Raw genomic sequence first — 56,752 nt, 5'->3', positions numbered from 1 at the left:
CCATGGACACGTTCAAGCTGGAGCCTACTCCACGAAAATTGCCGTTACAAGTCCGCCCTTTGACTTGCTTGGCTCCTCTAGGGCGGCCTCATGGAGCAAGCACAACACGTGATCTGAATTAGGCGATCTCTTTGTCCATCACTTCGGCGGGTGCTTTCCAGCCCAGCGTACGACGCGGGCGCGGTCATGAGCATCGCAACGCGGTTGAGATATCCTTGTCTCGCGCTCGACAGATCAACGCCCTTGGGCTGAAACTGTCGGAGCAGTCCGTTGATGTTCTCGTTGCTGCCACGCTGCCACGGTGCGTGCAGATCGGAAAATCGCACCCCGATATCCAAGCGGTCCACCGGCTCTGATGAGTACATCAGCTCCGTGCCTCGGTCGTAGTCAAACTGGTGCGCGTGGATTCGGGTAGCTTTCTTCAATTGGCGACTCTACCTCTCCAGTGCCGCTTCAACTGCGCAGACGTCTACCTTGCAGAGGATCACAAGGCGCGACGTTCAACCGCTCCAGCGTCCCTACGACAGGAGCGCTTGAAAGCAGCCCTGATTGAATCGCCCGCGGTGGGCCGGGACCAGTCGCTGCTGCACTTTTCCGGGATGGGCGATACGCAACTGCTCAGGAATCCATGCCCGCTTGACTACCGTTCGTGCGGCGTAGACCTCGCTTCGGCTCGCTCTGCCGAAGCGATTCCGCTAACTTTTTCTTCAATTCTCAGCGCGGGTGTGCATAGATGCTGGCGTTGTTGCCGGCCTCGGTGGCGCTGTGCGCTCCAGCACCTTGTCGGGCCACGTCGTGGCTCCGCGTCGAAGGGCTGCGCCCCAAGCGCCTGACGATGGATCGCATGCTCTTGAGGCCCCGAGACTCGGTCTGGGCAAGGGCGCATTCTTCCGTGCCTTAATGGTTGTAATGCTTGGACTTGCTGGCGCCCTAGTGGTTAGGGGATGCCCTGGGCAATCGTCGCTGAGTACTGAAATTCCAGGTCCGGCCCGACCAACGACCGACGGGCGTGCCAGATCTGCGGATTTTCGCCGTTCTGATGGTACCGGCAGGCACCAGCGGACGGATTGAACCTTATACCGGCAGCAACCATCGTGGCCCATCCACAGATTGGACGGCGCAAACAGTGTCAGCACCTGGACGAAGTTTTTGGCCAGACCGCAGTAACGCACCTTGGTGTATCCAAATTGCCTCTTGATCACCAGGAAAGGGGACTCGAGCTTGGCAGGGTGGGCTTGAAGCTCTCCCAGCGCTCAATTTGCCTGCGTTCGCGCATGTTACCGATTGCTTGAAGTTCTCAATGAAATCGAGCAGCGATCCGTCTCTCGCTGTGTTCAGGCGGCGAGGGTCCTTGCCCTTCTTCCAGCGCGACTCCTTGTACTTCGGCATCCGGTCGGGCAGATCCCGATAGACAGCGCCTGGACGATAGTAGGATGTGACCCTATCTATCCTCGGATGCAACAGCTTAGGGGCAGAATCCGTGATCATCAGACCGAGTCGGACTGGAGATCGGTTAGGAGGCCGAATGCGTCTTCCTTAGAGATTTCGAGCACCCGGCATAGCTGAACAAATTCAATGATGTCGAGGCGGCGCGCTCCTGCTTCTACCGCCGACAGGGCCTGCTGGGACCAGCCCAGTGCCTTCGCGACCTCCGTCTGGCTTCTTGCAAGTGCCTCACGTCGTCGACGCAGGGCTTCGATCAGGCTTCTGTACTCGGCCTGGTAGATCGTTTTTCGGGCCATCGAACCATCGCCAAGCTTGGGCGATGGGTACGGTATGACTCACCTACCGATTACAAGAAAATCATGTAGTATCGGCCCGGCTGGTCGGCCTAACCGCTTACGCCTGGCCGGCTTTGCGCTGGGGTATTGGGCGCATCCCGCCGGATGAGGAGACAAGATGATCGAAGTGATCTTGAGTTGGTCCGTTCGTGAGGTCCGGGATGGAGTATTTGGTCCGGAGGTTCAGGCTGTGACCGACTTCCGACTGGGCGTGACGGAGCGCGACTCAGGCGCTGAGGCATTCAAGGATAGCCTGCTCCAACAGTTGTCGGTCTATCTGGCCGAAACCGTGTTCTTGGATGTTGTCCGGGTTGCAGAGCTCAACCAGGATCTTCTCGCCGGCGAAGGTGCCCTATGAATGAGATCTTCGCTCCATATCACCGAATACGGAGGCATCGTCCGTTGACATGCCCCTGTAGCTCAATAGGTAGAGCAGCGGTTTTATAACCCGTCAGCGCCAGATAAGCGGCTTGTGTCGGTTCGAGCCCGACCGGGGGCACCATCCATCGCACGGCCTTGTTGTCTCAACAACCTGTGCCAATCCCCTTGAGCGCCCGTCACTCAGCCGGAGTAGCCTTTATGCGACGCATTGGTAGGCCGATCCCACTGGAACATCTCGCAATCGCGCGGCGCATGGCCCTCGCCACCCAATGGCCGACCGCAACCCAGGTCGAGCAAGCTCTTAGCAACGAGCGAGGCCGCCAAGCACCGTCCGCTATGCGGTGGTTTCGTGAAGGAAGACTTCTGGCAGCCTATCTACCTGACTCGGGCGGCAGCTGGCACTTTCCACCTTGGCAGTTCGGTTGCGATGGCAAGCCGGTCCAATACCTCGCAGAGATCCTTGGATCGATTCGGCGCACCGGCCTGTTTCTTGACGCCAAGGGACGAACCACTGGTTGGTCAGAGATTGAATGGTTTATCTCTGGCCATGCCCTTCTGGATGGGCGATCACCTGCAGAGCTGCTCGCAACAATGCCCCACCAAGTTTTGAGGGCTGCGCTTACTGAATTCCAGTCAGAGAACTGACCAGGCATCGGCACAAAGGTCCTCAGAATCTGGCTACAGGCTTGCCGAGCCTCATCCTCGCCCCTTCTTCATTCGGAGTCGTTCAACCGTTGACTGCGCAAAGGCCAGCTCCTCACGGGCATCATGCAGGGCCGCTGCCAGCTCACCACACAACGTGGTAAGAATCCCGACCTTCTCAACTTCGCGCCTGAGCCGCTCTCGAAGAAGATCGATCTTCAAGGCCACGTCCCTTTCGCGCTTCTGCGGGTCTGAGAGCTCAGCAATCTTTGCAACCACGCATTGATGGGACCGATAGACGGTCTGTCTCGAGATCCCACAGCCTTCTGCGACCGATCTAACTGATGGCTTTCTGCCACCGGCCCTCCAAGCCGCCAGCTGCAGCTCGAACTCGGTCAAAAGACACTCACGGTTCATCACTTCCCCCAATAGCAGAGAGAATCTTCACTGCCTGTGCCAATCTCTCAGCGGCGATCCTCTTGGACTGCGCCGGAGTTCCTCGAAACCTGGCGAACTCTTCCAAGTCAGCAACGCGCCGCCTCCACCACTCGGCATGCCGAGGCGTCGCTGCGAAATTCAAGCAACTCGCACAGGTAGTTGGAACTCTATTCGCCTTGTTCGGTCCGTCTTCATTCCCCTCGCACTTCGATCGCCCTTGCCGGTAGAAGCAGTACCCCCAATCGCAAGGACCCAGAACGACCCCGGCGCCCAGCATTCGAAACACCTCCTTCTGGGTACTCGCGCGCGACAGTACGGCTTCGATCTTCTGTCTAGTCGCTTCCATCACTTCAGCAGGAATATTCGTATGTACGGAATCAGAGCGTGCAAGATCCTCCATGGCCCTGATCACTTCTAAGCTGGATTCTTCGTTGAGTAGCCTGGTCAGCTCTGGGTCGCTGCCGACGTAGTACGTATCAGTGATCTGCGCATCCAAGTGGCCGTACTGAAATGCGAGGGCGCCGAGACTGGAACGATCTCGCCTTGCAACGAATCGGGCTAAGAACCTCCGGGTTTTCCGAAAAGTCAGGCGCTCCAGCGCCGCTCCTCCCTCAGGGCACGACAGCAGGGCGAACTCTCTCACCCTGCATAGCAACATCGAAGCCCATGCAACCTTAGATGGTGCGCGCGTCCGGCCACTTAGATACGGCCTTCTGCTCACCACTCGCGCCGCCAAGAGCGCCTTAGTGCCGCTATTAGCTCGTACTTCTGCCCCCAATAGTTCAATTGCCTCCACAGCAGCTTTGACCTCTGGGACGACTATCCAAGTGTGGGGTCGCCCACTTTTGGCGAGAACTCCTTTGATGACCCAACTGCCGAACTCATCGTCACCCTCTTTCTCAACACACCCGACACATAGTCGCTGTAACTCAGACGTTCGCATAACCGAAAGAAGCGCGATCACCGCGATGGCGGCTCCGATCACCGTCCCAATCATCCGCTCTTCGCTCAAACACGTGCGTTCTCCAAGCCTCTTCATGGCCTCAGAGCTAAAGTTCGGCCGATCCCCTACCCACTCTGAGTGCCAATGACGACGTCCACGTCTGGCATTCCTTGTGGCCCTGGGTCCGGCGAACTTGCTGACGAGCTTAAGTACCTCCGGTGCGTCCTCCTGTACCACCACCAGTGCGTCCCTCAGCACCCTTAAAATCAGATCCTCGCCTAGAGCGTCTGTTCCGGCCTCATTCCCAGCCATCCTAATTCTCTTGCGCGACCGCTGCGCGACCGCAGAACAGGCCGCCCGTACCTCGACAGAACAACCAGTATGTCCTCTCAGAAAATCCTCCACGTTCGTAGACCGACAGCCCTCCGCACGCGGCGTGATCCGCCTACCCTTCTGAAATCCGACAACCTCGCGGCCCCAATACTCAATCAGCTCAGAATCAATTTCTTTGGGCGATGCAGCGCCGTGCTCTTTGCACCAGACAGCGAAAGACTTGATGGCGTAGAACCGCTCTCTCAACGTCAATGGGATAGTCGACGCTCGCGGAATCAACCCTAGAAGAGTTTTGGCAAAGTAGTCTTTCGCGGAGGACCTCCAAGCGGGGGGAAACTTATGGAAGTCTAAACAGACCCTATGATAGGAATCGCCAACGACGTATTGCCGGAGCTCCCAGCAGCCATCTTCATACCGGACACCAAATTCTGCGAGATCGAAATCGACCTTCCCTGACGCAGATCGGACCCTCTTCATAGATCACTCCATACTCAGATGCGGGATCTTCAGGGCGAGCGGCCTCGCCACTTCAAGCACTTTTTTGGGAACCCTTTCCAGCAATGCCAGCAGGACCTGGTGCGTTGCTTCAAAAGCCGCCAGATAGCGTGCTCGGACATCGACTGATTTAGTGGCCTCCTTCTTCATTCGCTCTAGCGAACTCAGTGCCGCGAGCATCCTGGACACATGCTTCGCGCTGTCAATCACCACAATGCTATTGGGGCATGTCGCGCACTGCAGGTACTGGAGACACTCCTCCCCAACAATTGACTGCGGCGCGACCCCCGAAGACGGATCAGAGCACTGCAATCCCGTCACAGTTTCGTAGCGACGCACAGTTGGACGCCTGGCCTCTTCCAGAACCTTGCCAATGAACGTCGCAACTCTTCTTCGAGCTTGTGACGAGGGAGCATGCTGACTCAGGTACCGCTGCGTTGTCCTAGGATGGCTGTGCTGCATCTTCCTCTGTATGGACTCAATTCCAACGCCGGATGTACTCAGAGCTTCTGCGCCAGACGCGCGAATGTCGACGAAGTTGAAGTCCGGAAGATCATGCTCCTTGATGAATTCGGCCAGCGCGTTGTGCCAACCTTGGACATTAGGAGTCCTCGCCCCCGCCCCGAAAGGACTGATGAACAAGCGCGCTGAAAAATCACCAGCAATCGGGCGTAAGACGCGAGTTTTTTGAGTGATATCGTCTACCAAAGCAGGAACTGAGTAACGGCCATCTGCACTTACGTCTAGCACCTGCTGCCGCCCGGCCCTGTACTTGTCCCATATGACGCGTCTTTTCAACGGGTCAACCGGATGCGCTTCAACACAGTCCACAGAGATCTCCATTGCCGACTGAGGATTAGCGAGTGTCTGGCACATCAGACAAATGAGATATGGGATTAGATCACGTGCGTCCAGGACGACGTAGCGACGAACCTCCCTGTACCGGCAGCTGTGCTGAATCAAGCCACTCCTTGTCAGCTGGTGCTTTGCTAGCACTCCTCGCTGCAACCCCTTCTGGATGCCAATCAATGTGGCGACGTCACGGCCGGAGAGCTCCTCACATTCACCAGTTCTGATCGCGGTCTCGCCAACCTCTAATCGTCGACGCACACCATCAATGCCTTTCTTACTTGCTGACAAAATCATAGATAGGTCGCTGACAGACAATCTGATACTGCGCACAGACTTCGCCTCTCGCGTCAATCCGCAAGGACCAGAATCAACATTCATCCACAAAATTGTGTTCGCTGCGTCGTTCAGCGACAGCCATCTGTAGATCGCTGCAATGAAGTTGTAGTGAGAGATCGCAGTTGACTGCCGAACATTCCTATCCATAGAACAGAGGAAGTCCTTAATGACTGATTGGCGCTTCATTGCCGCATCAGGATCATGCTGAGTTGCCAAGTATCTGCAGTACTTTCTTACCGAGGCCCAAGCTTGCCTTCTGCTTACGGATCTGTAGGTCGCCGTCAATGCTTGGAATGACCTTGCTAGGTGCGAGGCGACGGCAGGACTGAGACCCAACAAACGAAAATCGTATGAATCCACGTCCCGTCCCGGAATGTCGCTCACAAACCTGATCACTAGGCTCTCATTCTTCATTCAAGACTCTCCTGCACTTCGATCAGCGCTCGCAGCACTCCGAGGTCCATCGCTCTAACGGTATCCAGGTACAGCTCTGTTGTCGCAGGACTGGAATGACCAAGAATGTGCTGCAGAACTTTGGTCGGGTTTATCCCGACACCACTAGCTGCACAACGCTCGAGGGCAGCGTTCATGTGAGCGGCGAAGGTATGACGTGTACAGTGAGGTGACGCGCGTATTCCCGCCAGCGTTGCGGCACGTCGAAATGCGCTGTAGTACGAGCTGGAAGTAGCAGGCATTCCCTTTTCATTGATGAAGATGTGATCGGTTTCTATGCGCGTCCTCGACAGAAGCCTCGACCTAACCGTTTCAATGTAGTCCCAAGTCACACTCATTAGAGCTCTTGTAACAGGAACATCTAGCGGCTTACCTCCCTTTACCGTCAGCCTGACATAGGCAATTTCGTCGACTTCTTCGGGGAGTTGCGCGATAGTTAAATTTGCAACGTTGGTCCGCCTAAGACCCGTGGCTACGCACCACTTGAACATCAGCGAGTAGGGAAGCTTCAGTCCAGCAGAGATGCTCTGAGCATCTTGCGCAGAGAGCGCCTTCGGAACTTTTTTGTAGGCTTTGGCGGCTGCCACTTTCGATGCCGCATGCAGAAACCTATCAATCGGATATCGGTCCATCTCTTCCGAAGGATGATGGAGGCGCCATCTGGTCCAATCGACCAGGAAGGCATAGAAGTCCCTGACAATTGCAGTTCTTAGATTGACTGTAGAGTTTGAGGCAGGATGCCCTCGCTCGATACCCTGCGCCATGGACCTCCTGAAATCACTCAGCGCCACTGGAGGTGGCCTGGTCCAGTCCATACCCCGAGTGTCAAGGTGCTGTAACCAGTCCTTCAATCCTTCGGCATAGGTCTGGAGCGTTCTCCGACGATCCCGAGCACTATCTATCCGGTACTTCTCCAAGAGATAGCAAAAGCAGGCCCAATTTAGCTTCCCCTCACCATCGATGAGCAATGGAAAGCCTTCAGGAAGCCTGCTTGCTATGTTGGCCCCCAGTTGGGTATCCGCAGGAAGATACTGACTGAACAGGCTGGGATCACGCACCTTCACTATCAGCAGAAGCATAGGATGATCTCCCGAGTGGAGTCCCTCGGATACAGTGTAGCCGCGTGACATGACACAGGATGACCTAATTCCAGAGTGGAACCGCAGCGCGCTGGAAACCCTGCGCGAGCCACTGGAGTCCGGCCACATCCGCATCGCCCGCGCGGCGCGCAGCGTGCAGTACCCCGCGCGGTTCCAACTGGTGGCTGCGATGAATCCCTGCCCGTGCGGCTGGGCCGGTGACCGCAGCAACCGTTGCCTGTGCAGCGACGAGCGGATCAACCGCTACCGTGCGCGGGTGTCCGGTCCGTTGCTGGACCGCATCGATCTGCATATCGGCGTAACGCGAATGGACGCGGTGGAGCTGCGGGAGAGCACGCCACTGGGTGAACCCAGTGCTGCGGTACGTGCACGGGTGGAAGCCGCCCATGCCCGGCAGCAGGCACGTGGCGGGCTCAATGCACATCTGCCGCCGGCGGCGCTGCGGGCGTGCACGAAGCTGAGCGAGGCCGATCAGGATCTGTTGGAGCAGGCCATCGAGCGCCTGCAGCTTTCCGCACGGGCGATGCACCGGATTCTGCGGGTGGCGCGCACGATTGCGGATCTGGCGGGTTGCGAGGGTATCCAGACCGCGCATCTGGCTGAGGCGATTGGCTATCGGCAGTTGGATCGGGGAAATGCATGAGCCTGATTGCCGGGAGCCCTCGTCCGCACGGGAGCAGCAACAATCAAAAAAATACCCCGGCCGCGTGCCCAGAAGGACAGAGACGGTACCGGGGTGTACCTGACCACCGTACCCCACACGGCGGCACACTGCAATCGGCATCAGTGGAGGCGTCCAGGCAGCGATGAGCCATGACAGATTCGAAGAAGCCCTTTCCCTGGAGCGCTTTGGCCGCTACCTGGATTGGGCGGGGGGCGACCGTAGCCGAGCCATCGCCCTGTATGGATGCAATACCCACTTGTCTGAAAGCCTCTACGCACCACTGCAGACGTTGGAAGTGGCACTGCGAAACCGCATCCACACCGTTCTGACCCAGGCCAAGGGCGAGGCGTGGTACGGCCGAGGCGCTGGCGCCCTGAAGGTTGCTCATCAACTCGAGCAGGTCGCCAAAGCCGTCAACGAATTGGTCAGAGCGGGAAAGACGGTAACAGCAGGCGGTGTGGTCGCCAGTCTCACCTTCAGTTTCTGGACAACAATGTTCAACAAGGACTACGAGGCCCTTTGGCAGCAGATCCTTCACCGGATTGCGGACCCCAGTGCGCCCAGGGGACTGAAGAGGAGGAGCTTTTCGGGACCGCTGACTCGCATACGCGTGCTACGCAACCGCATCGCCCATCACGAACCGATCCTCGGCTGGAACCTGCGCGGGCACCACGATGAGATTCTGACGCTGATCGAATGGCTATCGCCGCCCGCCGCGACATGGTGTCGTGAGAACAACCGCTTTCCTCAGGCATACCCGGAAGACGGAATCACCTTGGTATGTTCGCCCGAGTCGAATAGACGCTGACTGCGCGTGTCCTCCTGCGGCCGGGTGCGAAGAGCGGTCGACTAACAGTCGACCCCACCAAGGGCAGGCATCAGGCTGCCGAATGCAACCGTCCCCGCTTCGCCAGCGACGCCACCCGACGGCTGACCAGCGCGTGCAGCTCCGCCAGTTCCGACGCGCGGTCAGCCGTCATGTTCCCGCCAAACAGCACCCGTGACAACGCCGCCTCGTCGCTGTCGTCCGGGTGCTGCCACCGGTCCCGGTACACCTTCTGGCACACCAGCCAGGCCTGCCGCAGCCCCCCACCGGGCAACGGACGGACCACGCGCTCGTAGACGTGCCAGAACTGGTACTCGGCCTGCAGGTCGATCACAGGCGTCACGGACGGCGCCTGCCGGGGCCGTCCCGGGCTTTGGATGTCGAACAACGGTGATCGCGGGTTGTACTGAGCCATGCCGACAGGATGACCCAGCAACATTGTGGGAACCTTGCGTCGCCGCCAGAAAATCCCTGTTGATTGCGCAAGGCGTGCCTCTGGCAGGGGTCAGCTATCCACGCATGTCGTGGATCTACTCAGAAGGTCATCGAAGTACTCAACATCAGCTGCCGTGGCGCGCTGCGCTGCAGGGTCTGGTAATCCCCAGAGAACGACGAGCCGGCAATGGTGGCGGTGCCGATGTTGTGGCGGTTGAACAGGTTGCTCACGTCCAGCCGCAGTTCCAGCCCTGGCACTACGCTGTCCGCACCAAACCGATACGCGGCATAGGTGTTGACCTGCCAGAAGGTCGGCACGCGGATGTCATTCTCGTAGGTGAAGGGCTGGCGCAGGTAGGAGGTGCTGGTGGCACCAAAGCGCCAATCACCGAAGCGCGCCGAAAGATCGCTCACCAGCGAAATCTGCGGGTAGCCCGGCTGGGCATTGCCCTTGATCGGGTACACGGTGTCGCCCACGACGAAATCACTGTCGTAGTACGAACGGGCCACGGCCACGCCCTGGTAGAACTGCAGGTGGTCGGTCAGGTCGGCGGTGATGCCAAGGTCTGCGCCGATCACATGCATCTTCGGCATCAGCCGAACCGTGTTGATCTGCGCGAACTGGGTACCGATGGCTGCTGATAGCAGGCGGTTGCGGATGTCGTTGTAGAACACGTCGCCGGTGATCGTCAGCCGGTCGAAGCGGTGTGATGCGCCCACGGTGAGGTTCCAGTTCTTCTCCGGGCGCAGCGTGCCGGCCACGCGGTCGAACTCTTCCTGGTCGGTGATGGTCCATGCCGAGGCGGTGTAGCCGATGTTGCCGCGCTGGGCCACACGGTAGCCGTTCATGGTGTTGGCCAGGTCAATGAAGGCATCGGTGGATTCGGTCGGGCTCCAGAACAGCGAGACGTGCGGCAGGAAGTTGCTCTTCGCGCGCAGCGTGCCGTTCACCGGCCGGTCCTTGGCATCACCCAGGCCACCACCGCGGGTGCGGAAGTCCACGGCCTTGAAGCCGACACCCAGCTTCAGCGTGTCGTTCAGCACGATGTCGTCCTGCAGGTAGAACTGGCGCGAGCGGGTCACCCAGCTCGATGCGTTGTCGGTCTTGAACGCGGGGCCGTACACGTCGAACGGGCCGGTGGCCTTCAGCGGCGGGCCCTCGCCCAGCAGTGGCTGCTGGTACCACTCGGTCTTGGCCGCGGCCTTGCTCTTCTCCTGCCAGAAACCGGCAGTGAAGGTGTGCGCGCCGGTCTCGAACTGCAGGTTGACCATGCCGCCCAGGCGGTTGAGGCGCGGCGTCTGTACCTGTTCGGAGAACGGTGCGCCGTTGGGCGACGGTACGGTCGGGTCGGTCAGCGTGGCCTGGGTGTGGCTGTTGGCGTTGTACAGCTGCACGTTGCCACTCAGCGCCGGGGTGATCTGGAAGCGATGGTTGATCGATGACACGCGGTCGCGGGTGGTCTGGCCGGTGTCGTACGGAATCAGTTCGGACAGCTCACCGCAGGTGTAGGCGCCGCAGGATTTGTCCGCGTTTTCCGGCGAGGCCACGTACCACGCCCACGCATAATCGGGATAGAAGATGTCGGCCTTCCAGCCCAGCTTGCGGATCATGTCGAAGGAGATGTTGTTGTAGCCCCAGACCTTGGCCTTGCTGTCGGACAGGAACACGGTGACATCGCCCCAGGCGACGTCCTGCTGCAGCTTCAGGTCGCCGCGCAGGAAGTTCTGCGTGCCCTCGCCCTGGTACTTGTCGGCGGACACGCGCTGCAGGTCGACCAGCACTTTCGGGCCATGCTCACCGAGCTGGCCGCTCTGCCCGGACACGGTGGTGACCAGCGTGTTGTTGCTGCCCACGCCCTGCTTCACGCGCAGGCTGGGCGTGTCCTGCAGGTCGCGCAGGCGGTATTCCAGGCTGCCGCCGTTGACGCTGCCGGAGAACACGCTGACCGGCGCACCACCGGGGCTGACTGTGATCGCGCCGATGCCATCGGGCACGCCCACGTTCACCACGCTGGTGCCGGTAAGCGAGAGGAAGCCGTTGTCGTTCAGCGGCACGCCTTCGAAGGTGATGCCCATTTCGTTCATGCGGAAGCCGCGCACGAACAGGCTGGTGGCGGAGATATCCAGGCCCAGCCCGTCGGTGGCGGTGTAGCTGGCGCCCGGTACCTGCTTCAGCATGGCCAGGCCGTTGTTGCCGGTGACCATCGCGTCGAGGTCTTCGGCCTTGATGATGTAGCGGTTGGGGCCGATCACCTGGGTCGGTGCCACGGCCGCACCGCGCGGTGTGGCGATGACCTGCAGGGCGTTGAGCGTAGTGGGCGTGTCGTGCGCGGCATCGTGCGTTTCTGCGGCGTACGCAGGTGCGGTGATGGCCGCGATGATGGCCAGGGCGAGGCGTGTCGTGGGTGGGGTGTTCATGGGCAGATCCAGGATGCAGGGAGAGAGCGGCGCAGGCGCACGCCCAGCGCGTTGCAGCACCGGTGTCGGCGCCCTGGCTGGCGATGCGATTGCGTTGGGGGTGACGGCGCAGTGCGCGCCGGTCAGTGGCAGAGGAGGACGATCCTCTGCCTCAGAATTCGATGGCGTGATTTCGACGTGCGAAATTCTTGCATCGCGCTGCCGCATCCGCCATTGCGCGGTGGTACAGCGCGAATGGCGATAGGGATGGGTGGGTTATACGTGGGTATAGCCCCGGCGTGGTCGGGGCCGACCTTGGTCGGCGCTTGCCGTCTGCGTGTGCCAACCAAGGTTGGCACCTACCGGGGCGGATGAGGTTGGCAGCTACCTGGACAGCTGACCGCGCGGTTACTGCAGGACGAAGCGCTCGATCGCCCGCGCCACACCTTCATCGGCGTTGCTGGTGGTTTCAAACCGCGCCACCGCCTTCACAGCATCAATGGCATTGCCCATCGCCACGCTGGTACCGGCGTACTGCAGCATGGTCAGGTCGTTTTCCTGGTCACCGATGGCCATCACGTTGGCGCGATCGATGCCCAGGTGCTCGGCCAGCTTCTGCAGGCTCGGGCCCTTGCCGGCGCGGCGGTCGAACACTTCCAGGAAGAACGGCGCGCTCTTCAGCACCGCGAAGCGCTCGGTCAGTTCGCTGGGCAGGCGCGCGATGGCGGCATCCAGCACGTCGGGCGCGTCGATCATCATCAGCTTGATGAAGGACATCGACGGGTCCATGTCTTCCACGCGGCGGTAGGACAGCGGCATCCGCGAAAGATGCGAGTCGGCCACGGTGTAATAGCTGATGTCCTGGTTGGGCGTGTACATGCGCTGGCTGTCCAGCGCCTGGAAGTGCACGCCCACTTCGCGGGCCACCTGCTCGCAGAACAGGAAGTCGTCGAAGCTGAGCGGATACTCGACCACGGTTTCGCGCGTGCCGATGCGTTGCACCAGGCCGCCATTGCAGGCGATGCAGTAGTCGTCGTCGCCGGTGATGCCCAGCTCGTGCAGGAACGGTGCCAGGCCGGGAACCGGGCGGCCACTGGTCAGCACGATGTGCACCCCCAGCGCGCGCGCCTGCGCGATGGCCTGCTTGGCCCGGGCGGTGAGCGTGTGGCTGGGGTCCAGCAGGGTGCCATCCATGTCGATGGCGACCAGTTCGATGGTCGATTGCCTGCGGCCCATGTCCATTGCGTTCAACTCGTGCGGGGCACGCCAGTTTACCCCCTCATGCCCGGTTCACCTCTTTGCCCACGTTGGCCGGGATACTGCGGGAGCCTGTGCGTCCCCCACCGCAGGACGGCCCGCTGACCGCCCTTCCCTGGAGAACCTTGCGACGCATGACCTACCGTGCCCCCGAAACCAACGACAGTGCGCCTCTGGCCCAGCAGATCGAGCAGATGATCGACGAGCTGCCCGGCGAGCAGGTCAGCGTCGGCACCCTGCTCAGTGCGCTGGGCGATGAAGGCCTGCTGCTGATCGTGATCCTGCTCTCGGCCATCTTCATCATTCCGGTGTCGATTCCGGGGCTGAGCACCGTGTTCGGCGCCTCGATCCTGCTGATCGGCCTGAGCCGGGTGCGCAACCGCCCGCTGTGGGTGCCGCAGAAGCTGGCGCGCCGCGAGATCGCCACCGACAAGCTGAAGGCCAACCTGGGCCGTGCGCTGAAGTGGGTGCACCGCATGGAGCGGCTGTCGCGGCCGATGCGGCTGGCGGTGATGGTGCGCTCGAAGAAGATGATGCGCCTGAACAACCTGATGCTGGTGTTCGCGACCCTGCTGCTGATGGCGCCCGCCGGACCGATTCCTTTCAGCAACACGCTGCCGGCGCTGGCGCTGATGGCCTTTGCAATCGGCTTCATCCAGCGCGATGGCGCGGCGGTGGCGGCCGGTTACGGCTTCGTGGTGGCCACGGTGGTGTATTTCGGCGTGCTGCTGGGCGGCGTCGGGTTTGCTGCCGAGTCGGTGTTCAGCGGGTTCCGCAGCAGTACTGCGGAACTGTAGAGCCGAGCCCATGCTCGGCTTACGCGCGCACCGCGCGGGTTTCCGTGCACCGAACGAAGAGCAGCCGAGCATAGGCTCGGCTCTACAGAACTACTTGGCCGACACCCGCCACACCACGTCGCCCACGTCGTCGGCGACCAGCAGCGCGCCCTCTGCATCCATGGCCATCCCCACCGGCGCACCCATCAGCGTCTTCTCGTCCTTCGAGGCGAAGCCGCTGACCACGGTCTGTGGCCGCCCGGTCGGCTTGCCGTCCTTGAACGGTACGTAGACCACTTCGTAGCCACTTAGTGGCGAACGGTCCCAGCTGCCGTGTTCGCCGATGAAGGCACCGCCGTGGTACTGCGCCGGCAGTGCCTGGCCGGTGTAGAACAGCAGGCCCAGCGGCGCCACGTGCGAGCCGATGGCGTAGTCCGGCACGATCGCCTTGGCCACCAGGTCCGGCCGCTGCGGCTGCACGCGCTCGTCCACGTGCTGGCCGTAGTAACTGTAGGGCCAACCGTAGAAACCATCTTCTTTCACCGAGGTCAGGTAATCCGGCACCAGGTCGGCACCGATCTCATCGCGTTCGTTCGCAACAGCCCACAACTTTCCGGTGCTCGGCTCCCAATCCAGGCCGGTCGGGTTGCGGATGCCCGAGGCGAAGATGCGGCTGCCACGGGTGGCCACGTCCACTTCCAGCACCACCGCGCGGCGGTATTCGACGGCCAGGCCATTCTCGGTGATGTTGCTGTTGGAACCCACGCCCACGTACAGCTTGCGGCCATCGCGGCTGGCCAGCAGTTCCTTGGTCCAGTGGTGGTTGATGGTGCTGGGCAGGTCGGTGAACTCGCGGCCCTTGTCGGACATGCGGGTTTCGCCGGGCACGTAGTGGTACTGCATGATGTTGCCGGTGTTGGCCACGTACAGCGTGTCACCGATCAACTGGATGCCGAACGGCGAGTGCAGGCCCTCAATGTAGACGTGCTGGGTCCAGGTGTTCGTTCCCGGCGTGCGGCGCAGCAGGGTAACCCGGTTGCCGCCCTTGCCGGCCTTGCCCGAGCGCGCCTTCACCTTGCCGGCAATCCACTGCTTGGGCGTGGTGACCGGTTCTTCGCCGGGGCCGTTGCCTTCCACCACCAGCACATCGCCGTTGGGCAGGGTCAACAGCCGCCGCGGATGCAGCAGGTTGGCGGCGATGCGCTCGATCTTCAGGCCCTCTGCCACCGTGGGTGACTGGCCGTCGGCCCAGCCGACGCCCTTGGGCACCTGCATCGGCGGCATCAGGAAGTTCTTCGGTGCCGGCAACGGCGGCTGTGCGCCGGACTGGTCAGCGGGGTGGTATTCGGCCTTGCCCGCGCACGCCGACAGGGTGACGGCCAGTGCCAGCGCGGCCACGGTGGGCAGGATGTGCTTAACCATGACGACCTCCCTGCAGCACCGGCGGCTGCAGTGACAGCAGGATCAGGCCCAGTGCGATCAGGGCCACGGTCAGCGCCGACAGGATCGTGCCTGGCACCGCAACGGCATAGGCGTCGCGGCTGTGCACGAAGGCGTTCCAGATGGCCAGCACCACTGCGACCAGGTTGAGGAAGAAGTCGATGCGGTCGATGCGGGTGGCGGTACCGCTGCGGCGCCAGACCGCGAACAGGTTGATCAGGCGCGGAATGATGGCGATCAGCAGGCCGAAGGTGATCAGCCAGGCAGCGGCCTTGCCCCACATCACCTCGGCGCTGTTGAGATAGATCGCGTCGAAGATCAATGCACCGACGAAGAAGCCGAAGGGTATCGGGTTCAACAGGCTGAACAGCGTGGTGCCGAGGCCGCGGTGGGCTTGGGCGAGCGGATTGACCATCATCGTGCTCCGACGCGGAAGGGTGCACGGGCTGTAGTAGCACAGCCGCGTGTGAAGCCACGCGATGACACCTGGTAGATCCACGCCCTGCGTGGATACAGGTGCCAATCAGGATTGGCGTCCGCCAGATGCGGGGCACGGCAGTCGTCATTACCCCGCGGCATAAGCGTTTGTGACGCAATCGGCACATCTGCAGATTGGGTGTGTGAAGAGGTAGGGGGTTGTTCGTTGTGTCGCGTTTGGCTCGTTGCGATGGGGCAGATCCGCCCCGCCGTCCTGCCATGCCGATTCACAACAGAAGGATTCGTGTATGAAGCGACACACGCAACGCTCCGCGCCACCGTGCTCCGCGCGCCTGGCCCTTGCCACTGCCCTGGTGCTGGGCAGCCTGGCCGTCACCGCCCAGGCCCAGCAGGCCGATCCGCTGGCCGGGCGTCAGTGGCATCTGCTCAACACCGGGCAGGCTGTACTGGGCGATACCCTGCCGGTGGCCGGCAACGATCTCAACGTGGATGGCCTGTTCCGCAATGGCATCCGTGGCCAGGGCGTCACCATCGCCATCGTCGATGACGGCCTGCAGATCGCCCACCCGGACCTGGCTGCCAACGTCGCGGCGGTCGCGGGCAAGAATTTCGCCAACCAGAGCAACAACCCTTCACCGTCCAATCCTGACCGCGACAATCACGGCACCATGGTCGGCGGCATCGCCGGTGCGGTGGGCTCCAACAACCTGGGCGTGCGCGGCGTGGCCTCGGCGGCCACACTCAAGGGCTTCAATTTCCTGGCATCCAATGCCCAGGGCAATTCGAATTCCAACATCGAGTACTCGTGGTGGGATGGCGCCGAAGTGGCCGACGTGGGGGTCTTCAACAACAGCTGGGGCTCCAGCCCGGGCAACCCCAACCTGCCGTTGGCCTACAGCCAGAACGACATCACCGCCTATGAGCAGGCCATGTCCGGCACCCGTGGCGGGCGCGGTGGCATCTACGTGAAAGCCGCCGGCAACAACCACAACAACGGCGCACGCTCGGATGGCACCGACATCTGCTCGGCAGACACCAAGAACCGCAACACGGGCTGCATTCCGGCCGGCCGCGATCCGCGCAACAACCTGTTCAACGTGATCACTGTTGCCGCCGTGCGCGCCGATGGCGTGCGCTCCTCGTACTCGTCCACCGGCTCGGCGCTGTGGGTGTCCGGCTTCGGTGGCGAGAACGGCTGGCAGCGGCAGGTCGTGCCGGGGCAGCTGGCGATCCGCTACGATCCGGCCATCCTCACCACCGACGTCACCGGCTGCGCGCAGGGCAGCAACAAGAATACGAGCCTGCGCAACACATTGGACGGCGACCAGTCCGCCATCGACAGCACCTGCAACTACACCGGCAAGATGAACGGTACCTCGGCGGCCACGCCGATGGTGTCGGGCGTGGCGGCACTGCTGCTGGAAACCAATCCAAACCTGTCCTACCGCGATGTGAAGTACATCCTGGCCACCACCGCCACCCGCAATGACCCGAACCGGGCGGCGGTCACGCACTCCGATGGCCGCGTGCTGGTGCCGGGTTGGACGGTGAATGCCGCCGGCCGCGCCTACAGCAACTGGTACGGCTTCGGCGTGGTCAACGCCGCCCGTGCAGTAGAGGTCGCCGAGAACTTCCAGTCGCTGGGTGCATTGGTGGACAGCGGCTGGCGCAACACGACGCGCACCGTAGCCATCGGCAATACCTCGGCCGCTGCTGCTCGCCTGACCTTCCAGCTGGCCAATGGCGCGCGCAACATCGAAAGCGTGCAGCTCGGCTTCCGGGTCAATCACAGCAACACCCGCCAGCTGCAGTTCGTGCTGGTCTCGCCCAGTGGCACGCGCAGCGTGGTGCAGCCGGCATTCACCGCGATCGGCTCTGGCCTCAATGGTGTCCAGCGCAACTTCACCAACTGGGACCTGCTGTCCAGCAATGCCTTCCTGGATGAGAACGCCACGGGCACCTGGACGCTGGAAGTCACCGACCTGGGGCAGGCCGCGAACGCTGCATCGCGTGGCAACCTCGAATTCTTCAAGATCCGCGTTCTGGGGCACTGATGATGAAGACGACCATTCTGTTGAGCACCCTCGCCCTCGCGGCGATGACCACCACCGCCTGGGCACAGAGTTCGGGCCAGACACCTCCGGCGAAGACCTTGTCGACCGTAGACACGCAGCAGTTGAAGGCGGAGGCCACCGGCCGTTCGTTCAATGTGGGCGGCGCGCGCTTCCAGCTGGCGCCGTCGGCAACCGTGCAGCCGGCCAGCGGCGGCCAGTTCCGGATCACGACCGGGGCTGATGCCAGCGCGGCGGCCGTCGGTACCCGCAGCAAGCGGTCCACCGATGCGTCTACCGGTGTGGTCGCACGTGCGGATGCCGGCGCCAGCAAGTTTGCGGCCGCTGTCTCCAACGATGGCGCGCCGGTAGTGGCGACCTCGCGGGTCAAGGTGTTCTTCACCGATGCGGCCTCGGCCCAGCGTGCGGCCACCGCCACCGGCGGCACCGTGGTGAAGGTATCCAAGGCCTCGGGCCGCGCGATTGTGGAGTACCCGTCGGTGAACGCGGCGCTGGATGCGACCACCAAGCTGCTGTCGACCGCCGGCATCAAGGCGGCCGAGCCGGACGTGGTGCAGTGGGAAGAAACCAAGTAAGGCGTTGAGTGGTGCCCCCGGCCGGTTGGCTCTCCTGGCCGGCCGGGGGATGGGTGTGGGGGGATGTGCCGACCAACGGTCGGCACCCACCAACAGCAGATCCAGACGTGCCAACCAAGGTTGGCACCCACCAGCGTCAGCGGGCGGCGAGTGTGTCGCTGTGTTTGCGGCTGCAGCTGGCCAGTGCGTCGTTGCCGGCGGCTGGATGAGCGGGCTCCAGCAGCAGGCGCTGCACGTCGGAGAACAGCTTGTCCACCGGCATGCCATAGGGCGCGAACAGGCGCAGGCGGCCCTGGCGGTCGAACACGTAGCCGCCCGCGATGTGGCTCATGGTGTAGGTCTCCGGCACCTGGCCGGGTTCCTTCTCGTAGAACGCCTTGAAGTCGCTGGCCATCGCGGCCAACTGCGCTTCGTTGCCAACCAGTGCGATCGCCTTGGGGTCGAAGGCTTCCACATAGGTGCGCGCCACCTCCGGCGTATCACGCGCCGGGTCGACGCTGACGAACACCACCTGCAGCTGGTCGGCATCCTTGCCCATCAGGTGCTTGACCTGGCTCAGCTCGACCATGGTGGTTGGGCACACATCCGGGCAGCTGGTGAAACCGAAGAACAGATAGGTCACCTGCCCCTGCAGGTCCTTCGGGCCACGCACGGTTCCGTGGCTGTCGGGCATCGACCACTGCTGGCCAAGTTCTTCGCAGGCGATGTCCTTGGAGTAGAAGTCCATGCGCGACTGCGCACTGCAGCCAGCCAGCAGGCCGATGGCCAGGCCTGCCAGCAGCGGCAGGCGGAAACGGGGAGAGAACAACGAACGGACAACAGCAGCAGGACGCTTCACGGGTACCACCAACGCAGATGCGGGCGGGGTCTCGGTCAGGCCTGCCCTTGGGGGAAAAGAGGGCTGAGGTGCCGGGGTGATCGCGCGATCCGTGCCGATCACCCCGGCCACGGTCAGTTGATCATCATGTGGTAGTGCATGCTCCAGATGATCCATACCGACAGCGCGACGATGATGAACAGGATCACCAGGGTGAACACGAAGCTGGCCAGGTTCCAGCCACCTTCGGACTTGCGGTCCATGTGCAGGAAATAGACCAGCTGCACCAGGATCTGCGCCACCGCGAAGCCGACCAGCAGGAACAGCGTGAGCGGACGCGACAGCACCGGGTTCATCACCAGCGCGAACGGCACCACGGTCAGCAGCGCGCACAGCACGAAGCCGATCAGGTAGGACTTGGTGGAGCCGAGCGCATTGCCGGCGCGCGAGGTTTCGACGTGGGCCATGTCAGAAGGCTCCGATCAGGTAGACGAAGGTGAAGACGCAGATCCACACCAGGTCCAGGAAGTGCCAGAACAGGCTCAGGCACGACACGCGGGTGATGTTGGTCGGGGTCAGGCCACGGCGGTAGACCTGGTGCATGACCACCGCCATCCAGATCAGGCCGCTGGCCACGTGCAGGCCGTGGGTGGCGACCAGCGCGAAGAACGCCGACAGGTAGGCACTGGTGCTGGGGCCTGCGCCTTCGTGGATCAGGTGCGAGAACTCATAGATCTCCATGCCGATGAACGAGGCACCGAGCACGAAGGTCACGCCCAGCCAGCGCAGCACCGCCGAGGTGTCGTGGCGGTGCATCGCCAGTACGGCCTGGCCGTAGGTGATGCTGGAGACCAGCAGCAGGAAGGTCTCGGCCATCACGAACGGCAGCGAGAACAGCTCCTTGCCGGTGGGGCCGCCGGCGTAGGCGGTGCTGAGCACCGCGTACGAGGCGAACAGCGAACCGAACAGCACCAGGTCGGACATGAGGTAGACCCACATGCCGAACACCTTCATGCCGCCCTGTTCGTGGCCGTGGTCGTGTTCGTGGTGGTCCTCGTGCGCCTGCGTGTCGCTGGCCAGCTCCGGGCGGGTCAACAGGTTCATGCGCGTACCTCCTTCAGCTTGGCAAGGTTGGCCGCTTCAGTGCGCGCCACCTCTTCGGAACTGACGTAGTAGTCCACGTCCTCGTCGTAGGACCGCACGATCAGGGTGACGATCATCGCGATGAAGCTGGCCGCGGCCATCCACCAGATGTGCCAGACCAGGGCGAAGCACAGCACCAGGATCCAGATGTTGAGGATCAGCGGCACGCCGGTGTTCTTCGGCATGTGGATCGGTGCGTACTTCTTCGGCGGCGGCGGCAGGCCGCGCTTCTTCGCTTCGTGGAAGGCGTCCAGCTCATCGGCCTTGGGCACCACCGCGAAGTTGTAGAACGGTGGCGGCGACGGCGTGGCCCATTCCAGCGTGCGCGCATTCCACGGGTCGCCGGTCAGGTCCAGGTTGCGCTTGCGGTCGCGAACGCTCACGTAGATCTGCACCAGCATCAGGATGATGCCCGCGAACACGAACAGCGCGCCGATGAAGGCGGCGATCAGGTACGGCGTCCACGCCGGGTTGTCGTACTGGTTCATGCGACGGGTCATGCCCATGAAGCCCAGCATGTACAGCGGCATGAAGGCCAGGTAGAAGCCGATCACCCAGCAGGCGAACGACCACTTGCCCAGGCGCTCGTTGAGGGTGAAGCCGAACACCTTCGGGAACCAGTAGGCGAAGCCGGCCAGGTAGCCGAACAGCGCGCCGCCGATGATGGTGTTGTGGAAGTGCGCGACCAGGAACAGGCTGTTGTGCAGCAGGAAGTCCGCGCCCGGGATAGCCAGCAGCACGCCGGTCATGCCACCGATGGTGAAGGTGACCAGGAAGGCGATGGTCCACAGCATCGGCACGCTGAACTCGACGCGGCCGCCATACATGGTGAACAGCCAGGTGAAGATCTTCACGCCGGTGGGAATGGCGATGATCATCGTCATGATGCCGAAGAAGGCATTGACGCTGGCACCGGAACCCATGGTGAAGAAGTGGTGCAGCCAGACGATGAACGACAGGATGCCGATCGCCAGCGTGGCGCCGACCATCGACTTGTAGCCGAACAGCTTCTTGCGCGCGAACGTGGCCGTAACTTCGGAGAAGATGCCGAACGCCGGCAGCACCAGGATGTACACCTCCGGATGGCCCCAGGCCCACACCAGGTTCACGTACATCATCGGGTTGCCACCCAACGTGTTGGTGTAGAAGTTGAAGTCCAGGTAGCGGTCCAGGGTGAGCGCGCCCAGCGCCACGGTCAGGATCGGGAAGGCGGCGATGATGATCACGCTGGTGACCAGCACGGTCCAGGTGAACACCGGCATCTTCATCAACGTCATGCCCGGCGCACGCATGCGCAGGATGGTGATGAACAGGTTGACGCCGGTCAGCAACGTACCGATGCCGGACGCCTGCAAGGCCCAGATGTAGTAGTCGACACCCACGCCTGGACTGAACTCGATGCCCGACAGCGGCGGATAGGCGACCCAGCCGGTCATGGCGAATTCGCCGACGCCCAGCGAGATCATCATCAGCGCTGCGCCGACCACGAAGATCCAGAAGCTGAAGGCGTTGAGGAACGGGAACGCCATGTCGCGCGCGCCGATCTGCAGCGGCACGATGATGTTCATCAGGCCGACCACGAACGGGGTGGCCACGAAGAAGATCATGATCACGCCGTGTGCGGTGAAGATCTGGTCGTAGTGCTCGGGCGGCAGGAAACCATCACTGCCTGGTCCGGCCGCGGCCAGCTGCGCGCGCATCATCAGCGCATCGGCGAAGCCGCGCACCAGCATGACCAGCGCCACCACCACGTACATGATGCCGATCTTCTTGTGGTCCACGGTGGTGAACCAGTCACGCCACAGCGGGCCCCACAGCTTGAAGTACGTCACCGCGCCGAGCAGCGCGAGGCCACCCAGCACCATGGCCGCCAATGTGACCACGACGATCGGCTCGTGCAGCGGCACGGCCTCCCACGTCAATTTACCCAACATGTTCGTTACTCCTGGGAAACCTGGGCACCGCCGGCAGCGCCCGCCGGGGTAGCAGCTGCGGTGTTCTCACCGACGCCGATGAACTGATCGATGACCTTCTTGAACAGCAGCGGTTCAACACTGGAGAAGTGCTGCACCGGTGCGTTCTTCGACGGCGCGGCCAGCGCCTTGAACTGCGTGAAGCTGAGCGCGTCGGGCGCGCTGCGCACTTCGGCCACCCAGCGCTCGAAGTCTTCGTTGCTGCTGGCAGTGGCGATGAACTTCATGTTCGAGAAGCCATGCCCGCTGTAGTTGCCGGACATGCCACGGAACTGGCCGGGCTCGTTGGCGATCAGGTGCAGCTGCGTGCGCATGCCGGCCATCGCGTAGATCTGCCCACCCAGCTGCGGGATGAAGAAGGTATTCATCGTCGAGTTGGAGGTGATGTTGAATGCCAGCGGGCGGTTGGCCGGGAAGTTGAGCTGGTTGACCGTGGCGATGCCCAGGTCCGGGTAGACGAACACCCATTTCCAGTCGGTGGCGATCACGTCCACGTGCAGCGGCTCACCGGCCACGTCAAGCGGCTTGTAGGGGTCCAGCTCGTGGGTCGACTTCCACACGATCACCGCCAGCACCGCGATGATGATCAGCGGCACGCCCCAGACCACGATCTCCACCTTGGTGGAGTGCGACCAGTCAGGCATGTATTTCGCTTTGGTGTTGCCGGCGCGGTAGCGCCACGCGAACACGAAGGTCAGCACGATGGCCGGTATCACCACGATCAGCATCAGGCCGATGCAGATCAGGATCAGGTCGCGCTGGGCGAGCCCGACCATGCCCTTCGAATCCAGCAGCACCCAGTCACAGCCCGACAGGCCGACGCAGGCCAGGGCGACCAGCGCCAGGCGGATGCGGTTCCAGCAGATATTCATTGGAGGTCAACCCTGTTGAAGAAGCGCGCTTGACCGGCTCGCCTGCGCGCAGCGCCCGGGCGTGGAGCGGCTACACTGTGGGTACGAGGTCGCCTACAAGCAGGCGAACCACTCCAATCAAGCCCATACAAGATACAGCATTGTATGGACTTGTGCATCTGCACGTATGGAAAAATCTGACCGATGACGCCACCTGCCGCCGGCCGCCGCCTGAAACACCCCAATCGCACCTGGGTCCGCCCCTTCCGCGAGGGCGCCGGCCCGCTGTACCTGCAGATTGCCCAGCAGGTGCGCGAGGCAGTGGATGACGGCGTGCTGCGCCCGGGCGACCGCCTGCCGCCGCAGCGCGACCTGGCCCAGCAGGTGGGCGTGGACCTGACCACGGTCACCCGCGCCTTTGCCGAGCTGCGCCAGGCCGGCCTGCTCGACGCCCAGGGCGCCGGCGGCACCTTCATCGCACTGTCGGCCGGCAACCGCAGCACCTCGGTCGACCTGAGCATGAACATCCCGCCGCTGCTGGGCAGCGCGCCCTTTGCACAGGGCATGGAGGCCGGTTTCCAGCACGTGGGCCAGCAGCTGGGCCAGGGCGAACTGATGAGCTACCACGTTGGCGCCGGCACCCGCGAGGACCGCGCCGCCGCCGTACAGTGGCTGGCACCGATGCTGGGGACGGTCGGCGCCGACCAGGTAGTGATCTGCCCCGGTGCGCAGACCGCGCTGTGCGCATTGATCCTGGCCCGCACCCAGCCGGGCGAGCTGATCGCCGCCGAACAGCTGACCTACCCGGGCCTGCTGGCCGCCGCGCGCGTGCTGCAGCGGGGCGTAGTGCCGGTGGCGATGGACGCCGAGGGCATGCTGCCCGATGCGCTGGAAGAAGCCTGCCAGCTGCGCCGCCCGCGCCTGCTGTATCTGGTGCCGACCATCCAGAACCCGACCACGGCGACGATGTCGGCGCAGCGCCGGCAGGCCCTGCTGGCGGTTGCCAAGCGCCACGATCTGACCGTGATCGAGGACGATCCCTACTGGTTGCTGGCTGGTGACGCCGCGCCGCCGTTGGCCGCCCATCGCGACGCCGGCTGCCCGGTCTACTACATCTCCACCCTGTCCAAGTGCCTGGCCCCGGGCCTGCGCACCGCTTACCTGGTGGTGCCGGCCGGCGAGCCGATGGAGCCAGTGCTGGACGCCCTGCGCGCCATCGCACTGATGCCGACCCAGTCGATGGTGGCGGTGGCCTCGCAGTGGATCCGCAGTGGCCAGGCCCAGGACATGGTGCAGCGCTTCCAGCAGGAACTGCGCGAGCGCCAGGCCATTGCCGCGCAGTACCTGCCGTCCCGTGCCCAGGCGCATCCGGCCGGCCTGCATGTGTGGCTGCCGCTGCCGCCACGGCTTGACCAGTACCGGCTGATCCAGGCCGCGCAGGAACAAGGCCTGGGCATCGCCAGTTCCGACGCCTTCAGCGTGGAAGAACCGCCGCCGGGCAACGCCATCCGACTGTCGCTGGGCGGCGCGGTCGACCAGGGCGCGCTGGCCGGGGCGCTGGCCAAGCTGAACGAGATCCTGTCTGAAGCCCCCGAGGCCCGGCACAGCGCCATCGTCTGAGTCGTCCACGTGGCACGACATCCATACAAGATGATATTTTGTATGCAATGTATGGATGAAGGGACGTGCATCGATGCGCGCCGAGAAACTGAAGTTCCACCTGGTGATGGCCGGTTGCGGCGGCTTTGTCGTGCTGATGCTGGCCGCGCTGGCCTGGGTCTGCCTGCAGCCACAGACCGTGGACGTACAGGCCGCCGAACGCCATGCCATCGAGCAGTGCCTGCAGCGCAGCGAGGATCCGTCGCGTAGCGAGATCCAGCGTCGCGCGCAGGCCGACTCCTGCCGCGAGATGCGCAAGCAGTACGTGCACAAGTTTGGCGGGGACGCGTCCTGATGGGCGCAGCCGCGCCGCGTCGCCGCTGGCTGCTGCCGACGATGATCGCCCTCGCCTGCCTGTTCATGGCCGGCGTGGCGGCTGCACTGTGGCAGTACTTCGGTTACAGCGCGCAGTCCACGTTCACCGAACAGGCCATCGTCTTCGACGACTCGCAGCTGCGCCTGCCGGCCGATCTGGCCGGAGATACCGGCCGCATCCGCGTGGTGCATTTCTGGGACCCGGCCTGCGGGGTGTGCAACCGCGAGACCGGTGCCCACCTGAGCTACCTGATCAGCATGTACCGCCGCGCCGGCATCGACTTCTACGCGATCCGTCGCCCTGGCACGCAGGGCGAACTGCCCGAGCCGCTGCGCAACAAGGTGATCAACCTGCCGTCCATCGACGGCATCGAGCACATCCCGGCCAGCCCTGCGGTGGCGATCTGGGACCGGCAGGGCCATCTGGCCTACGCCGGCCCGTACAGCATCGGCATGGTCTGCAACTCGGCCAACAGTTTCGTCGAACCGCTGCTGGACAGACTGGTGCGCGGCGAAACCGTGCGCCCCAAGGGACTGCTTGCCGTGGGCTGCTACTGCCCCTGGCAGGCCAAGCGCTGAGGACGCGCAATGACATCACTGGCTCTGGGTGGCGCGACCGCCGCAAACAACAACGGCGGTCACCTGTCCGAACCGACCGATGGTTATGGACAGGCTCCCGCCGTTGGAAGCAACGATACGCCCCGACATGCTCCGTACATGCCGCGACCGGATGTCGCAGCCCGCGAATGGGTGCAGGACGTGCTCGCGCACAGCGGCCCGATCTATCTGCGCATCGTCAATTCACTGGAGCGCACGGTGCGCCGGGGTGGTCTGGCACCGGGACAGCGCCTGCCCTCGCAGCGCGCGTTGGCGCAGCAGCTGGGCATCGACCTGACCACGGTCACCCGCGCCTTCGATGAAGCACGCAAGCGTGGCCTGATCGAAGCGCGTGGACCACAGGGCAGCTTCATCGCACCGCCCAAGGCCGGCTTCGACCAGGTGGTGGACCTGAGCATGAACGTGCCGCCGGTGCCTGATGCCGACGCGCTGGCGGAGACGCTGCGTCGCGGCGCCGCCGCCGTGCTTGCGCGCAGCAACGCACCGAACCTGATGACCTATCACCTGGGGGGCGGCAACCCCACTGATCGCCATGCCGCGGCGCGCTGGCTGCAGCCGATGCTGGGCGTCGTGGCTGACAGCTGCCTGCTGCTGACCGAAGGCGCACAGGTGGCGCTGGCCGCGATCCTGGTCAGCCAGGGCCGCGATGGCGATACGATCCTCTGCGATGCGCTGGTCTACCCGGGCCTGCTGCAGGCCGCGGGGGCGCTTGGCCGGCGGCTGGTTCCGGTGGAAGGCGACGAGCACGGCATGTGCCCCGAGGCGCTGGTGCGGCAGGCACGCGAAGGTGGCGCGCGGCTGGTCTATCTCAACCCCACCTGCCAGAACCCGACCGCACTGACCCTGCCGTTGCAGCGGCGCGAAGCGCTGGCACGCATATTGGAAAGCGAGGGCCTGCTGGCGATCGAAGATGATCCGTACTGGCATCTCGCCGAGGATGCACCTACACCGCTGGCGGCACTGGCACCGCGTCATGTGTTCTACGTGGCGACGCTGTCGAAGGTGATCAGCCCTGGCCTGCGCACCGCGTTCGTGCAGTGCCCGAGCGCTGCGCACGCCGAGGCGATGACGGCTGCGTTGCGGGCGACGCGGCTGATGGGCCATCCGCTGGTCTCGGCATTGGCCAGCCAACTGCTGCTGGATGGTTCGGCGCAGTCACTGCTGGCCCAGGTACGCGCCGAGGCACGCGAGCGCATGCGCATGGCACGTTACCTGCTCGCGCCGTCGCTGCTGCAGCGCGCGGAGGGCCTGCATGCCTGGTGCCGGATACCGGCACCCTGGACCGACGCCACGCTGGTGCGTACCGCACAGCTGCAGGGGCTGGCGATTGCGCCGTCATCGGCGTTCTGTCCGCCGGGGGTCTCGCTCCAGTACGGCGTGCGGTTGTCGCTGGGGCTGGCGGCGGACCGACGGCAGCTGGAGAGTGCGTTGCGGCGGATTGACCGGTTGTTGTTGTCCGATGCGTTGCCGGCGATCGAGCGGTAGGCGGAGAGCATCCACGCAGGGCGTGGATCTACGGGATCCGCTTCGGTAGATGCCAACCTTGGTTGGCAATGTCCGTGCACGCCATGCGTGGATAGGGTGTGCCGACCAACGGTCGGCACCCACCAGGCTGGAGAAGAGCGGTAGCGCCGGGCCCTGCCCGGCGGAAGATTTCCCGCCACGCTCGAAATGTGCCAACCAAGGTTGGCACCTACCAAAGCAGGGTCAGGCCAGGGCGGAGAGCGCCTGCACCAGCGCATCCATCTGCTGCGGCCGGGTGAACACCGACGGCGTCACCCGCACGCAGGCGCCGGAGTCCAACCCGTCGCGATGCGTGGTGAACACGCGATGCTCGTCCAGCAGGCGCTTCTGCAGCGCCATGTTGTCTGCCACGTTGGTGCGCCCACGCAGACGGAAGCTGGCCAAGGCGCTGGCCAGCGCCGGATCCGGCGAAGACAGCACTTCGATATGCGCCATCTGCCGTGCCGGCAGCGTCCAGCGCTCGCGCAGGTAGCGCAGGCGCGCCTGCTTGTTGGCCACGCCGATGCGCTGGTGCAGCGCGATCGCTTCCGGCAGTGCCAGGTAGGCGGCGAAGTTGACCGTGCCGGTGTGTACGCGGCTGCCCACGCGGCCGTCGTCGGTCTCGCCCATGTACGGGTCGAGGTCCGCAACGCGGCCCCTGCGCACGTACATTGCGCCGACGCCGACCGGCGCACCGATCCATTTGTGCAGGTTGATGCCAACGAAATCGGCCTTCAGCCGTGGCACCGCGTAGTCGATCTGGCCAAAGCCATGCGCCGCATCGACGATCACGTCGATACCCCGTGCGCGTGCACGCTCGGCGATCTCCGCCACCGGCAGCACCAGCCCATGGCGATGGCTGACCTGGGTCAGCAGCACCAGCTTCAGGCGCGGAAACTGCGCGAATGCGTCCTCATACGCCTGCAGGATCTGCGCGTGGTCGGGCACCGCCGGCAGCGCGATGCGCTCGACCTGCACGCCGCGACGCTGCTGCAGCCAGCGCATCGCGCCGATCATGCTGTCGTAGTCGATGTCGGCATACAGCACCTGGTCGCCGGGCTGCAGGCGGTTGTAGCCGCCAATCAACGCCAGCATCGCCTCGGTGGCGCCCCGAGTCAGTGCGATCTCATCCGCACCCACACCCAGCAGCTCGGCCACCTGCCGCTGTACTGCCAGGTACTGCGCCGGGAATTCACGGCGGCCGTACCAGGCGTTGCCACGGTTCACTTCAGCGGTGTGGCGCTGGTAACTGGCCAGCGTCTCAAGCCCCATCGCGCCCCAGTAGCCGTTCTCCAGATGGTTCACTTCGTCGGTGATGTCGAAGTGGCTGGCCACGGCGGTCCAGTAGTTTTCATCGCGGGCCAGCACGTCCGGCGCCACGGTCGTTGCGGGAATCTGCATGGGTGCAGCGTAACGCGCGGCAGCCGTGGCGGGCAGTGAAGACAGTGCAGCTGCAGCCGGCAGCAAGGTACCTGCACGCAGAAGGGAACGGCGGGCCGGGTCCATCAGAAGCTCAGCCGGTACTGCGCGTACAGATTGGCACCGTCGGTGTCGTACGGCGCGTTGCGCGAGTAGACCAGGCCGCGGCTGGCCTGGAACGTGGCCTCATCCGGGTAGCGGTCGAACACGTTGTCGGCACCCACGCGCAGGCTGTGATGCTCGTTGATGCGATACCCCACAGCCAGGTCAAGGAAGCTCATCGCCCCGAAGCGCTGATAAATATCGCCGACCGCGTTGCCGCTGGAGTCGGTCCAGGCACCGTAGTAGCGCATGCGCGCCATCAGCGACCAGGCGCCGATGTCCCAGCTGCCGGTCAGGCTGCCCTTGTGCTCGGGCAGGCGGTCTTCGAACAGCACGCGCTGGGTTTCGTTGGTCGCCACCGAGGTGCTGCCGTTGTCTACGCGGGTGCGGTTGTAGTTGTAGGCCAGGGTCAGCGTCATGCGGCCTGCGCCGAGGTCGCGCAGGTAGTTGCCGACCACGTCCACGCCGGTGGTGGTGGTGTCGAAGTCGTTGGTGAAGTAGTTCACCGAGGTATAGCCCAGCGGATTGGGCGTACCGGCCGGAATGGCGAAGCTGGCCGACTGGCTGAAGCGGTCGGTGAGCCTGATCTGGTAGACATCCACCGAACCGGACAGGCCGAGGTCGGTGCGCCAGGTCAGGCCCAGCGAGGCGGTGCGCGATTCTTCGGGCTTCAGCGGCTTGGCACCGAGCAGCTGCGCCAGTGGATCGTTCGGCGACAGGCGGCCACTGGTGAAGATCTGCAGGGTGCGCGTGTCCAGGCCCTGGGTGGTACTGGTGGTGTTGAGCTGCGCCGGCGTCGGTGCACGGAAGCCGGTGGACACGGTACCGCGCAGGGCTACGTCCGGCGTGATCGCGAAGCGCGCCGACAGCTTGCCGTCCAGCGTGCTGCCGAAGCTGGAGAAGTCCTCGTAGCGGCTGGCCGCACCGATGCTCCAGCGCTCGCCCAGCGGCACTTCCATATCCACGTAGGCGGCCTTGCTGCGCTGGCTCCACTGCCCGGCCTGGCTGGCCGAGAAACCGGGCGCACCATTGGAATTGGCCTCCAGGCCTGCAGCCGCGCCCGGACCCACCGCATACGAAGCAGGGTCACCGGCGCGCACCTGGTAGGTCTCCTGGCGGAACTCGCCACCGAAGGCGACGTTGATCGGCCTGGTCAGCGCGCCCACCTCCCACTCGTAGTTGACGTCGGCGTTGGCGTTCTTCTCGGTCTGGGTCAGGCGGCCGAGCTCGAACGCGGTCGGGCTGGCCGGACCCAGCGAAGCATTGATCGAGTTCTTCAGGCTGTAGTCGATGGCATTGCGGCCGTACGAGGCGCTGACATCCCAGCGCAGCTTGGGCGTGATCTCACCGCGCAGGCCGCCGACCAGCTGCAGATCGTTCTGGACGTTGCCGTACTGCGGGCTGAAGCCCACCGGGTACAGCGAACGCAGGTTCCAGCCCGGGAAAATGGCGGTGGTGCGGTAGGCGCCGGTGGTGGTGTCCGGGTTGCGCCAGTTGAAATCGCTGACGCCATCGCTGTGGCTGTAAAGGCCGAACGCATACAGCTCCAGCGTCTCGCTGGCGTTGGCCTTGACGTTGAAGCCGACGCGGCGGCTCTCCAGTTCCGGTTGGCCCCAGCGCTGCACCGGGTTGGGTACCTCCAGCTCCGGATGGGCCGCCTGGAAGGCGATGGCATCGGGGCGCTGGCGGGTGCGCGAGGTGGCGTCGGAGTTGGACGACTCAGCGAACAGCACCAGGCTGCCATAGTCGCCCAGCGACCAGCCGGTGCGCGCACTGAAGTCGCGCGAGGCACCGTCGCCCTGCGCGTACTGCGAATAGCCGGCGGTGATCTCGGTGCCCGGACCATCCTCGAGGATGATGTTGATGACACCGGCGATGGCGTCCGAGCCGTACTGCGCAGACGCACCATCACGCAGTACCTCGATGCGCTTGATTGCACTGGTCGGAATCTGCGCCAGGTCGGCGGCCTGCGCGCCACGGTTGCCGAGCAGCGCGCTGCGGTGGAAGCGGCGACCGTTGACCAGCACCAGGGTCTGGTCCGGTGACAGGCCACGCAGGGTCGCCGGGCGCACGAACACTTGGCCGTCCGCCATCGGCAGGCGCTGCACCACGAACGACGGCACCAGCTGGGCCAGCACATCCTTCAGGTCGGTGGATTCAACGGACCTGATGTCTTCCTTGGTGAACACGTCTACCGGCGCCAGCGTTTCGAACTGGGTGCGGTTGGACGCGCGGGTACCGGTGACCAGCATCGCATCGAGCTGGGTGGGCACGGCACGGCTACCGCCTGCGGCGTCGATCGCATCGGCCTCCGCTGCGATCGCGCCTCCTGCGCTGGCCATGGAAAGGGCAAGGAGGATGGAGCGCGAGAGCTTCGAACGATGCACAGCAGGACTCCGGGAGGACGCGACAGGGCCAGCACCTGTGCGGACACAACAGGCCTGGACAAGGCGCGCAGTCTCGGCCCGATGTGTGAAGGAGGCATGACGTCAGTACGACAGCTTGATGCCGCACAGGCGCAAGAAGTGCTAAGCGCCGCGCCTGCCGATCCGCTACTGTGCCGGCATTGGATTCGGGGAAAGGCAGATGAGCGCGGCGGGCAAGGCGTTGTGGTACATCGAAACCCATGCGGACCGGCCATTGGCACTGGCCGATATCGCCGCTGCGGCGGGACTGTCACCCTTCCATCTTTCACGCCTGTTCCAGGCCCGCACCGGTACCTCGGTGGTGCGCTACCTGCGGGGACGGCGCCTGACCGCTGCCGCGCAACGATTGGCCAACGGTGCGGGCGACATCCTGCAGGTCGCGCTGGGGGCCGGCTATACCACCCATGCCGCGTTCACCCGCGCCTTCAGTGAACAGTTCGGGCAGACGCCGGAGCGCGTACGCGAACAGGGCACCGATGGGCTGGCGCTGGTACAGGCGATCCGCGTGGATGATGCGCCGGCGCCCTGCGGTGAAGCGCCGCGGCTGCTCGACACGCCCGCTTTCCAGGTGGTGGGCATCGGCATGCGGCATACCCGCGACAGTGGCGGCGCGATTCCCGGCCAATGGGCGCAGCTCAACCGCGAATGGCCGACGCCCGCACCGATCAGCTTCGGTGTGTGCTGCAACAGCGACAACGATGGCGGCTTCGATTACATCGCCGCACTGCCGGCAAGCGTGGTGCCGAGCGTGCCTGCACACTGGCAAAGTGTGCACATTCCGCCGCGTCGCTATCTGGTGGCCTGGCACGGCGCGCACATCTCGACCATCCGCTCGACCTGGTTCTGGCTGCTGGATCATTATCTTCCTGCGTCCAACCTCAGCCTTGCCGATGCACCGGATCTGGAATGCTACGACGCCCGATTCGATGAGCACACCGGCAACGGCGGCGTGGAGATCTGGCTGCCAGTCGGAGAACGTCCCAACTGACAAGGAACTGAAGATGCGCATGACGGTTGCTGTGCTGGGAATGATCCTCATGGTCTCCACTGCCGTGGCCGATGCCAGCGAGACGCAGGCAGCCGGCGAGCGCCACGGCGCCACCACGGTGGCCGGCGCGGCTGTACGCGATGCGCAGCACCACGACGCGCTGCGCTACACGGTCTGGTACCCAGCGCTGGCCGGCAGCCGGGAAACCGCCCTGACCATCGGCCCGCCCGACGCGCCGCTGTTCGACGTCGGACGTGCCGCGATGGAGGCTCCCATCGCAGGTGATCGCCTGCCAACGCTGCTGCTCTCGCATGGCAACGGCGGCAGTGCGCGCATGATGGGCTGGCTGGGCACCGCACTGGCGCGGGCCGGGTATCTGGTGATCGCGGTCGATCATCCTGGCAACAACGGCATTGACACGATGACCCTGCCCGGCAGCATCCTGAGCTGGTTGCGTGCGGATGACCTGCGCGCCGCCCTGGCGGCCGTGCGGGCCGATCCAGTGCTGGGCCCGCACGTCGATCCTGAACGCCTGGGGGTTGCCGGGTTCTCGGCCGGTGGCTACACGGCGCTGCTGGCAGCCGGTGCACGACCGGACCTGCAGCGACTGCTGGCCTTCTGCACCGCACATCCGGATGACGGCGTCTGCCGGCCTCAACAGGAGGCCGCAACGCACTCAATGGAAGCGCGCGTTGCCGCTGCGGCCTCTCCAGCACTGGCGCCATGGATCTCCCAGGCCAACGACGCGCGCGCGATTCCCGGCGTGCGGGCGGCATTCCTGCTGGCTCCGGCGATCATCCAGGCCTTCGCGCCCGAGCAGCTGTCCTCGTTGCGGCTGCCCGTGTCGATCGTGCTGGGTGAGGCTGACACGGTTGCGCCGCCACAGACCAATGGCGCGGCCGCCGGGGTCCTGATTCCGGGCGCGGAACTGCAGCGCTTGGCCGATGTGGGCCACTATGATTTCCTGGCCGCGTGCACCGCGACCGGGCAGCAGCGGCTGCAGGACCTGTGCACTACGTCGGTGCCAAAGGCACAGACCCACGCGCAGGCAGTGGATGCAGCGATACGGTTCTTTGACCATTCACTGCGCTAGTGGCCGCCGGGCATGGCCTGGCGCTACAGTGGACGCGTCCACGGAGAACCGATCATGCGCCTGCTGCACCTCACTCTGCCGGTATCTGACGTGGGTGCCGTGGCCAGCTACTTCCACGATGTGCTGCAGCAGCGCGTGGTCGGCAATCATGTGCACATCGGCTGGAGCACGATCGAACTGCAGCCCGCTGAAGGACGTCCGCTCGGTGGTGTGCACCTGGCGTTCAACGTGCCGGACAACCGCTTCGGCGAGGCGATGACCTGGTTGCGCGAACGCACGCCACTGCAGCGCAATCCGGCGGGACTGGACTACTTCGCGCTGGAGAGCAGCTGGCAGTCGCAGTCGGTGTACTTCACCGGCCCCGATGGCTTGATCCTGGAACTGATCGGCCGCCGTCGCTTGCCGGCCAGTACGCATCAGGGCGCCTTCCACGGCAGCGAACTGACCTGCCTGAGCGAGGTCGGCCTGCCCAGCCACGATGTCGCTGCGGTGCGCGAGCAGTCCAGCCTGCGGTTCGGCCTGCAACCGATCAGCCCGCCTTCGCCGCAGTTCGCGCCGATGGGCGACGACGAGGGCCTGCTGATCGTGGTCGCTGCGGACCGACGCTGGTTCCCCGAGCAGAAGGACCTGCCCAATGCACAGGGCCTGCTGCTGCAGGTCGGCGACGTGGCCGGCCCGGGCGTTGTGGAGGACGTTGCACTCGGCTGGCGGGTACAGGCGATCTGAGCTACCAGCTGCCGGACGCGCCGCCTCCGCCGCTGCGGCCACCGCCTCCGGACCAGCTGCTGGAGCTGCTCGACGACGAACTGCTGGATGACGAACTGGACGCGCTGCGTTCGCGGCGTGACGAAACCCGGCCACGTGCGCGCTCGCCCGGCAACATGGTGAACAACCCTACGAAGTACAGCAGCACGCCACACACACCTGACACAATCATCGCCAGCAGCCGTGGATCGTCACCTTCGGCACGATGGATCGCCAGCAACGCGCCCGCGGCATAACCGAGGGTCAACAGCACCAGCACCGTCATGCGCACGACGAAGCTGCTGCGGTTCTTCTTCCAGCGTGCGCGACAGGCCTGCACCAGCAGGAACACCATCAGGGTGACAACACCCGCGGCGGCCTGCAGCAGCAGGTGCCGGGCCAGGCTCGGCGGCAGCTGGCCACGAAGCAGCGCCTGTACCAGCAAGACCATGCTGAGTACCAGCATGCCGCACAGGACGATGCGCACCCCGAGGCTGCGACGCCAGCACCAGCCGAGCAGGGCCGCCACCGGCACGCCCAGCACCATCACAAAGCACAGGCCCGGCAGCAGGTGGCGTGGCAACAGCAACGCCACGGACAGCACCCCTGCGGCAACCACCGCTGTCAGCAGCATCGGACGCCCCCAGGCCGGCAAGGTCGGCCAGCTCGGCCTCGGTGCCGACGCATTGGCGGCCAGTGCCTTGCGCCGCCGCTCCCGACGGCTGCCGCTGAAATCGTCCTCGGTCTTCGCTGGCGGGAGGGGCGGCGGCGAGCGCCACAGCCCGGCCAGGAAGCCGGCCAGCAGGGTCAACGCCACCACCGAGTCTGCGCGGCGCCAGTCCGCAGGCAGCACATTGCTGGCCGACGGCGCTTCCCATGCAGGCAGGTCCTCGCCTTCGATCAGCGCCACCATGATCGTCGTGCCATCAAGCACGCCCTGGTCGAAATCACCCTCACGGAAGCGCGGCACGATCGCGTTGTCGATGATGCGAGCGGCGTACGCGTCTGGTAGCGCACCTTCCAGGCCATAGCCGGTCTGGATGCGTACGCGGCGATCCTGCACCGCCACCAGCAACAGCACACCGTCGTCGACACCGGCGCGACCCAGCTGCCATTGATCAAACACCCGCTGTGCGTAGGGCTCGATGCCCTCGTTGCCCACGCTGGGTACCACCAGCACCTGCAGCTGTGCACCTTTCCGCACCTGCAGCTGCAGCGCCTGCCTGCGCAGGGTGGCGCGGGTTTCAGCGGACAGCACGTTGGCCGTGTCCACCACGGGATCGTCCAGCGCCGGCACCGGGATTGCCGCCAGCGCCGCCATCGGCAGCAGGCACAGCAGCAACAACAGGCATGTCATGGCTGCGGTCTGCTGTCCTGCCCGCTGCATGCTCACGTACCCTGCCCTGCCTCGATCCGCGCATGCAGCGCCTGCAGCTGTGCCACCGTCTGGTTGAACACCTGCAGATCGGCATCCACCAAGGCCGCCCAGTCTGGCGCGTGCCCCAGCAGTTGCGCCACCTGCTCGTCCGGCGCGCGATCGAAGCCTTCGCCAAGCACGGCAAGATAACGCTCACGGAACCCGTCGGGGTCGCGCTGGTCCTGCACATACAGCTGCACGGCCAGCAGCCCCGCATACAGGTAGTTCACCAGATAGTTCGGGTCTTCATACATCAGGCGCTTGCCGATCCAGGTGTTGCGCAGCTGCGGATAGCGCTCAGGTTGCTGGCCGAAGCGCGCCAGCACCTGCCCGGTCAGCGCGTCCAGATCATCGGCGGTGCCCAGCGTACCGGCGGCAACGCCCTGGTAGATCGACTGCTCCAGCTGCGCTTCCTCGGAAGAGGTGAACAGCTGCAGCACCATGTCGTCCAGCAGCGACTTCAGGTAATAGGCCTTGGCACGCGGGTCCTGTGCCTGCTGGTACAGCTGGTCGCGGAAGCGCAGCTCGTTGTAGATCGCGAACGCCTCGGTCAGCCACTGGCTGCCATTGCGCTGCAGCGGCGACGCATGACCGCGCTGCATCCACTCGCCATGCATGGCATGACCCGCTTCATGCGCGATTTCGACATCGCTTTCCAGATCGCCACGGCGCACGCCAACGAACAGCATTGCCGGCACACCGGGAGCGCTCACCGGGAACGCGTCCTGGCTGCGGTCACCGCGTTCGGTGGCCAGATCCATACGCTGGTTGGCCGGATCGAGCAGCGCGCGCAGTTCAGCGACGTACGCCGGCCCCAGGTGCTGCATGGCATCGGCGGCGTTGTCGCGCAGCTGCGCCAGCGTCAGCACCGGTGGCGTGTAGCCGGCATCGGGCACGGTGGTATCCCAGATCTGCGGCGCGTCGATGCCGGATCGCGCAGCGTGGTGCAGCAGCATCTCCTGGTAGGCGCGGCGGTCCTCCGCGTGCTGTTCGACCGCCACCAGCGTTGCATTCACTACGGCGGTATCCAGACCCATGCGCTGGTAGCCATGTGCCGGCGCCGAGCCATCGCCCTGCAGGCGTGCGGCCGCGTCATTCACCTGCACCAGCCCCAGCAGCACCGAAGCCATCGGCTCACGGCGCGAGTGCAGCCCCTGCCAGTAACCCTTCCAGCCTGCCTCGCGCAGGGCACGGTCGGGCTGCTGGGCCAGCGCCTGCTTGTCGCGCCCCGTGTCCCAGTGCCGGCCGCCGTGCTCGATCTGCGGGTACTCGGCGCTGCGCAGGATCTGTCCGCGCAGGCGCGCGAAGCTGTCCAGCGCCGGATCGGCCAGTGCCTCCACGGCCTCATCCAGCGCGGCGTTGGCCGGGGTGGCAGCCTCCTTCAGCGCGCGTGCGCGCAGGAAGCCATACGGTGCTGCCCACGCTGCATCTGCGGGTGCCTCGCGCAGTGCGGCGCGACCACTGCGGGCGATGCGGCTGCACAGCCCCGTCACCTGATCCAGCGCCTGGGCCGGACGCTGATCACGCGCATTGCGGGCGGCCTGCAGGTGCAGGTAGCCGTGATGTCGCAGGCACTGCGCCTCCAGTATCTCGGCCTGCCGGAAGCGTTCCGCGGGTGCAAGGGTGGATGCCTGCTGCAGGGCCTCGACGCGCCTGCCCAGGGCGACACGCGCGGCCTGTTCGGCGGTGGCATTGGCGAAGTAGGCGCGGTCATCGGCATGCACCGACTGTGCCTGGGCGCCGCTGAAGGGAGCTATCGCCAATACGGCGACGACGGCGGCGGTGGTGGTGCGCTTCCTGAAAGCCTGCATCGGCGTCTCCCTGCCTGGACCAGGGGTCGAGACTAGCAGCCACTGGCCCGTCGCGCCTGTGCCGGATCAGGCTTCAGATCGACTCGTCCTCACGCTTGACCAGTGTCCAGCAAGGCGCCTGCGCGAAGGTATAGGTCTGCTGGTCGCTGCTGTCCGGCGTACGGATCTGCACCTGCCGCTGCCCATCGGCCAAGGGGCTGACCTGCATTTCACGGCCCTGCCCGGCCAACGCGGCAGGATCGGGCATCACCGGCCACTCGACATCGGCCAGCGCCACCCGGCTTTCCACCTTGCGCGGTTCCGGCTCGGCCTCCGCATCGATGTAGCTGTCCAGCAGCGGATCGGCCGTGGCCTTTTCCTGCAGCGTGATCTCGTTGCCGAAATGCTTCAGGAACGTATCGAATTCCGGGTAGAGGCATTCACTGGCTGCAGCCACAGGTGTGGGCTCGGTGGCGCTGGTCGCCGACGCCGCTGCGGCAGTCACGGCTTCGGCCGCTGTCTGTGGTGGCTGCGGCGCCGGCGTGCAGGCAACCAGCACCGCGCCGCAGGCAAGCACCAGCAGTGCAGGAGAAGGGTATCGACGCATGGGCTCATCCTGAATCCGGTCCGGTCGCTCCATGCTACCGCGCACCCTACAATTCCGGCATTCCGCCTGTCCGAGAGTCCTCATGCATCGCCTCCTGCTCCTGATCGGCCTGCTGCTGCCCGCCCTGTGGCCGGCCGTGGCGTTGGCCGTCGATGTCCACGAAGGCGACCTGCTGTTCGTCACTGCCGGCCGCAGCGGCCTGAGCGCGGCCATCGACGATGCCACCGGCACGCAGGGCGCACCCAGCTTCGATCACGTCGCCCTGGTCGCCTCGGCGCCGAAGGGCTGGGAGGCGCTGCACGCCGACGAGAAGGGATCACGCCGGCAATCGCTGACCGAGTTCCAGCAGGACGCCCAAGCCAAGCAGCGGCAGATCGTGGTCTATCGCCTGCGCGCGCCGCAGCAGGCGGCCATCAAGGATGCGGTCGCCACCGCGCGCACGATGCTGGGCAAGCCCTACAACACGTCGTATGTGTTGAACGAGGACAGCTATTACTGCTCGGACTTCATCGAGCGTGCGTTCCGTGCGCACCGCGTGTTCGCATTGCAGCCGATGAACTTCCGCAACCCGCAGACCGGGCAGATCGCCCAGCACTGGGTCGATCTTTACCGCGGCATGGGCATGGACGTGCCGCAGGATCAGCCGGGCACCAATCCGAACGACATGTCGGCGGCGCCGGTGCTGCAGCGTATCGGCGTGCTGGAATAAGCAAAGCCCCGCACGGGGCGGGGCTTCGCCGGTCACGTTGCGCGCGCAACGCGATCATTCTTCTTCGTCGTGGCCGCCCTGCTGCTGGTTCTGGTTGCGCTTCTGCTGTTCCTGCTGCTGTTGCTGCTGCTGGTCGCGGCCACGGCCCTGCTGCTGATCCTGCTGGTTCTGCTGGTTCTGCTGGCCCTGCTGCTTCTGGTTCGGGTTCTGGTTCTGCTGTGCCATGTCCGATCTCCAAAGCCACTCGCGGAATGCGGTGGACGTGGCCATCGTCTGCAGCGAATGGTTAATCACGCGTGGGTGGGCGGCTACATCTGTGTGTACGCCTGTGAATGAACGCGCAGAAGCCCTTGTGGCACAAGCGGCTGAAGGATTCATGCGGGTTCGGCATGTGCTCATGCCGTCATCGGCGTTGCACGCATTCATGACGATCGCAGCCGGAAACACGCGCTGAACGAGGCTGGCTTCCCGGCTCACGCAGGGAAGCCAACGCTGCATTCAGGGCATCACCGGCGGCACGTACGCCAGGGTCATCCCCAGCAGCCACAACAGGCCCAGCACCAGCGGAATGTGCACCAGCAGCTGGATGAAGGTGAAGCCGACGATGTCGCGTGCCTTCAGCCCCAGCACGCCCAGCAGCGGCAGCATCCAGAACGGATTGATCAGGTTCGGCAGCGCTTCGGCCGCGTTGTAGACCTGCACCGCCCAGCCCAGGTGCGCCTTCAGTTCGTTGGCGGCCTGCATCACGTACGGCGCCTCGATGATCCACTTGCCACCACCGGAGGGCACGAAGAAGCCCAGCACGGCCGAATAGACGCCCATCACCAGCGCGAAGGTATCGGTGCTGGCCACGTGCACGAACAGGCTCGACAGCCGGTGCGCCAGCGTCTGCCCATCGCCGCCAGCGGCGTGGGTGAGGATCATCGCGATGCCGCCGTACAGCGGGAACTGGATCAGCACGCCGGTGGTGCTGGGCACCGCCTTGGCCACCGCGTTAAGGAAGCTGCGCGGTCGCCAGTGCAGCAGCAGGCCCAGCGAAATGAACAGGAAGTTGTAGGTGTTGAGGTTGGCGATGGCGGTGACCACCGGCTTGTTGGCGAACTCGTTGAACAGCCAGCCGAACGCCAGCAGCGAGAGCAGCACGGTCAGCAGCGGGCTGTATTCCAGCCACTCGCCCGGGCGCGTGCGCTGCTGCAGTGGCTCCGGTTCGGCCTGCGCGGCACCGGGGAAGTCTTCAGCGGTGCGAGCGCTGCCGGCGGCCGGTGCGGTCAACCAGGCGATCAGCAGCGAAACCAGAATCAGCACTGAGGTCAGCGCGATCGACTGCCACAGGAAGATGGTTTCGGTGAACGGCAGTACGCCGGTGATCTCGACCAGCCCCGGCGGCATGCTGGCCGGGTTGGCCTGCAGCTGTGCAGCCGACGAACTCAGCCCCATCGCCCACACCGCGCCCAGCCCCAGGTAGGCCGAAGCACCGGCCGCGCGGTAGTCCATGCGCAGCTCGGTACGGCGTGCCAGCGCACGCACCAGCAGGCCGCCGAACACCAGCGAGAAGCCCCAGCTGAGCAGCGAGGCGAGCATGCTGACCAGGCCCACGTACACCACCGCGCCACGACCGGTGCGCGGCACCCGGGCCAGGAAGTCGATGAAGCGCGCGACCACCGGCGCCGTCGCCACGGCGTAGCCGCCGATGACCACGAAGGCCATCTGCATGGTGAAGGGAATCAGGCTCCAGAAGCCGTCGCCGAAGGCGCTGGCGGTGGCCTGCGGGGTCGAGCCGAAGCCCATCGCCGCCAGCGCGACGATGACCACGCCCAGCACCGCGAACACGTACGCATCGGGGAACCACTTTTCCGCCCAGGCGGCCGAGCGCAGCGCCGCGCGCGCCATCCAGCCGTCCTGTACTGCTGCCGTCGAGGCCATCGCCTACCCTCCCAGGTTCGATGGCCCGATTCTGGGCGGTGGGGCGCGGGCTGTCTGCCACCTATTGGTCGTAGGTGGCGGAAGGCCCGGCGCCGTGCGCCGCCGCCCGAGCACAGCTCGGGCGCTACAGAAGCACTGTCAGCTGTAGAGCCGAGCCCACGCTCGGCTGCGCGTCTCAACGCACCGCCAGGTCCACGGCAATGCCGGCAAACAGCGCGGCACCCACCCAGTTGTTGTGCAGGAACGCCTTGAAGCACGGGCCGCGCTCGCGGTTGCGGCAGATCCAGAACTCGTAGACCACCAGCACCGTGGCCACGGCCACGCCGGCCAGGTAGTAGCCGCCCAGCCCGCCGCGCACGCCGACCAGCGCCATGGTGGCCAGGAACAGCGCGTACAGCACGCCCTGGATGACCAGGTCCAGGTCGCCGAACAGGATCGCGGTGGAGTGCGAGCCCATCTTCAGGTCGTCCTCGCGGTCAACCATCGCGTACCAGGTGTCGTACGCGGTGGACCACAGGATGTTGCCGGCATACAGCAGCCAGCCCAGCATCGGCACCTCGCCCTGCACGGCGGCGAAGGCCATCGGGATGCCCCAGCCGAACGACATGCCCAGGTAGACCTGCGGCAGGTGGGTGTAGCGCTTCAGGTACGGGTAGCTGGCGGCAAGGAACACGCCGATGAAGCTCAGGCCGATGGTCAGTCCGTTCAGGGTCAGTACCAGGCCGAACGCCACCAGCATCAGCACCGCGAACAACGCCAGCGCGGCGCGGCCACTGATCGCACCGGTGGCCAACGGGCGCGCCTTGGTGCGCTCCACGTGCGGGTCGAGCCAGCGGTCAGCGTAATCGTTGATGACGCAACCGGCCGAGCGGGTCAGCCACACGCCGGCGGTGAACACGAACAGCGTCCACAGCGGCGGCAGACCACCTGCGGCCAGCCACAACGCCCACCACGTGGGCCACAGCAGCAGCAGCGTGCCGATCGGGCGATCGGCGCGCATCAGACTCCAGTAATGCCGCCAACGCGGCGTCGCCGGCGACTGCGGCGAAGTGAGGGGGGTATCAGCCATGGCGATAGGATACTCCTGCGCCTCCGGCAGGGCTTTGCCCGTGGGGGGAGATTTGTTCGGCGAAACTGGATAGAATGCCGGTCCCGCACCGCCTCATGGCGCTGCGATGCCCGCCCCGGCACTGGCCGACGGCGCGGCGGTTCTACAACGCGCCCGTAGCTCAGCCGGATAGAGTAGTGGCTTCCGAAGCCATTGGTCGGGGGTTCGAATCCCTCCGGGCGCGCCATCTTTCCCTGCTCGTACCCGTCACTCCGGGCCTCTCGCTTGCGCTTCCACGTCAACGCGGTTCAGGAGCGAATGGCTTCGAGCGATGTGCGCAACCTTGAAGATCGCGCACGACGATGGAAAGCGTCTGCCCTTTGTGCACGGCACCGGGCAGGAAGGCGCCCTTGCCGTCGTACAGGAAGGTTTCAATCTCACCACGTGTAACCACCAGGTCCGCAGCCGGCGGCTTGAGCTCTTCCAGAACAACACTGAAGGGACGCCAGGCCAGGCCGTGTTCGTCGCGGATATCGGTCGATACCGCGTGTGCATGCGCCTGCCGATCCACGCTGGCCAGTGGCAGCCGTAGTGCCTGCGATCCCTCCGTAGCGATCTGGAACCTGCCAGGGACCACGGCATCCACGGTTTCACTGCCGATGTAGGTGATCGTGGCCTCGGGACACTGCACCGCATCGGCCGGGTGCGATGCACACGCGGCCACGCTTGCGGTCAGGAGCAGAATGTTCGGCCGGATCATGGGCTGGCACCTGGCACATCGCTACCCTGCCCAGGGTCTGCAGCGGCGCACGCAGCGGTAGCGCCCGGCCTGCGCGCATAGCTGTAATCGGGATCGCGCCAGGCGCGCACGATCGGGCTTCGTGCGTGCCTGATCACGCCGGGGAACCAGGACAACGCGAACACCACGGCCCAGATCGCAGCCAGCCAGAGCCAACGGCCCGAGGCATAGGCCCAGATCATGGGCAACGCAGCCAGCATTACGATGATCTGCGTATACAGCAGGTAGAGCGTGTGCAGACCCAAGCGGGGATCCGAGCGCAGCACCACGCCACATCCCCTGCATGCCGTCTTCGCCTGCCGTTTCGATGCGAAAAGCAGCGGAAACCGCTGCCCTGCTGCGCCGCAAAGTGGACAGGTGAAGGTCAGCAGGCGCATCAGGCAGCTCCTCTCTGTCGATTGACATCAACTGTCGGGTACGAAGCCGAGCCTAGCATGCGCTTGGCAGGGGGGCGCCACAAACAGCAACGCCGGGCAGTGCCCGGCGTTGCTTTCAGATCATTCGAGCATGGCTCGACTCTACAAAAAGCAGATCAGTATTTACCGTCGAACGCAAAAATCGGCTTGCGCTGCTTCCACGCACCTGCAGTGAAGTCCGGGAACTCCAGCGTCTGGAAACTATTGGCGATCGACTGCTCGCTCAGCGGCGTGATCGCACTCCAGGTCACCGCATCGTAGATGTCGATCGGCATCGGCGCCTTGGCCTTCAGCGCTTCCACGAAGGCATGGATGACGAACCAGTCCATGCCACCGTGGCCGGCGCTGGCGGCGGTGTCGGCATTCTGCTTCCACAGCGGATGCTCGTATTCGTCCTGGTACTTCTTGAACTCTTCCCACTGGTGCGGCGGGCTGCGGCCTTCGATGTGGATCGAATGGTTCACGTCCATCCACAGGCCCTTGGTGCCCTGCACGCGGAAGCCCATCGAGTACGGGCGCGGCAACGAGGTGTCGTGCTGCAGCAGGATGGTCTCGCCGTTCTCGCAGGCCAGCGTGGTGGTGACGATATCGCCGAGCTTGAACTTCACCTTGGTGCTGGGGTGGGTGGTGCCGCCACTCTTGGCCACGGTGTATTCGTGCAGGCCGCGTGCCTTGGTCGCGAAGGCGTTGATGTGGGTGAAGCGGTTGCCACGGTTGATGCCGGTATACATCGCGCAAGGGCCGATACCGTGGCTGGGATACAGCTCGCCGTTGCGCTGCACCGAATGCTCGGTGCGCCAGCGTGCTTCGCTCCAGCCCTTGGGACCGAACTCCACGCCGCTGTCGTAGGGCTGGTTGGGGTCGCCAGAATTGAACTTCACGCCACGCAGGTCGTGCTGGTAACCGGCCTGCAGATGCACCAGTTCGCCGAACAGGCCCTGGCGCACCATCTGCAGCGCGGCCATCACGTCGCGGCGGTAGCAGACGTTCTCCAGCAGCATGTACGGGGTGCCGGTGCTGAGCTGGGTCTTCAGCACGTCCCAGTGGTCCTGCAGGGTGATGCCGGCCACCACTTCACAGCCGACGGCCACGCCGGCCTGCATCGCGGCTATCGCCATTGGTGCGTGGTACTCCCACGGCGTGGCGATGATCACGCCATCGATGCCCTTCTGATCCAGCAGGCGCTTCCAGGCATTGGTGTCGCGATCCTGGCCGTAGGTCTTCGGGGCCGGCTTGCCGGCCTTGGCCACCATGTCCATGGCGCGGCCGAGCATGATCGGCTCGATGTCGCACAACGCGACCACCTCGACATCGTCGCGGCGCACCAGCTCCTTCAGCAGCACCAGCCCACGCATCCCGGTGCCGATCATGGCCAGGCGCACCTTGCGCCCGCATGCCCATGCCGGGGTCTGCGGCAGCAGGCTGCTGGCGGCGACAGCGGCACTGGCCGCGATGAATTCCCTACGCTTCATGGCAGACATCTCTCCTCTTGGCAGCGAGCCGGCCGTAGCCGGCCCGCCGGGTCACGCAAACGGAATTACTTGAATCGGTAGCCGATGGTCACACTGTAACCACGACCGAAGATGGTGGCGTAGTCACTGGAGTCACCCAGGAAGCTGTTCGGATCGTAGAACGGCAGGCGGTTGAACAGGTTCTTGACGGTGAAGCTCAGGTTCCACGCGTCATCCGGGCGCCAGGTGACGCTCATGTTGGCGGTCCACCACGACGGTGCACCATCGCACTTGCTCTTCTGCAGGGCCAGGTAGCCGCCGGTGCAGGTTTCCTTGTTGTTGCTCTCTTCGTCGATCTGGTCGGTGGCCCACTTGGTGCCGCCCACGTAGTTGACGAACATGCTGGTGGTCACCTGCTTGTAGGTCCAGTCTGCATTGAGCGTGGCACGCAGGCGCGGGTTGTTGTAGTAGCCCACCACGTCGCCGTAGTACCAGCCGTTCTCCGCGTCCATGTAGAAGCGGTTGCGGTTGGCGATGGTGGCGGCCAGGCCGATGTTCAGGTTGCCCCAGTCGCCCAGCGAGAAGCGGCTGCGCGCGTCGATGTCGAAGCCGTCGATCAGCGTCTTGCCGCGGTTCTTGTACTGGCCGACCACGCTGGCCACGTTGCCGGCGGAGTAGCCCGGCAGGGTGGCCGGGCAGCTCACGCCGCTGGCCGGGTCGGCGCACATCGCCGCCAACTGGGCAAGATTGGCACGGTCGCTGTCGGTGATCGGCGAGCGCGACATCGAGATGATGTCTTCCATGCGGCGGTAGTCCGGCGCGACGATTTCATTGTCACGGTAGATGAACCAGTAGTCGGCCGACACCGACAGCCAGGTTGCTGGCTCGTATACGAAGCCGAGGGTGGCGATCTTGGCCTTTTCCGGCTTCAGGTCCTTGTTCGGCTGGGTCATGCGCGCCACGGTGCGGCTGCAGTCGACGTTCAGCAGGTTCTTGCCGAGGTCGACGTCACCCGGCCGCTGCGACTTCAGCAGCAGGTTGGCGATGGCGTTGGTCTCGTTGCAGCGCAGCTCGTCGCGGTAGCCACCCAGCTGCGCGAACACGCCGCCGTTGCCGGATTCGGCCAGGCTCGGTGCACGGAAACCGGTCGAGTAGGTACCGCGCAGCATCAGCTGGTCGAACGCCTGGTACTTGAAGCCGATCTTCGGCGCGACGTTGGCGCTGAAGTTCGGGTACTTGTCCACGCGCACCGCCGCATCCAGTTCCAGCTTGTCGGTGATCGGTGCCACGGTCTCGGCAAACAGCGCGTAGGTGTTGCGCTTGCCGTCGAACCAGGAACCACCCTGCTGGGAGATCAGGCCGTTGGCTGCATCCGCGTTGCCCGGGGTGTAGAAGGTTTCGCGGCTGGCGTTGAAGCCGAACGCGGCGCGCATTTCACCGGCCGGCAGCTGGAACAGCGGGCCTTCGATCTTGCCGTCCAAGGTGTGCAGACGGGTCCACGACTGGATGTCGAAGGTCGGGAACGCTTCACGGATCAATGCAGCGTTGGCTTCGCTGATCTCACCGAACTTGTATGCCGGGTGGTCAGAGATGATCACGCGGCCGGTGGTCGGATCGACCGAGTACGGGCCGAACGCCTTCTCGAAGCCCTTGATGTTGACGTTGATCGTCTGGTACGTGGTGGAGTGGGTGCCGGCGCTGGCGAAGGCGGTCTCCCAGTTCCAGTCACCGCGGTTGCCACGCGCACCGGCCAGCACGCGGTAGCTCTTGTCGGTATTGCGCTGGCCAAAGTAGTTCGGGCCGGCATCCTGCAGCAGGTAGTTCAGGCCGACCACGCCGCCCATCATTGCCTTCATCTGCGGGCTGGCGTGGTTGTACTCGTTGTTCGGGCCCAGGAACGGGTACAGGAACTGGTTGACGGTGTTGCCGGTGTTGCGCGAGAACCAGCTGGTCGGGTTGCCGGTGGTGGTGCCGTAGGTGCGCGGCGTGCCGCCGTTGGCGCGCAGGTCGATGTCGGTGTAGGTCGCCTCGGCGAAGATCTCGGTGCTGTCACCCACCAGGAAAGTGCCGTTGAGGTAGGCGGTATTGCGCTCGGACTTGGCGCCGGCATCGATCTCGTTGTTCATCCAGGTTTCCCAGACGCAACGCGGACCGGCCGCTTCACTGGTCAGCACGTTCTTGCAGCCCGGCGCGGCTTCCTGCACGCGGCGGCCGGTGACCGGATCGAAGGCGAAGTAAGTGCCCGGATTGAATTCACCCGGCTTGCTGCCCACGCCCAGGCGCAGGTTGTTGAGGTAGTTCGGATTGTTGACGTAGTACTGGTCGGGCCGCTTGTCGTAGAAATCGCTCAGCGGAATCGCGTCGCGGCGGTACATGTTGACCGCACCGTAGATGTTGAAGCGGTTCTCGGCCAGGTCACCGAAGCCGGCGGTGATGCTGGCCTGGCGCTCGCCGTAGGAGTCGATGCGCGAGGAGGTGTCGTTGGTGAAGCTGACCTCGGCGCCCTGGAAGTTGCGCTTGGTGATCACGTTGATCACGCCGGCCACCGCATCGGTGCCGTACACCGCCGACGCGCCGTCGGTCAGCACTTCCATGCGTTCGATGGCCGCAGCCGGGATCGCGTCGATGTTGACGAACTGGGTCTGGAAGCCGGCCGGTGCACCGTAGTACGACAGGCGACGGCCGTTCAGCAGCACCAGCGTGCCCTGCGCGCCCAGGCCACGCAGGTTGGCCTGCGAGGCACCGTCGGAACCGGTGAACAGCGAACGCGCGTCCTGCTGCGCTGGGCGTGCCGCCGGCAGGTTGTCGAGCACCTGCAACAGCGTGCGCGCACCCATGTTCTGGATGTCCTGCTTGCTGATCACCTGCACCGGCGAGGCGGTTTCAACGTCGGTGCGGCGGATGTTGGAGCCAGTGACCTCGATGCGGGCCAGGTCGGTGGCCTTGTCCTTGCTCTCCTGGGCGAAGGCAGGAACGGCGACCGACAGCAGCACGCCGGCGATGGCCAGCGACAGCGGAGCGATCGAACGACAGGGGGGGCGGTGGTGGCGGGCGGGCAACATCGGGGTTCTCTCCTGGCAGGGGTGCAGCGCAATAAGTGAGCGCGTGGGCGTTCGGCGGGCAAAACGCTCCCGGGCCACGGCCACGAGGGCCGTAGTCGGAATGGGCGGGGGGAGGAGCGGTGTTACGAGGGGGTCATGGGGCGACGATGCTGGCGGAGTCGCCCTCCTGGCCGATCAGTACGGCGTTGGCCCAGTTGGCACAGACCTGGGCGGGTTGGCTGCCCTGCGCACCCAGCGTGCGCAGGCTCAGGGTGGAAAGGCCACGGATGTCCAGCTCCGGCTTGACCACGCCGGGTGCCTTCACCAGGCCGCTGTCGTACAGCAGGCGGTTGTCGCCCCAGACCTGGAACTGCAGGCCACCGGCACTGCGGCAGGCGTCGTCGATGCCGAGGTCGGCACGCAGCAGGTGCCAGCCGCCCTGCAGGCGCAGGTCGATGCGGCTGTTGGCGCCGACGCCCAGGCCACGGCGGAACTGCAGGCCGTTCATGCGCATGCCGGCATCGCCACGGAACGACTGGTCGGCGCGCACCTGGCTGGCCAGCGCGGCCGGCACCGGCAGCTCGGAGAGATAGCGCTGCCGGGCCGGTCGCTCCGGTTCCTGGTGTTCGAGGATGTGGAAGGTGGACAGGGCGATCGGGCCGACGTCGCGCGGCTGCAGTGCATCGAAGGCGCGGGCACTGCCCTGAGCGGCGGTGACCATCGGGTCGGCGCTGCTGGCGCCGTCGCCTTCGGGGTTCTGCACGCTCAACACGCGGAAGCGCAGCAGGCGGCCGGCATGGGCCGGGAACGCGATGCGCTGCACGCCTTCCTTCAACTGCAGGCGGCCACGCGCGATCGGCTCGCCCCACTCGCCGTTGCTGTCGCCCAGGTAGACCTCGTAATCGCGTACCTGGCCGTGCTTCCAGTTCTTGTCGTTGCGCGGCGCGATGTCGATGCCATCGATCATCCTGCGCTCGCCGAACCCGATCACCCATTCATGCGCACCGGTGCGCACGGCCTGGTTGCGCACACTGCGGAACCAGGTACCCGGGTCATCATCGAAGGCATTTTCCAGCGCATGGCCAGGCTCTTCGGCCGGGCGGTTGACCACCAGCAGGCTGTCGGCCGGCAGTTCGCGGCCGAGTACGGGTGCTGCCGGATAGGTATCGTCGGCGACCGCCGCAGCCACCGCGAAGTCGAGCTGTAGCTGCAGCGGCTGGCGGATGTCCTGGGTGGCGGTGCGCACATGCAGCGTGCCGCGGCGTTCGGCGGCATCGAAGTACCAGCCTTCAGCAGCAGCGTTGAACGCAGCGGCATCAGCCAGCGCCGGCAGCGCGCGGCCAGCGGCCTGCACCGCACGCGGTGCCTGGCGGCTGAGCACGCGCAGGCCATAGCGGCGCTGCGGCAGCTGGCCGTTGTACTGGCCCTGCACCGCATCGATCTGCACCTGCACCGGGCCACTGCCCTGCGCTGGCGCCTGCACGCGGATCACCTGCGTGCTCGACTCGCCCTGCTGGTAGCGGCGCGTGTTGCCATCGTCTTCGTACAGCGTGTAGTGCGACTCGCCCTGCGGGTACAGGTCGAAGGTCACTTCATCGAGCGGCTTTTCGCCGTCGAACAGCATCGACGGGTACATCGGCAGGATCGCACCGGCACGCACGAACACCGGCAGCGTGGCCAGGTCCACCTGGCGGTCCAGCTGGCGGCCGTCGGCACCGGCCTGCACGCGACGGCCATCCCAGTAGTCGATCCAGCCGCCGGCCGGCAGGTGGATATCGCGGCGCCAGCCACGGCTGGCCGCCTGGCTGCGGTACACCGGCGCCACCAGCAGATCGCGGCCAAGCAGGAACTGGTACTTGTAGGTTTCATCCTGCGCGTGCGGGTCGCGCGGGTTGTCCCACATCAGGCCACGCACCGGTGGTGCGCCGGTCTGCGCGGCCTCGTGCACCAGGCCGTACATGTACGGGGTCAGGCGCATCTTCAACTTCAGGTAATCGCGGTTGATGCTGCGGTAGGGCTCGTCGTACCACCACGGATGCTTGCGTGCGTTCGACGACCAGCCGCTCATGCCCATCAGTACCGGCGTGAACGCCTTCCACTGCAGGTCGCGGGTGAAGGTCTCGGCGCTGCCGCCGAAGATCGCATCGACGTCGCCGCTGGCATAGGCCATGCCGGACAGGCCGGAACCGACCAGGGTCGGCACGTGCCAGCGGATGTAGTCCCAGCTGCTGCTCTGGTCGCCGGTCCAGGCCACGGCATAGCGCTGGATGCCGGCCCAGCCCATCACCGTCCACAGGAACGGGCGCGAATCGGAATTGTCGAGGATGCCGTTGAACGCCTGGCGGTTGGCGTCCATCGCGAACTGGTAGCCCTTGCCGGTCCAGGCCACGTCCAGCTTCTGCACGCGGCTGCCGGCCTTGCCCACTTCCCAGGCGATCTTGTCGACGCCGTTCTCGGTCCACAGTCCGGTGCGGAAACCGTAGCCGGCCAGCCCCTTCACGGTTTCCGGCAACTGCTTGTAACCGCAGCCGTAGCCGTCGTTGGGCAGGATCCAGCCACCGGGCATGTCGTGGGCGCGGTACTGCTTGGCCACGCTGTCGATCACATCGGGGGTGGTGCCGGTCGGGCCGTCGCTCCAGCCTTCGGGCACGGTGCCGGGCTTCTTGCTGTTGTCGCCATCGTTGTAGCAATCGGCGTCGCCGTAGGACAGCGCCCAGCGCGCGACCATGTTCGGGCGGCCAGTCAGCTGGGTGTAGCGCTCGATCAGTTTCGGCAGGTTGGCGCCGACGAAGTAATAGGCATCGAAGCGGTCTTCGCGATGCAGCAGCGTGGCCTGGTCGGCCTCGCGCAGATCGTAGCTGCCATCGCTCCAAGTATTGCGCAGCATGCCCCAGCCACGGCTGCTCAGCAGCATCGGTGCAGGGCTGGGGCGGTCGCCCTCTTCCCAGCCGCCGGAATAGGACACCTCCAGCTCGCGGCCCTTGAACTGGTAGCGGCCGTTCTGCTGGCCGCCACCGAAGTAGCCCTCATCGGCCTGCGAGGACAGCACCTGCACGCTCTGCGTGGCATCCAGGTCCAGCGGCTGCAGTTCCTGCCACAGCGCGGTGGGCTGGCCGTTGTCCAGCCGTTCCAGGCGCATGCGCAGCGGCTGCCGCTGTACATGCAGCACCAGGGACTCGGTCCGCACGCGGATTTCCTGCGCGTCTTCTTCCAGCTTCGCCTGCACGTTGGCCTTGGGCTGCGGCAGTACGATCGGCGCGGCCTTGTCGCCGGCGCCGGTCAGCGTGCCGTTGCGGCCGGCCTGCACGCGGATGATGTCGGTGGCCGGCAGTTCGATGCGGAGGCGCGCGCCCTTGTCGGTCTGCAGGTCCCAGCCCTGCACGCCGTCGCGGCTGGCGCTGGCGGCAACCGAACGCAGGTTGCCGACCGACTCGGCCTGGGCCGGCATGGACGCCAACATCAATGCCGGCAACAGAGCCAGCATCAGCGGCGAGCGACGAACGCAGATTTCCACACGGACTCCCAACCCGTTCACCGGGCGTTTCGAAAGCGGTTGGGCCGACTCTAGGGCAGCGATTCGAAAGATGTCAACAAATTGAAAGGAAAAAGGAAGATATATTCCACTGAAACGAAAGTTGTTGCGTCGCAATACTTTGTGTAATCGATTGCAGCTGCCTGTTAAGCATTGTGCGATACGGCATTCGCCCCGTTCTTTCGTTTTCCCGAGCGCCCGGCAGCGGGAAAAGTCATCGCGTCATTTTCTTTCTTTTTACTTTCGATGTTTGACATTTCGAAAGAAAACGCAGATGGTGCGCTGGCCCAACTGGAACCTCCGAATGGACGTCACCCTGCTTTCCGATGTGTCCGCCTGGCAGCGCCTTGGCGGAGCCGATACCGCTACCGAAATCGCCCAGCAGCCAGCGCTGTGGGAAGCCCTCGCCCAGGATCTGTCGCGTGCCCGCGACCGCCTGCAGGCCTTCCTCGGCGGCAGCCTCAACGATCCCAACCAGCGCGTGCTGTTCACCGGCGCCGGCAGCTCCGGCTTCATCGCCGAGATGGTGGCCGATGCGATCAACGCGCAGTGGCCGGCCGAGGTGCGCGTGGTGCACACCACCAGCCTGCTGACCCATCCGGCGCTGTACCTGCAGCGCGACCGCCCCACCCTGCTGGTCTCGTTTGGCCGCAGTGGTTCCAGTCCGGAAAGCGTGGCCGCGGTGGACCGCGTGCGCGCCGATGTGGATGAGGCACGCTTCCTCGACATCACCTGCAACGCCGATGGCGAACTCGCCCGTCGTGGTGCCGGCCGTGCCGATACCTGCACGCTGCTGATGCCGTCGGCCAGCTGCGATCGCGCCTTCGCCATGACCAGCAGCCTGACCTGCATGCTGCTGGCCGCACTGACCGTGTTCGATCGTTCGCCGTGGGATGCGCGCGTGGCGCGCCTGAAGCAGATCGCCGCGCTGGCCCGCGAAGGCCAGGCGCAGTGGGATGCACCGGTGGCGGTGCTGGCGCAGCGCCCGTTCAACCGCATCATCTACCTCGGCAGCGGCCCGCTGGAAGCGCTGGCGCGCGAGTGCGCGCTGAAGGTGCTGGAGCTGACCGCCGGCCGCGTGCTGGCGCTGGCCAACACACCGCTGGGCTTCCGCCATGGCCCGAAGTCGACGCTGGACGGCAACACCCTGGTGGTGGTGCTGCGCAGCGTGCAGCCGCTGGCGCGCCGCTACGAACAGGACCTGCTGGAAGAACTGCGCCGCGATGGCGTGGCCGGCCAGGTACTGGCGATCGGCCCGCATTCGGACATCGGCGCCGACGACGAATACACCCTCACCGTGACGGCACTGGACGATCCGTGGCTGGCACCGGTGTGGCTGGGCTTCGCGCAGCTGTTCGCGCTGCAGCGCTCGGCCGCGCTGGGCCTGACCCCGGACAACCCGTTCCCGGACGGCACCGTCAACCGCGTCGTCAAGGGCGTCACCATCCACCATGGCTGAGCTGATCGCCCACGCCTGCTACGGCATCGACATCGGCGGCACCAAGATCGAGCTGGTGGCGTGCGATGCGGCGATGCAGGTCACCTGGCGCCGCCGCGTGGCCACCCCACAGGGTGACTACGACGGCTTCCTGAAGGCGGTGGTGGCGCTGGTGGCCGAGGCCGATGCGGCGCTGGGCCGCAGCGATGCGGCCATCGGCATCGCCCTGCCCGGCGTGCGCGACCGGCGCAGTGGCCGCCAGCTCAGCGCGAACGTGCCCGCACTGACCGGCCAATGCGTGGCGCAGGATCTGCAGGCGCGGCTGCAACGCCCGTTGCATTTCGGCAACGACCTGCAGTGTTTTGCGTTGTCTGAAGCGCACGGCGGCGCGGCTGACGGTTACCCCAGCATGTTCGGCGCCATCCTCGGCACCGGTGCCGGTGGCGGCTTCTGCCTGCAGGGCCGGCTGCTGTCCGGCTTCAACGGTCTGGCCGGCGAATGGGGCCACTGGAGCGTGCCCGGCCACCTGCTGCAGCGCCACGGCCTGCCGCTGCTGGACTGCGGTTGCGGCCTGCAGGGCTGCGTGGAGCGCTATGTCTCCGGCAGTGGCGTAGCAATGATCGAACGCCATCTCGGTGGCAGCGCCGCCGACGCCAGCGCGGTGATTGCCCTGGCCGAGGCCGGCGATGCGCGCGCGCGCAAGGCGCTGGACATCCATCGTGACCTGCTCGGCCACAGCCTGGCCGCGCTGGTGCTGGCGCTGGACCCGCACGTGATCGTGCTCGGCGGTGGCCTCTCGCAGTACGCGCCGCTGTACCAGCAGCTGCCGGCGGCCATCGCCGCTCATCTGTTCAACGGCGTGCAGGTTCCGCCGATCGTGCCGCCGCGCTTCGGCGATGCCGGTGGCGCACGTGGTGCCGCCCTGCTCGCCTGCCAACCCTCGTTTTCCTGATTGACCGGAGCCTGACCATGTCCCCGTTGCAGACCCTGCTTGCCTCCCACCGCGCCGGTGCCAACGTCGGCCTGTACAGCGTCTGCTGCAGCAACGAGCAGGTGCTGCGTGCGGCCATGCACGTGGCGCTGGCGCACGGCACCGTGCTGCTGATCGAGGCCACCTCCAACCAGGTCGACCAGTTCGGCGGCTACACCGGGATGACCCCGCCGCAGTACCGCGATTACGTGGGCACGCTGGCCGATGAAGAAGGTTTCCCGCGCGAGCGGCTGATCCTGGGTGGCGACCACCTCGGCCCGAATGCCTGGCAGAAGCGCCCGGCTGCCGAAGCGATGACCCACGCACGCGTGCTGATCGAAGCCTATGTCGCCGCCGGTTTCCACAAGATCCACCTCGATTGCAGCATGTCCTGCGCCGATGACCCGGTGCCGCTGCCCGATGCCGTCGTCGCTGCACGTTCGGCCGAGCTGGCCGAGATCGCCGAGCGCACCGCCGCCGAACACGGCCTGCCGCCGCCGGTCTACGTGATCGGTACCGAAGTGCCCATTCCCGGTGGCGAAGCTTCGCTGGCCGAAGGCCTGCAGGTGACCACGCCCGCTGCTGCCGCGCAGACCCTGGCGATTCATCAGCAGGCGTTCGATACGCCGCAGCTGCGCGATGCGTGGCAGCGCGTGATCGCCATGGTGGTGCAACCGGGCGTGGACTTCGACCACAGCAGTGTGCACGAGTACGACCCGGCCGCCGCCAGCACGCTGGCCGACTTCCTCGAACAGCAGCCGCGCATCGTGTTCGAAGCGCATTCCACCGACTACCAGCGCGAAAGTGGCCTGCACGCCTTGGTGCGCGACCACTTCGCCATCCTCAAGGTCGGCCCGGCGGCGACCTTCGCCTACCGCGAAGCGCTGTTCGCGCTGGCCGCGATCGAGGCCGAACTGCTGCCGGCCGCACAGTGCTCGCGCCTGCCGCAGGTGCTGGATGAAGTGATGGTGGCGCAGCCGAAGTACTGGCAGTCCTACTACCAGGGCGATGAGGCAGCGCTGCGCCTGCTGCGCAGCTATTCCTTCAGCGACCGCTGCCGCTACTACTGGGGCGAGCCCGCGCTGGTGCAGGCGGTGCAGACCCTGTTCACCAACCTGGAACAGCACGCGCCGCCGCTGGTACTGCTCAGCCAGTACCTGCCGGAGCAGTACCGCGCCGTGCGCGAGGGCACCCTGGCCAATACGCCTACCGCGCTGGCACGGCATCGCGTCGGCCTGTGCCTGGGCGAGTACGCCCGTGCGTGCAGCGCCAACCAGGCCGGAACCCGCACGCATCACGCAGACGCGGCTGCCGCCGTTGCTGCGAACGGCTAATCTCTACCTTTCCCCGCGACACCGAGAATGGCCATGCGCAACACCCGCTCCCGCCGGCAACAGATCCTGCAGCTGCTGATCGAGCACGGCTCGGTGCAGGTGGCCGATCTGGTCGAGCGCTTCGGCGTGTCGGCGGTGACCATCCGTGCCGACCTGACCCACTTCGAATCGCAAGGCCTGGCCAACCGTACCCACGGTGGCGCCACGCTGGTACGCACGCCGCCGCAGGAACAGGACATCCACGAAAAGGACGCACTGAACCTGCCGCTGAAGGAATCGATCGGCGCGTGTGCCGCGCGCCTGGTGCGGCCCGGTGACAACATCATCATCGACTCCGGCTCGACCACGATGACCCTGGCCCGTCACTTGCGCACCCAGCGCGACGTGACGGTGATGACCAATGGGTTGAACATCGCCTGGGAACTGGCCAACGCGCCCGGCATCAACGTGCTGCTGACCGGTGGACTGCTGCGCCAGCAGTCGTTGTCGCTGCAGGGCAGCCAGGCCGAAGCCAGCCTCAACTCCTACAGCTTCGACACCCTGTTCCTGGGCGTGGACGGCCTGGACCTGCAGTTCGGCCTGACCACCCACGATGAAGCCGAAGCCCGCCTCAACCACCGCATGGTCGAGCGCGCGCGCCGCATCGTGGTGCTGACCGACGCCTCCAAGTTCGGCCGCGTCAGCCTGCACCGCATCGCACTTCTCGATCAGATCCACGCCATCATCACCGACGCCGGCATCGACGACGCAACCCGTGAAGGGCTGCAGCGGCTGGGCATCGAGGTGATCATCGCCGAGCCCACTGCATGACCGACACCCGCACCCTGCATGGCCGCATCCTCACGCCGCTGGGTTGGCGGCGTGGCCACGTCCACTTCGATTCGCACATCCGCCAGCTGCAGGTGGACGACCACAGCGGCGCTGACGACCTGCAGCTGCCGGTGATCCTGCCCGGCTTCATCGACCTGCACGTGCATGGTGCGGCCGGCGTCGACCTGATGCAGGGCGGCGACGTGGCCCGCACCATTGCCCGCACCCACCTGCGCTTCGGTACCACCACACTGCTGGCGACCACCATGACCGCCGGCCTGGATGAGATCGAGCACGCGCTGCACGGCGTGGCCGCGACCATGGCAGCGCCCGATGCCGACGCCGCCTGCATTGCCGGCGTACATCTGGAAGGGCCGTTCATCAGCCCGCAGCGCCTGGGCGCGCAACCCAACCGCACGATCGAGGCAACGCTGGCGCTGGTGCAGCAACTGCACGCGCTGGCACCGATCCGGGTGATGACACTGGCGCCGGAAATCGGCGAGCACACCGCGCTGATTCCCGCGCTTTCGGCAATGGGCATCCGTGTGCAGCTTGGCCACAGCGCTGGCACTTACGAAGAAGGTGTTGCTGCGCTGCAGGCCGGGGCTTCCGGCTTCACCCATCTGTTCAACGGTATGACCGGCGTCGACCACTACCGGCCTGGCATCGCCGCGGCGGCGCTGGCACATGCGCAGTACGCCGAGATCATTCCCGACCTGCAGCACATCCATCCCGGCGTGATCCGCCTGGCCGCGCGCGCGATTCCGCGCTTGTACGCTGTGACCGACGCCACCGCCGCCACCGGCATGCCCGATGGCGAGTACGCGCTGGGCGAACAGCGCGTGCACAAGTGCGGCGGCTGCGTTCGCCTGGCCACCGGTTCGCTGGCCGGCAGCGCACTGACCATGGACCAGGCGCTGCGCAACCTGGTGCGTGTGGGACTGGAACTGGCCGATGCCTCGCATCGCGTGTCCACCTTCCCCGCCGATTACCTGGGCCTGGATGATCGCGGTCGCATTGCGCCCGACGCCCGTGCCGACCTGGTGGTACTGGATGCCGGATTGCGCCTGCAGCAGGTGGTGATCGGCGGGCGCGTCGTCGATCTGACCTGACGCAAGCGATGCGGCCCGGATGCCGCGCGGGCTCCCTGTAGAGGAGAGGCGTGGGCGGCTTTGTGTGTGA

At 65.2% G+C, this 56,752-nt stretch carries 46 protein-coding genes, 2 tRNA genes and 4 pseudogenes; 21 read left to right on the top strand and 31 right to left on the bottom strand.

Annotation, left to right across the window (positions count from 1 at the left end; genetic code table 11):
- Positions 1–118 precede the first annotated feature (118 nt).
- From ACTJJM_RS07390 to ACTJJM_RS07375, 4 genes and pseudogenes are all read right to left on the bottom strand, one after another.
- Positions 119–897 (bottom strand): annotated as a pseudogene (locus ACTJJM_RS07390) (IS30 family transposase); the annotation flags it as partial.
- Between the two features lie 203 nt (positions 898–1,100).
- Positions 1,101–1,294, bottom strand: a pseudogene (locus ACTJJM_RS07385) (IS5/IS1182 family transposase); the annotation flags it as partial.
- Positions 1,291–1,434, bottom strand: a pseudogene (locus tag ACTJJM_RS07380) (NADH-quinone oxidoreductase subunit D); the annotation flags it as partial. The pseudogenes ACTJJM_RS07385 and ACTJJM_RS07380, both read right to left, overlap by 4 nt.
- Before the next feature lie 53 nt (positions 1,435–1,487).
- Positions 1,488–1,742 (bottom strand): helix-turn-helix transcriptional regulator, encoded by a 255-nt coding sequence (locus ACTJJM_RS07375; protein WP_440865357.1) that lies wholly within the window; start codon positions 1,740–1,742, stop codon positions 1,488–1,490.
- A gap of 157 nt (positions 1,743–1,899) precedes the next feature.
- Here ACTJJM_RS07375 and ACTJJM_RS07370 point away from each other — a divergent pair, with 157 nt between their 5' ends.
- Together ACTJJM_RS07370 and ACTJJM_RS07365 are read left to right on the top strand one after the other, a co-directional pair.
- Positions 1,900–2,139: a hypothetical protein gene (locus ACTJJM_RS07370; protein WP_440865356.1), complete on the top strand. Its 240-nt coding sequence runs from the start codon at positions 1,900–1,902 to the stop codon at positions 2,137–2,139.
- A gap of 51 nt (positions 2,140–2,190) precedes the next feature.
- Positions 2,191–2,283 (top strand) — tRNA-Ile (locus ACTJJM_RS07365).
- A gap of 575 nt (positions 2,284–2,858) precedes the next feature.
- Here ACTJJM_RS07365 and ACTJJM_RS07360 read toward each other — a convergent pair.
- The 4 genes from ACTJJM_RS07360 to ACTJJM_RS07345 form a co-directional block, all read right to left on the bottom strand.
- A complete protein-coding gene (locus ACTJJM_RS07360; RefSeq protein WP_440865355.1) occupies positions 2,859–3,203 on the bottom strand; it encodes a hypothetical protein in 345 nt (114 codons plus the stop codon).
- A 7-nt stretch (positions 3,204–3,210) separates the two neighbouring features.
- On the bottom strand, positions 3,211–4,995 hold the full coding sequence (locus ACTJJM_RS07355; RefSeq protein ID WP_440865354.1) for a hypothetical protein: 1,785 nt from the start codon (positions 4,993–4,995) through the stop codon (positions 3,211–3,213).
- Between the two features lie 3 nt (positions 4,996–4,998).
- A complete protein-coding gene (locus ACTJJM_RS07350; protein ID WP_440865353.1) occupies positions 4,999–6,387 on the bottom strand; it encodes a hypothetical protein in 1,389 nt (462 codons plus the stop codon).
- Between the two features lie 224 nt (positions 6,388–6,611).
- Complete coding sequence (locus tag ACTJJM_RS07345; protein WP_440865352.1) at positions 6,612–7,733, bottom strand: tyrosine-type recombinase/integrase; 1,122 nt, start codon at positions 7,731–7,733, stop codon at positions 6,612–6,614.
- A gap of 61 nt (positions 7,734–7,794) precedes the next feature.
- Between ACTJJM_RS07345 and ACTJJM_RS07340 the strand changes: the two are divergent.
- Positions 7,795–8,397: pseudogene (locus ACTJJM_RS07340) on the top strand (ATP-binding protein); the annotation flags it as partial.
- Positions 8,398–8,560: 163 nt separating this feature from the next.
- Positions 8,561–9,226: an Abi family protein gene (locus ACTJJM_RS07335; protein ID WP_076739462.1), complete on the top strand. Its 666-nt coding sequence runs from the start codon at positions 8,561–8,563 to the stop codon at positions 9,224–9,226.
- A gap of 70 nt (positions 9,227–9,296) precedes the next feature.
- On the opposite strand, the gene ACTJJM_RS07330 is transcribed toward ACTJJM_RS07335, so the two are convergent.
- From ACTJJM_RS07330 to yidA, 3 genes are all read right to left on the bottom strand, one after another.
- The gene (locus ACTJJM_RS07330; RefSeq protein ID WP_311068765.1) at positions 9,297–9,683 is read right to left on the bottom strand and encodes a hypothetical protein; all 387 of its coding nucleotides are present in this window, start codon (positions 9,681–9,683) and stop codon (positions 9,297–9,299) included.
- 95 nt (positions 9,684–9,778) lie between these two features.
- Complete coding sequence (locus tag ACTJJM_RS07325; RefSeq protein WP_440865351.1) at positions 9,779–12,097, bottom strand: TonB-dependent receptor; 2,319 nt, start codon at positions 12,095–12,097, stop codon at positions 9,779–9,781.
- Between the two features lie 387 nt (positions 12,098–12,484).
- A complete protein-coding gene (gene yidA, locus ACTJJM_RS07320) occupies positions 12,485–13,318 on the bottom strand; it encodes a sugar-phosphatase (protein WP_049453999.1) in 834 nt (277 codons plus the stop codon).
- Positions 13,319–13,467: 149 nt separating this feature from the next.
- Here yidA and ACTJJM_RS07315 point away from each other — a divergent pair, with 149 nt between their 5' ends.
- Positions 13,468–14,130: an exopolysaccharide biosynthesis protein gene (locus ACTJJM_RS07315; protein WP_126560868.1), complete on the top strand. Its 663-nt coding sequence runs from the start codon at positions 13,468–13,470 to the stop codon at positions 14,128–14,130.
- 90 nt (positions 14,131–14,220) lie between these two features.
- On the opposite strand, the gene ACTJJM_RS07310 is transcribed toward ACTJJM_RS07315, so the two are convergent.
- Positions 14,221–15,531 (bottom strand): PQQ-dependent sugar dehydrogenase, encoded by a 1,311-nt coding sequence (locus ACTJJM_RS07310; protein ID WP_126560869.1) that lies wholly within the window; start codon positions 15,529–15,531, stop codon positions 14,221–14,223.
- Positions 15,524–15,964, bottom strand: a complete 441-nt coding sequence (locus ACTJJM_RS07305; protein ID WP_049431961.1) for a DUF2231 domain-containing protein — start codon at positions 15,962–15,964, stop codon at positions 15,524–15,526. The genes ACTJJM_RS07310 and ACTJJM_RS07305 overlap by 8 nt, the downstream gene beginning before the upstream one ends.
- A 310-nt stretch (positions 15,965–16,274) precedes the next feature.
- Here ACTJJM_RS07305 and ACTJJM_RS07300 point away from each other — a divergent pair, with 310 nt between their 5' ends.
- Complete coding sequence (locus ACTJJM_RS07300; RefSeq protein ID WP_126560870.1) at positions 16,275–18,041, top strand: S8 family serine peptidase; 1,767 nt, start codon at positions 16,275–16,277, stop codon at positions 18,039–18,041.
- Positions 18,041–18,634, top strand: a complete 594-nt coding sequence (locus ACTJJM_RS07295) for a S8 family serine peptidase (RefSeq protein WP_053443652.1) — start codon at positions 18,041–18,043, stop codon at positions 18,632–18,634. The genes ACTJJM_RS07300 and ACTJJM_RS07295 overlap by 1 nt, the downstream gene beginning before the upstream one ends.
- A gap of 136 nt (positions 18,635–18,770) precedes the next feature.
- Here the strand turns inward: ACTJJM_RS07295 and ACTJJM_RS07290 are convergent, their stop codons facing one another.
- From ACTJJM_RS07290 to cyoA, 5 genes are all read right to left on the bottom strand, one after another.
- Entirely contained in the window at positions 18,771–19,442 is a 672-nt protein-coding gene (locus tag ACTJJM_RS07290; RefSeq protein WP_010482109.1) for an SCO family protein, read from the bottom strand.
- A 143-nt stretch (positions 19,443–19,585) separates the two neighbouring features.
- Positions 19,586–19,918, bottom strand: a complete 333-nt coding sequence (gene cyoD / locus ACTJJM_RS07285; protein ID WP_049412479.1) for a cytochrome o ubiquinol oxidase subunit IV — start codon at positions 19,916–19,918, stop codon at positions 19,586–19,588.
- Between the two features lies 1 nt (position 19,919).
- On the bottom strand, positions 19,920–20,555 hold the full coding sequence (cyoC, locus tag ACTJJM_RS07280) for a cytochrome o ubiquinol oxidase subunit III (protein ID WP_005414759.1): 636 nt from the start codon (positions 20,553–20,555) through the stop codon (positions 19,920–19,922).
- Positions 20,552–22,528 (bottom strand): cytochrome o ubiquinol oxidase subunit I, encoded by a 1,977-nt coding sequence (gene cyoB, locus ACTJJM_RS07275; protein WP_006474876.1) that lies wholly within the window; start codon positions 22,526–22,528, stop codon positions 20,552–20,554. Before cyoB ends, cyoC begins: the two co-directional genes overlap by 4 nt.
- Before the next feature lie 5 nt (positions 22,529–22,533).
- Positions 22,534–23,439, bottom strand: a complete 906-nt coding sequence (cyoA, locus tag ACTJJM_RS07270) for a ubiquinol oxidase subunit II (protein WP_049435746.1) — start codon at positions 23,437–23,439, stop codon at positions 22,534–22,536.
- A gap of 183 nt (positions 23,440–23,622) precedes the next feature.
- Here cyoA and ACTJJM_RS07265 point away from each other — a divergent pair, with 183 nt between their 5' ends.
- The 4 genes from ACTJJM_RS07265 to ACTJJM_RS07250 are packed head-to-tail and all read left to right on the top strand — an operon-like array spanning position 23,623 to position 27,495.
- Entirely contained in the window at positions 23,623–25,038 is a 1,416-nt protein-coding gene (locus tag ACTJJM_RS07265) for a PLP-dependent aminotransferase family protein (protein ID WP_440865350.1), read from the top strand.
- Positions 25,039–25,093: 55 nt separating this feature from the next.
- The gene (locus ACTJJM_RS07260; protein ID WP_227852303.1) at positions 25,094–25,372 is read left to right on the top strand and encodes a hypothetical protein; all 279 of its coding nucleotides are present in this window, start codon (positions 25,094–25,096) and stop codon (positions 25,370–25,372) included.
- On the top strand, positions 25,372–25,971 hold the full coding sequence (locus tag ACTJJM_RS07255) for a DUF6436 domain-containing protein (protein ID WP_010482120.1): 600 nt from the start codon (positions 25,372–25,374) through the stop codon (positions 25,969–25,971). Before ACTJJM_RS07260 ends, ACTJJM_RS07255 begins: the two co-directional genes overlap by 1 nt.
- A 9-nt stretch (positions 25,972–25,980) precedes the next feature.
- Positions 25,981–27,495: a PLP-dependent aminotransferase family protein gene (locus ACTJJM_RS07250; protein WP_440865349.1), complete on the top strand. Its 1,515-nt coding sequence runs from the start codon at positions 25,981–25,983 to the stop codon at positions 27,493–27,495.
- Between the two features lie 222 nt (positions 27,496–27,717).
- Here the strand turns inward: ACTJJM_RS07250 and ACTJJM_RS07245 are convergent, their stop codons facing one another.
- Together ACTJJM_RS07245 and ACTJJM_RS07240 are read right to left on the bottom strand one after the other, a co-directional pair.
- Complete coding sequence (locus ACTJJM_RS07245) at positions 27,718–29,019, bottom strand: aminotransferase class V-fold PLP-dependent enzyme (protein WP_440865348.1); 1,302 nt, start codon at positions 29,017–29,019, stop codon at positions 27,718–27,720.
- The gene (locus tag ACTJJM_RS07240) at positions 29,019–31,421 is read right to left on the bottom strand and encodes a TonB-dependent receptor plug domain-containing protein (RefSeq protein ID WP_440865347.1); all 2,403 of its coding nucleotides are present in this window, start codon (positions 31,419–31,421) and stop codon (positions 29,019–29,021) included. Before ACTJJM_RS07240 ends, ACTJJM_RS07245 begins: the two co-directional genes overlap by 1 nt.
- Before the next feature lie 199 nt (positions 31,422–31,620).
- Between ACTJJM_RS07240 and ACTJJM_RS07235 the strand changes: the two genes are divergently transcribed.
- The 3 genes from ACTJJM_RS07235 to ACTJJM_RS07225 are packed head-to-tail and all read left to right on the top strand — an operon-like array spanning position 31,621 to position 34,267.
- Positions 31,621–32,448, top strand: coding sequence for an AraC family transcriptional regulator (locus ACTJJM_RS07235; protein ID WP_440865346.1), 828 nt, complete (start codon positions 31,621–31,623; stop codon positions 32,446–32,448).
- A 13-nt stretch (positions 32,449–32,461) separates the two neighbouring features.
- Positions 32,462–33,541, top strand: coding sequence for an alpha/beta hydrolase family protein (locus tag ACTJJM_RS07230; protein ID WP_197576648.1), 1,080 nt, complete (start codon positions 32,462–32,464; stop codon positions 33,539–33,541).
- A gap of 54 nt (positions 33,542–33,595) precedes the next feature.
- Complete coding sequence (locus ACTJJM_RS07225) at positions 33,596–34,267, top strand: VOC family protein (RefSeq protein ID WP_049480055.1); 672 nt, start codon at positions 33,596–33,598, stop codon at positions 34,265–34,267.
- 1 nt (position 34,268) lies between these two features.
- On the opposite strand, the gene ACTJJM_RS07220 is transcribed toward ACTJJM_RS07225, so the two are convergent.
- The 3 genes from ACTJJM_RS07220 to ACTJJM_RS07210 all read right to left on the bottom strand — a co-directional run bounded on the left by ACTJJM_RS07220 (position 34,269) and on the right by ACTJJM_RS07210 (position 38,099).
- Complete coding sequence (locus tag ACTJJM_RS07220; RefSeq protein WP_440865345.1) at positions 34,269–35,672, bottom strand: TPM domain-containing protein; 1,404 nt, start codon at positions 35,670–35,672, stop codon at positions 34,269–34,271.
- A gap of 2 nt (positions 35,673–35,674) precedes the next feature.
- On the bottom strand, positions 35,675–37,513 hold the full coding sequence (locus ACTJJM_RS07215) for a M3 family metallopeptidase (protein WP_440865344.1): 1,839 nt from the start codon (positions 37,511–37,513) through the stop codon (positions 35,675–35,677).
- 73 nt (positions 37,514–37,586) lie between these two features.
- Entirely contained in the window at positions 37,587–38,099 is a 513-nt protein-coding gene (locus ACTJJM_RS07210) for a hypothetical protein (RefSeq protein ID WP_049454025.1), read from the bottom strand.
- An 82-nt stretch (positions 38,100–38,181) separates the two neighbouring features.
- Here ACTJJM_RS07210 and ACTJJM_RS07205 point away from each other — a divergent pair, with 82 nt between their 5' ends.
- Positions 38,182–38,808: a YiiX/YebB-like N1pC/P60 family cysteine hydrolase gene (locus tag ACTJJM_RS07205; RefSeq protein ID WP_049480058.1), complete on the top strand. Its 627-nt coding sequence runs from the start codon at positions 38,182–38,184 to the stop codon at positions 38,806–38,808.
- 54 nt (positions 38,809–38,862) lie between these two features.
- On the opposite strand, the gene ACTJJM_RS07200 is transcribed toward ACTJJM_RS07205, so the two are convergent.
- The 3 genes from ACTJJM_RS07200 to ubiA all read right to left on the bottom strand — a co-directional run bounded on the left by ACTJJM_RS07200 (position 38,863) and on the right by ubiA (position 41,800).
- Positions 38,863–39,033: a hypothetical protein gene (locus ACTJJM_RS07200; protein ID WP_171954913.1), complete on the bottom strand. Its 171-nt coding sequence runs from the start codon at positions 39,031–39,033 to the stop codon at positions 38,863–38,865.
- 273 nt (positions 39,034–39,306) lie between these two features.
- Positions 39,307–40,731, bottom strand: a complete 1,425-nt coding sequence (locus tag ACTJJM_RS07195) for a short-chain fatty acid transporter (RefSeq protein WP_171954912.1) — start codon at positions 40,729–40,731, stop codon at positions 39,307–39,309.
- 175 nt (positions 40,732–40,906) lie between these two features.
- Entirely contained in the window at positions 40,907–41,800 is an 894-nt protein-coding gene (gene ubiA, locus ACTJJM_RS07190; RefSeq protein WP_241872908.1) for a 4-hydroxybenzoate octaprenyltransferase, read from the bottom strand.
- Positions 41,801–41,949: 149 nt separating this feature from the next.
- Between ubiA and ACTJJM_RS07185 the strand changes: the two genes are divergently transcribed.
- A tRNA-Arg gene (locus tag ACTJJM_RS07185) sits at positions 41,950–42,026 on the top strand.
- A 51-nt stretch (positions 42,027–42,077) separates the two neighbouring features.
- Here ACTJJM_RS07185 and ACTJJM_RS07180 read toward each other — a convergent pair.
- From ACTJJM_RS07180 to ACTJJM_RS07160, 5 genes are all read right to left on the bottom strand, one after another.
- A complete protein-coding gene (locus ACTJJM_RS07180; protein ID WP_440865343.1) occupies positions 42,078–42,539 on the bottom strand; it encodes an adhesin in 462 nt (153 codons plus the stop codon).
- Complete coding sequence (locus ACTJJM_RS07175; RefSeq protein WP_143994154.1) at positions 42,536–42,955, bottom strand: hypothetical protein; 420 nt, start codon at positions 42,953–42,955, stop codon at positions 42,536–42,538. The genes ACTJJM_RS07180 and ACTJJM_RS07175 overlap by 4 nt, the downstream gene beginning before the upstream one ends.
- A gap of 155 nt (positions 42,956–43,110) precedes the next feature.
- On the bottom strand, positions 43,111–44,466 hold the full coding sequence (locus ACTJJM_RS07170) for a Gfo/Idh/MocA family protein (protein ID WP_440865342.1): 1,356 nt from the start codon (positions 44,464–44,466) through the stop codon (positions 43,111–43,113).
- A gap of 65 nt (positions 44,467–44,531) precedes the next feature.
- Positions 44,532–47,507, bottom strand: coding sequence for a TonB-dependent receptor (locus ACTJJM_RS07165; RefSeq protein ID WP_440865341.1), 2,976 nt, complete (start codon positions 47,505–47,507; stop codon positions 44,532–44,534).
- 133 nt (positions 47,508–47,640) lie between these two features.
- Positions 47,641–51,000: a TIM-barrel domain-containing protein gene (locus ACTJJM_RS07160; protein WP_241874099.1), complete on the bottom strand. Its 3,360-nt coding sequence runs from the start codon at positions 50,998–51,000 to the stop codon at positions 47,641–47,643.
- Between the two features lie 322 nt (positions 51,001–51,322).
- On the opposite strand from ACTJJM_RS07160, the gene ACTJJM_RS07155 reads away from it, so the two are divergent.
- The 5 genes from ACTJJM_RS07155 to ACTJJM_RS07135 are packed head-to-tail and all read left to right on the top strand — an operon-like array spanning position 51,323 to position 56,682.
- Complete coding sequence (locus ACTJJM_RS07155) at positions 51,323–52,477, top strand: SIS domain-containing protein (protein WP_010482149.1); 1,155 nt, start codon at positions 51,323–51,325, stop codon at positions 52,475–52,477.
- Entirely contained in the window at positions 52,470–53,408 is a 939-nt protein-coding gene (locus ACTJJM_RS07150) for an ROK family protein (RefSeq protein ID WP_049412433.1), read from the top strand. The genes ACTJJM_RS07155 and ACTJJM_RS07150 overlap by 8 nt, the downstream gene beginning before the upstream one ends.
- 17 nt (positions 53,409–53,425) lie before the next feature.
- A complete protein-coding gene (locus ACTJJM_RS07145; RefSeq protein WP_440865340.1) occupies positions 53,426–54,760 on the top strand; it encodes a D-tagatose-bisphosphate aldolase, class II, non-catalytic subunit in 1,335 nt (444 codons plus the stop codon).
- Between the two features lie 33 nt (positions 54,761–54,793).
- Positions 54,794–55,570, top strand: coding sequence for a DeoR family transcriptional regulator (locus ACTJJM_RS07140; protein ID WP_010482152.1), 777 nt, complete (start codon positions 54,794–54,796; stop codon positions 55,568–55,570).
- Complete coding sequence (locus ACTJJM_RS07135) at positions 55,567–56,682, top strand: N-acetylglucosamine-6-phosphate deacetylase (RefSeq protein ID WP_010482153.1); 1,116 nt, start codon at positions 55,567–55,569, stop codon at positions 56,680–56,682. The genes ACTJJM_RS07140 and ACTJJM_RS07135 overlap by 4 nt, the downstream gene beginning before the upstream one ends.
- Positions 56,683–56,752: the final 70 nt, after the last annotated feature.

The sequence above is a fragment of the Stenotrophomonas sp. 22692 genome (assembly GCF_052045015.1).
GTDB classification, from domain to species: domain Bacteria; phylum Pseudomonadota; class Gammaproteobacteria; order Xanthomonadales; family Xanthomonadaceae; genus Stenotrophomonas; species Stenotrophomonas geniculata.
The sequence above is the reverse complement of the archived record's forward strand: the minus strand, read 5'-3'. Positions and strand labels throughout refer to the sequence as shown.

Bases quoted from the DNA above. Each gene is read 5' to 3' on its own strand.
- ACTJJM_RS07375 (WP_440865357.1), bottom strand. From the start codon at position 1,742: ATGGCCCGAAAAACGATCTACCAGGCCGAGTACAGAAGCCTGATCGAA.
- ACTJJM_RS07370 (WP_440865356.1), top strand. From the start codon at position 1,900: ATGATCGAAGTGATCTTGAGTTGGTCCGTTCGTGAGGTCCGGGATGGA.
- ACTJJM_RS07355 (WP_440865354.1), bottom strand. From the start codon at position 4,995: ATGAAGAGGGTCCGATCTGCGTCAGGGAAGGTCGATTTCGATCTCGCA.
- ACTJJM_RS07350 (WP_440865353.1), bottom strand. From the start codon at position 6,387: ATGAAGCGCCAATCAGTCATTAAGGACTTCCTCTGTTCTATGGATAGG.
- ACTJJM_RS07345 (WP_440865352.1), bottom strand. From the start codon at position 7,733: ATGCTTCTGCTGATAGTGAAGGTGCGTGATCCCAGCCTGTTCAGTCAG.
- ACTJJM_RS07335 (WP_076739462.1), top strand. From the start codon at position 8,561: ATGAGCCATGACAGATTCGAAGAAGCCCTTTCCCTGGAGCGCTTTGGC.
- ACTJJM_RS07330 (WP_311068765.1), bottom strand. From the start codon at position 9,683: ATGTTGCTGGGTCATCCTGTCGGCATGGCTCAGTACAACCCGCGATCA.
- ACTJJM_RS07325 (WP_440865351.1), bottom strand. From the start codon at position 12,097: ATGAACACCCCACCCACGACACGCCTCGCCCTGGCCATCATCGCGGCC.
- yidA (WP_049453999.1), bottom strand. From the start codon at position 13,318: ATGGACATGGGCCGCAGGCAATCGACCATCGAACTGGTCGCCATCGAC.
- ACTJJM_RS07315 (WP_126560868.1), top strand. From the start codon at position 13,468: ATGACCTACCGTGCCCCCGAAACCAACGACAGTGCGCCTCTGGCCCAG.
- ACTJJM_RS07310 (WP_126560869.1), bottom strand. From the start codon at position 15,531: ATGGTTAAGCACATCCTGCCCACCGTGGCCGCGCTGGCACTGGCCGTC.
- ACTJJM_RS07305 (WP_049431961.1), bottom strand. From the start codon at position 15,964: ATGGTCAATCCGCTCGCCCAAGCCCACCGCGGCCTCGGCACCACGCTG.
- ACTJJM_RS07300 (WP_126560870.1), top strand. From the start codon at position 16,275: ATGAAGCGACACACGCAACGCTCCGCGCCACCGTGCTCCGCGCGCCTG.
- ACTJJM_RS07295 (WP_053443652.1), top strand. From the start codon at position 18,041: ATGATGAAGACGACCATTCTGTTGAGCACCCTCGCCCTCGCGGCGATG.
- cyoD (WP_049412479.1), bottom strand. From the start codon at position 19,918: ATGGCCCACGTCGAAACCTCGCGCGCCGGCAATGCGCTCGGCTCCACC.
- cyoC (WP_005414759.1), bottom strand. From the start codon at position 20,555: ATGAACCTGTTGACCCGCCCGGAGCTGGCCAGCGACACGCAGGCGCAC.
- cyoB (WP_006474876.1), bottom strand. From the start codon at position 22,528: ATGTTGGGTAAATTGACGTGGGAGGCCGTGCCGCTGCACGAGCCGATC.
- cyoA (WP_049435746.1), bottom strand. From the start codon at position 23,439: ATGAATATCTGCTGGAACCGCATCCGCCTGGCGCTGGTCGCCCTGGCC.
- ACTJJM_RS07265 (WP_440865350.1), top strand. From the start codon at position 23,623: ATGACGCCACCTGCCGCCGGCCGCCGCCTGAAACACCCCAATCGCACC.
- ACTJJM_RS07260 (WP_227852303.1), top strand. From the start codon at position 25,094: ATGAAGGGACGTGCATCGATGCGCGCCGAGAAACTGAAGTTCCACCTG.
- ACTJJM_RS07255 (WP_010482120.1), top strand. From the start codon at position 25,372: ATGGGCGCAGCCGCGCCGCGTCGCCGCTGGCTGCTGCCGACGATGATC.
- ACTJJM_RS07250 (WP_440865349.1), top strand. From the start codon at position 25,981: ATGACATCACTGGCTCTGGGTGGCGCGACCGCCGCAAACAACAACGGC.
- ACTJJM_RS07245 (WP_440865348.1), bottom strand. From the start codon at position 29,019: ATGGACCCGGCCCGCCGTTCCCTTCTGCGTGCAGGTACCTTGCTGCCG.
- ACTJJM_RS07235 (WP_440865346.1), top strand. From the start codon at position 31,621: ATGAGCGCGGCGGGCAAGGCGTTGTGGTACATCGAAACCCATGCGGAC.
- ACTJJM_RS07230 (WP_197576648.1), top strand. From the start codon at position 32,462: ATGCGCATGACGGTTGCTGTGCTGGGAATGATCCTCATGGTCTCCACT.
- ACTJJM_RS07225 (WP_049480055.1), top strand. From the start codon at position 33,596: ATGCGCCTGCTGCACCTCACTCTGCCGGTATCTGACGTGGGTGCCGTG.
- ACTJJM_RS07220 (WP_440865345.1), bottom strand. From the start codon at position 35,672: ATGCAGCGGGCAGGACAGCAGACCGCAGCCATGACATGCCTGTTGTTG.
- ACTJJM_RS07215 (WP_440865344.1), bottom strand. From the start codon at position 37,513: ATGCAGGCTTTCAGGAAGCGCACCACCACCGCCGCCGTCGTCGCCGTA.
- ACTJJM_RS07210 (WP_049454025.1), bottom strand. From the start codon at position 38,099: ATGCGTCGATACCCTTCTCCTGCACTGCTGGTGCTTGCCTGCGGCGCG.
- ACTJJM_RS07205 (WP_049480058.1), top strand. From the start codon at position 38,182: ATGCATCGCCTCCTGCTCCTGATCGGCCTGCTGCTGCCCGCCCTGTGG.
- ACTJJM_RS07200 (WP_171954913.1), bottom strand. From the start codon at position 39,033: ATGGCACAGCAGAACCAGAACCCGAACCAGAAGCAGCAGGGCCAGCAG.
- ACTJJM_RS07195 (WP_171954912.1), bottom strand. From the start codon at position 40,731: ATGGCCTCGACGGCAGCAGTACAGGACGGCTGGATGGCGCGCGCGGCG.
- ubiA (WP_241872908.1), bottom strand. From the start codon at position 41,800: ATGGCTGATACCCCCCTCACTTCGCCGCAGTCGCCGGCGACGCCGCGT.
- ACTJJM_RS07180 (WP_440865343.1), bottom strand. From the start codon at position 42,539: ATGATCCGGCCGAACATTCTGCTCCTGACCGCAAGCGTGGCCGCGTGT.
- ACTJJM_RS07175 (WP_143994154.1), bottom strand. From the start codon at position 42,955: ATGCGCCTGCTGACCTTCACCTGTCCACTTTGCGGCGCAGCAGGGCAG.
- ACTJJM_RS07170 (WP_440865342.1), bottom strand. From the start codon at position 44,466: ATGAAGCGTAGGGAATTCATCGCGGCCAGTGCCGCTGTCGCCGCCAGC.
- ACTJJM_RS07165 (WP_440865341.1), bottom strand. From the start codon at position 47,507: ATGTTGCCCGCCCGCCACCACCGCCCCCCCTGTCGTTCGATCGCTCCG.
- ACTJJM_RS07155 (WP_010482149.1), top strand. From the start codon at position 51,323: ATGGACGTCACCCTGCTTTCCGATGTGTCCGCCTGGCAGCGCCTTGGC.
- ACTJJM_RS07150 (WP_049412433.1), top strand. From the start codon at position 52,470: ATGGCTGAGCTGATCGCCCACGCCTGCTACGGCATCGACATCGGCGGC.
- ACTJJM_RS07145 (WP_440865340.1), top strand. From the start codon at position 53,426: ATGTCCCCGTTGCAGACCCTGCTTGCCTCCCACCGCGCCGGTGCCAAC.
- ACTJJM_RS07140 (WP_010482152.1), top strand. From the start codon at position 54,794: ATGCGCAACACCCGCTCCCGCCGGCAACAGATCCTGCAGCTGCTGATC.
- ACTJJM_RS07135 (WP_010482153.1), top strand. From the start codon at position 55,567: ATGACCGACACCCGCACCCTGCATGGCCGCATCCTCACGCCGCTGGGT.